Source organism: Reinekea blandensis MED297 (assembly GCF_000153185.1).
GTDB lineage: Bacteria > Pseudomonadota > Gammaproteobacteria > Pseudomonadales > Natronospirillaceae > Reinekea > Reinekea blandensis.
In genome coordinates this window covers 330,214-381,360 of record NZ_CH724154.1, presented here as the reverse complement: position 1 = coordinate 381,360, position 51,147 = coordinate 330,214, and the positions used below count along the sequence as shown (strand labels likewise).

The following is a 51,147-nucleotide window of genomic DNA, read 5'->3' as shown; positions in this document are numbered from 1 at the left end:
TTGTATGCGGTGTTAATGATAACAAGGACTAACAATCCAATTCCGGATTGAAAGTTCAATCAAGTAGTCTGGTCACCAAACCAGTTTTGATAATAAAAATAGGGGAATCTAATGAAAGCTATTTTTGCAGTTTCTGCACTTGCTGCTGCTATCTCTGCTCAGGCAATTGCTGCTGATACTGAAGCGACAACAGAGTTCACTGGTGCTATGGATGCTCAGTTCATCCTGGACATGAACGCTGATCCTGTCACTTACGATGTTGATCTGAAAGAAGACGATTACAACTACGGTATTACTATGGAAACTACCGTTGTAAATGGTCCATTCTCTGGCTCAATCGGAATCGAATCTGACGAAGGTGCTACTGACTTCTTGATCGGTGATCTGGTTGTAACTGATGGCAAGTTATCTTTCGGTCAAGTTGGTAGCCTGATGGCAACTGATACCTATGTTGAAAGCATCAACGAAGACATGGAAGAAACTGCTCTTGATGTCGACGTTGCTTTCCGTTACATGGTCTCTGACGAACTAAGCGTACAGCTGCAAGGTTTGAACTTCGGTAAAGACGGCGAACCTGCTACTTACGATGCTGGTACCAAAACTGGTCTGGCCGCAGCGTATGCATCAGAAGCTGGTGCTTTGTCTTTCGCTGTTGAAGGCGAAGCTTACTTCTCTGGACCAGGCGCAGACGCAGATCTGGACCCTGAAATGTTCGCAGGTGCTGGCGTAACATATACTACGGACGCCGTTACCGTAATGGGTGTTGTTAACTACACTGGTACTTCTAACCCTAACGATGATAACTCTCTTGAGTATGTTGTTGCTGCTGAATCTACATTCGGCGATGCATCTGTTAAGGCTTCTTACCAAGAGCCTGACACTGCTGTAGAAACTAACAACGAAATCGCGAAAGTTGAAGTTGCGTACACAATGGACGCAATCACTGCTTCTGCTGGCTATATGCTGACCACTCTTGAAGACGCTGGTGATGAAGCGTTCGGTAAAGTTGCCTATGCAGCTGATGCCTATGAAGCTTCTGCAAAAGTAATTCTGGCTAACTTGGACGCTGCTGAAGCTGACGATCCTAAGCTGGAACTGCGTGCATCAACTACTTCTGACGCTGGCGTGACTTACTACGCTGAGTATGACTTCAAAACAGACGTAGACAACAAAGCTACATTGGGTGCGAAGTACTCTTTCTAATTTCAGATTCCTCTGAAAACTAGAAATCGGGCCAACCTTCGGGTTGGCCTTTTTTGTGCCCGTTATTTTTTGATAGAAGATTAGTTCTTAGGCTATGAGTTATGGTCGTTCAAATCGGGTTCCTTCTTAGGTTTTTTTAAACTGTTTTTGGGTTCATAAGTTTTACTATTCGATGAACAAAAAAAGCGCACCCGAAACGAATGCGCTGCGATTGATCATACAATTTGATTTTTAGTCGTTGGCGGATGCCATCTTTATTCTGTCAGTGAGGCTGGACCGTCTCTGGTCTCGGTATCATTATTCCGTTGAGCTCATGGGGAAGCTCTCTACCTAAGAAGCGATCTTCGTGCCAGTTTTCAAGCACCATGTTGTGCGGCTTACGAGGGTGCTAAAGGCTTTCCCTGGTCAAAGACTGGTCTGAGTTGGTGCGGTGCTGATGGACTCAGCACCGTGTTGAGTCATCGCGGATTGGTCGGATCAGTCTGGAGTCAGGCTCGTGGCGATCATGTCCAGTTCAGCCTGATTATCACGCAGTTGCTCCATTAATGGCACAACGTCTTTTGGGTCCAGACTCAAATGCTCATATACAGAATCATCAAACCGTTCAGGAACGGCTGGAATCATGTTGTACTCAGATAGCAGATGACGCGCCAAATAAATAAGGTGTGCTTGGTCGCTGTTGATACCCAGATACTGAGGATCGGACTGATATCGAACCCCCATTGTTACTTCACCCGGCATGTTCCAGCTGTGCATTAGGCTTGCGGCAATCTGATCTCGTGTAATTCCAAGAACGTGTTTTTCAATGTGTTGGTGATTGAGGTGCCGGTTCAGGCTGATCATGGCATTGGTGGTTTCAAAGTGCGGTCTGAAAGCATGCGCCATGATTAAATAGCCAAAGTTGTGCAACAGACCAGAGAGGTAACTCAGGCCAAAACCCGGACGAAACTCTCTGGGAATCGCACTGACAATCGTTCCGACGCAGGCAGCCACATAGACCGCCTGGTGCCAATAGGAAGGAAAGCCATGATCGTTATCTTGTGGAAGTTCGAGGGATTTGCCCAGTGACAAACCCAGGGCCAGGTTCATAACCAGGTCATAGCCCAGTACCCGTACGATAGCGTCTTGTACCGATTTAATAGAGCCGGGAGCTGAATAATATGACGAACTGGCCCAACTGACGACTTGTGCCGCGAGACTGGGATCACGTTCGACAATTTGAGACAGCTTCTCGATATTAGCGTCCGGGTCAACCCTTAACCGAATGATGGCCTGGGCGGTATCCGGTAGAGGTGGCACCTCGAGTGTTTCTTCCAGGCGTTGGCGAATACGCAATGCGGTAAATCGCGTGACTGCGCTGTTGATCTGCTCCCGGTCGTGATCAAAGAGGCTGAGCTCGTAATCAATATTCTGCAGTGGGAGCTCACTGGCGACACTGGCGATCTGAGTGTCGTCTTTTCTTCGTAGGCTGTTGCCATCTTTGACGGCTAACAATTGATCAGAAGCCCCCGAGTGAATATAGATTGGAGCTGCATCGAACAATCGTGTGTCGATAATGGTTTGGGCTTGAATGAAATCGTCAAAGGCTGGCAGTGTTTCTACCCCCAGTTTCTTTTTAAGTTTCGCGATCTCGCTTTGTGTCATTGGGTTCAGAGATCGATCCGTACAAGCCCTAACTTTATCCAACTCAACAATATCCCCTGAGCGAACAAAAACCTGAACCATGCCTTGATCGTCGTTCAGCAAACAGACTTCCGCACGATTGAGGTTCGGCTTGTTCGGTCCAAGCGCATGCGCAATGCTTTTGTGCGCTAAATGTTGACGGACAATAATGGGTATAGTTGCGTTGGCTTGTTGTCCCACGACGGGCGTTCCTTTTTGTTGTAGATTTCTCAAAGTCTAGGAAACAGTATAGACCGGCTCCATGTTTTTTGAGTGCATAACATCACAGCTTTACGGTCATTGGAAGCAGATTACACTTGAGCGTACCGATCTGCATTGATAAGCCAGCGGGCAATGATATGTGGGCTATGGGACGGATATTCCCGGTTCAGTCGATCCGCCAGAGCCGGTATGTGCTCCAGCAAATGCGCATCCCGTTCCATATCGGCAACCCGAAAGCCAACGGCACCGGTCTGGCGTGTGCCCAGTACTTCACCGGGGCCGCGTAGCTTCAGGTCCTCTTCGGCAATGACAAAGCCATCACTGGTTTGGCGCATGACCTCGAGCCGCTGTTTTCCCTGCTCAGACAAAGGTTGCCCGAACATAAGCAGGCAATAGCTCTCTGTAGTGCCACGCCCTACACGTCCGCGGAGCTGGTGAAGCTGGGCCAGGCCCAGTCGTTCCGGGTTTTCAATGATCATCACCGAAGCATTCGGCACATCAACACCGACCTCGATGACCGTAGTCGCGACCAGAATGTCGAGTTCACCGGCTTTAAAAGCAGCCATGAGGCGGGACTTGTCGGCCGCTTTCAGTTTGCCATGAAGTAAGCCGATTTGGCGCCCCGGCAATGCTTCTGCCAGGCGATTAGCCGTGGCTTCTGCCGCTTCGGCCTGCAGTTCTTCCGACTCCTCAATGAGTGTGCAGACCCAGTAGATTTGCCGGCCATCGTCGCAGGCCGCGTTGACACGCCGAATCACGGCTTCGCGTCGATCCTGGCTGATCACCGTTGTTGTGACCGGGGTTCGACCTGGCGGTAACTCATCGATGATGGAGATGTCCATATCTGCGAAGGCGGTCATGGCGAGGGTACGAGGAATCGGCGTCGCCGTCATGGTGAGTTGATGGGGCGTGCCGTTGTTGGCCTTCTCTTTCAGCGCCAGGCGCTGTTGCACGCCAAAGCGGTGTTGTTCATCGATGATGACCAATCCCAGATTGTGATAATCCACGCCTTTCTGAAACAGGGCATGGGTTCCGACTAGTAGCTGAACCTCGCCTCTTTCCAAACCGTCGAGCAATTGGTTGCGGTCTTTTCGCGATGTTTTACCCAGTAACAGGCCGATTGAAACGCCTAAGGGTTCGCACCAGGCCTGCATGTTTAGAAAATGCTGTTCGGCTAGCAGCTCGGTTGGAGCCATCAGGGCTACTTGCAAGCCCGATTCGATCGCCTGCAACGCGGCAATCAGAGCTACCAGTGTTTTTCCAGCGCCGACATCACCCTGAACCAACCGCAGCATTGGAAATGGGTGTGCCAGATCCTGAGCAATTTCACCGCACACTCGCTGTTGGGCACCGGTTAGTGAAAAAGGCAGTTGATCGCGTAATGCCGGCACCAATCGTTTGGATTTGGCAATTGGTTGTGCCCCGGTGGCTTGTGTTGCTTGCCGCAATGCCTGCAGGCTGAGGTGATGCGCGAGAAGCTCCTCGAAAGCCAGCCGTTGTTGAGCGGGGTGCTCGCCATCCAGTAGCGTTTGAGTGTCCGTGTTTGGGTCCGGCCGATGCAGTGTTCTCAGTGCATCGGTCAAAGAGGGTAATTGCCACGGAGTGAGCCAATCGGGTGGCAGCCATTCTGGGAGCCCTCCCTGCGCGTTAAGAACGTCCAGCGCTTGTTCAATGAGGTTGCGAAGCCGGATCTGATGAATGCCTTCCGTGGTCGGATACAGTGGTGTCAGGCGTTGATCCAGAGCTTCAAACTCACCCTGTTCTCGAACCTGATATTCCGGGTGAATCATCTCCAAACCGGTTGGTCCCATGCGAACTTCGCCGTAGCAGCGGATCGCTGCCCCGTTTTTCAGAACGTGTTGCTGCGCTTTTGTGAAATGGAACAGCCGGATGGTCAGTAATCCACTGCCGTCCTGAATCCGGCAGATCAAACTGCGGCGTCGACCAAAGGCAACCTGAGTACCGCGAATATCGCCTTCAATCACCACCGCCATGCCAAGTCGCAGAGAGCCAATCGGTGTGATTCGGGTTCGATCCTGGTATTTGTAGGGCAGGTGAAACAGCAAATCACCGATTGAGGTCAGTTCAAGTTGAGCCAGTTTATCGGCTAGTTTTGGCCCGGCGCCTTTTAGCCGGGAAATTGGTGCAGATAGGGTCAGTGCATTTTGCATAATCGAATAGCGGACTCAATCGCATCGATGGCGGAAGGTCTGGGAAAGCTGGTACGCCACGCCAATGCAACGGTTCGCGTCGGGCTGACGCCGGCAAACGGCCGGACTTTGACCAGATTTTCGTTGTAGAGGTGAGAACCGGTGGCCGAGCGAGGCAGAATGGTAATGCCGAGGTTGGAAGCGACCATGTGACGCAGGGTTTCTAACGATGTGCCGTCCGCCATGGTTTGTATGTGACCGTTTGGTTCTCGGGTTGCCATGGCAATGTTCGGGCAGGCATCCAGGATCTGATCGCGAAAGCAGTGACCTTCCCCAAGCAGCAGCAGTGGTTCGTTGGTTAAGGCTTCCGCCGGAATGGCAGACAGCTCAGCCAGAGGGTGAACAGCCGGTAAGAGAATGTCAAAAGGTTCATCATACAGCGGCTTGGTCAGAATGTCGGTTTCCACAAAGGGCAGTGCCAGTATGGCCACGTCGATTTGGCCATCCCGCAGGCGCTTGCGCAGGTTGCCGGTAAAGTTTTCATCGATCACTAAGGCCATGTCAGGAGCATGGGTACGTAATTGAGGGATGATGTGGGGCAGCAGGTAAGGCCCAATGGTGAAAATTACACCCAGTTTAAGTGGGCTGGACAGCTGGTTTTTACCCGATGCAGCTATGTCTTCAATGCGCAGGCTTTCTTCCAGTACGCGGTTCGCCTGGGTAACGATCTGTTCGCCCACCGGTGTGACCGTAACCCCCTGTTTATTGCGTTCAAAGATCGCCACGCCGAGCCGATCTTCAAGCTTCCGGATCGCCACGCTTAACGTTGGCTGTGACACCTGGCAGGCCGCGGCGGCACGCCCGAAGTGTTTTTCCTGAGCCAGCGAGACAATGTATTTCAGTTCGGTTAAGGTCATGGCGATGTCTGCGGTTTGTTTAGGCGAAAACTATCGGATTGTCGCATTTCATACAAGACTTTAATGTATCGGAGTTTAGCATGTCGGAAAAACTGGTCTTAGCCGGTGCCGGTCAACTGAATCGTCGCATCGCGCAGCGATGGCTGCGCAATGGCTCAGTGGAAGCGATGCGCTTATCAACACCAGAGCCAGCCCTCGGGTTTAATCAGGTGCAGGTGGATTTGGCTCAGTCTTATTGGCCGGACTTGGCGGCGGATATTCTGGTCGTCGCCCTGGCCAGTCGCGGTGAGCGAACTCTGGAGAACTATCGTCGGACTTACCTGGCGCCGTTGCAGCGTCTACATGAAAGTTTGCCTCAATGGCGTCATTGTCCTTCGCGAGTTTTGGTCGTCAGTTCCAGCCGGGTTTACGGCGAAGATGCTGGTGGCATCATTGATGACAATAGCCAAGCCTCGGCAGGCGATGAGCGGGCGGAGATCTTATTGGAGATGGAAGCCCTGGCCCAGTCGCTGCCGACAACAGTAACCATTGCTCGTTTGAGTGGTATTTATGGACCCGGACGAGACTGGTTAAAGCGCCGGGCATTGACCGCTGAAGCAGATTCTTACGCCGACAAGTGGACGAATCGTATTCACATTGACGATGCGGCGGCGGCCATTGTTCATCTGCTTCAGGTTGAATCACCCAGATCGCACTATATCGTCAGCGATTGTGAACCACAGACATTAACGACAATGTTCAATCTGTTTCGCAAACAAGAAGGCTTGCCGCTGTTTGATCTATCAGCCCCCCCTCAGCGTGGAAAACGGCTCAGCCCGATGGCATTAGCGGACAGTGGCTTTGAATGGCAGTACCCAACAGCGTTCAGTGGTGGTTATAACCTGGATTGACGAACATTTTCCAATGAGGGCAATGACGACTGTGAATCGGTTTGACTTAACAAACGATCCAGATCTGCGAAGGGCATGGGCCGGTGCAAGAAATAACCCTGAACAAACACATCGCCCATGCTGCTTAGCGCCTGCCATTGTTCCAAGGTTTCAACGCCCTCAATGATGATATCCATGTTCAATAGATGAGTGAGTTTGACCATCGAGGCCATGAAGTCGTAGTTTCTCGGATTGGTATCAATACCGGTCACAAAACTGCGGTCAATTTTGAGCCGGTCGATTTTAAGATCCCGAATGTACTCAAGGGATGAATGACCCGTACCGAAGTCATCGAGCGCGAAGCAGATGCCTTCGTTTTGCAGTTCGCTGATCAGAGCATTCACCTGCTCAATCTGCAGCGCCGCATTGTCTTCTGTGATCTCAAGGCAGATAGCGGTCGCAGGAATGCCCGGCTTCACCAAATACTGATGAATGTCGTCGATGAGTGTCGGCCGCAGCAGCGATGGAGACATATTAATAGTCAATTTACCCTGGTATCGGTTTTCCTGATATAGGGGCGCACACTCGTCCGCAATCGTGCGGTACAGCCAGTGGCTCAGTTTAATGGCCAGACCGTTTCGTTCACATAAATCCACGACCTTGTTGGGGGCAATCGGACCGAACGTTTTGTGTTTTACACGCATCAAGACTTCGGCTGCAACGATTTTCTTTGGATTGCTGATGGAGGCGATGGGTTGATAATGACAGGATAACGCGACATCGGACGGTTTGCCCTGGAACAACTGGATCAGACTGTTCAGAACGGCTTTTTCCTGTCGATGAGCATCAGACAAGGTGTCAGTGTGAACGATAACCGGCTGTCGTTTTTCGACGGCACGTTGTTTGGCCAACAATGCTTTTTGATAGCGGTGTCGCCAGGCCGAACTTTGATCTGAGGGTTCATCAATACCAATCGCCAGACGAATCGGAAACTGAGAGTCTTTATAAGACCAGGTAAAGGCATAGGCTTGCGAAAGTAAGAGCTGCCAGTCATCGGTCGTTCGCAGAGCCTGTCCATCGGACACGATCATAAATTCATCCTGACTGATCGCGATTAATTGATCGCCGGGCGTCAGAACTTTAGTCAATCGCTTGCCAACGGTCTGCGTCAGGATGTCGGTGTCACTGGGCGATAGCTCGGACTGTAGCGCACGGTAATTTAGAATCTGACAGGCAATAACGTGCGTGCCTGGGCGTATGGTACGTTCATCATTGAGATAGTTCTGATTGGGTAAGCCGGTCAGTCGATCGAAGCGATTCTGTCGTCGCAAGTAAAAAAGCATCATCAGCATGTAAGTAATGGTGATGGCCAACACGCCAACGATGATCATGCGAAAATTGGCAAGGCGTATACGTGACGTATCGATTTCCTGCATTAACGCGCTGCTGTCACCGCCGACAAAGTTATCGATCAGAATCTGTTTGATGTCCTGTCGGATGTTTGACCATTCTACAAGTAACGGGTCGAGATCAAGGCTTTGTGCATTTGAGAAGACCAGCGGTTCCAGTGCCTGATAGCGCAGGAACAGAGATTGGATACGGTCATGGTTGTCTTCATGCAGTCGTGTGGTTAAGGACTCTCGGCCCACACTCAGATACTGAAAGCGGCTCCAGAGTATGTCATAGCGCAGGATCACCTCATCGGGCGAGCCCGCGTTGTTGGCTCTTAACTGTAGTGCGAGATCGAAGGCGGATGCCTCCTGATCGAAACGCGTCAGGTTCCAGGTAGCGATGCGCAGATCACTCATCGATATTCGGCTCAGTTGTCGATCACTGAGTACTCCTTGAATGCTTCCAACCAGCATGGCGCCCAGTACAGCCACCAGTACTCCGATCGCCAGGCGGGAGCTGAACAGGTTTTGCAGGGTTAGTGACACTTTTCTCAAAATGCTGAGATCCGAGGTTATTCCAACGTGATCCGGTTAAGCTGCCAAACCATTAACCGATGATACTGTGGCGTGTTGAGTTCAGGTTGTTCGGTCAGTGGCAACATGACCCAAATCGGGCCTTTGTCCCTGACAGACATCGGTTGCGCGTTTTGTCGAATGGCAAGGATGGGGTCGAGGTTGGTCAGTTCACCCTTATCGGTGGTGACTGAATAGTCGTTCAGCGCGGTCAGTGTGATCTGAGCATAGTCGTAACCGTACTGATTGAGTAAGGTTTTCAGCGCTGGCCCCTGAAATGTCATTTCACCTTCAAAAAACGGGGTTGCAGTAGTGATTGATTCTTGACTCGTCTGCAACAGGTCATTCATCGTCAACTCGGTGACCTGATTATTACCTTTGATCGTCAGCACGATGGCATCGCTGGCAAACACAGGGCTTGTCAGCAGAGTTGAGAGCAATACCAATACAATTAAAGGGCGTTTCATGAAGGTCTCCACCAGAGTTTAAAGGCCGCAATGGTAGAATAGACGATTTAGAGGTGCTGTTTAAAAATTGTGCTTAAACGATTCAGTTGCGTCGGATTTTTGCCGCGTATTTGTTAGGTTTGTCGTGTCTTTCTGACGCTTATTGACTCAGCCAGTCTTGATAAGTGATCAGCGCCAGTGCTTCGCCAAGTTGATAACTGGCCATGCCGCCCTGTACGCCCTGATTGTTGAGGTTTTTTTCATAAACGGTCCACAGTGCGTCCTGAATGTCCCAGCGTGGCTGGGCTCTCAGATACTCCTGATAACAGACAAGGGTCTCTCGGAGTGCCTCCGGCCATTGTGATCGTACGGATTCAGGGGCTCGAATGTCTGTCCACCACAGTAACCAGGCTGACGCTTGCCAAACGGGGTCGGGTGCCTGCCACAAGGACCAGTACGCCAGAATGTCTGCATCGTACTCGTGTGCGTAACCGGCCCAATGGGCCAACTCATGCGTCATCACCATGGGTTTGGCCGCAGGGAAGATGTTTCGGTTGACCGTCGGCTCGCCGGTAAAGGGAACATAGACGCCCCCGATGCTGAGGCGGGTGTAGATGGCTGACCAGGCAGAAAAGCTGATGTTTCGGTTTGGTGGTGGCGTTAAATCGGCCGCGGCCATAGCCGAATGCAGAAATGCGGATGGGCGCGCGGGTGAAAACAGGTCTTCCAAAGCGCACAAATCGGTGGAATCTGGGAGTTGGTTCAGCGTTTGCCGGGTCTGCTCGAGTGCGAACGCCCAGTGACCGTCGACCAGTCGGGTGTTGAAGCCGCGTTCTTGCAGTTGGCTGTAAAGGGTTGGGCGATGATAGTTCATCCCCCAAGTGATCATCATCAGCAGATACAGCGATACACCCCACAGTAATGTTTCCAAAACCATCGTCGGTAGCCGGCGGATCAGGTTGGCGCGCCACAACCACAACATCCGTAATAAAAACAACAAGGGAACTGCAACCCACAGCGTATCGGCCAGGGCAAACCCACGTGGCTGCGGTAAATGTCGCATACCAGACTGAATAAGGGGGTAAAGTGTTTCTCCGTAGACAGCCTCAAGGAAGGCCGCTGCGCTGTCCGGCCAGTGCGTCAGCAGGATGCTCAGGGCTATGCCTGCAATCACCAGTATCAATCGCCACCGCATCAGGTTGCTCCTATTTTAGTCAACGCGCTGATCAGCGCACGACCCGATAGCAGGGTACATATTCGCTGCCCGGCAGCTTCATACGACCTTGGCTGACGAAGGCATTCAAGAGTTCATCCAGTGGTTCCATGATCTCGTTGTCACCGTGGATCTCGAAGGGCCCGTGTTTTTCAATGGCGACTAAGCCTTGCTCCTTGACGTTCCCGGCCACGATGCCGCTGAACGCGCGCCGCAAGTTAGCGGCCAGTTCGTGAACCGGCATGTCTTTGCTGAGCTGCAACTGACTCATGTTGTCGTGAGTCGCATCGAATGGATGCTGATAGTGCTCATCAATGGTCAACTGCCAGTTAAAGTGAAAGGCATCGTTGGTCGCTTTGCGATACTCGGTGACTTTTTTCATGCCCAGCGCCATTTCACGCGCGGCTGCAGTGAAATCATCGACAATGATCTTGTATTTCTGCTGGGCTTCGAAGCCCAGGGTTCGGGCAATAAACTCATGCAGTTGTTTAAAGTAATCAGCCGATTCCGCCGGACCGGTGAGAATCAGAGGGAACGGAATGTCGCGGTTGGCTGGGTGGAGCAGGATGCCGAGCAGATAAAGCAGTTCTTCCGCGGTACCAGCGCCACCGGGGAAGATAATGATGCCGTGTCCGAGACGGACAAAGGCTTCAAGTCGTTTCTCAATGTCTGGGAGAATGGCCAGTTCATTAACAATGGGGTTCGGGGCTTCGGCCGCAATGATGCCCGGCTCGGTTAAACCGATATAACGCGCATTCAGAATGCGCTGCTTGGCATGAGCGATAGTCGCGCCTTTCATCGGGCCTTTCATGGCACCGGGGCCGCACCCGGTACAGACATCCAGACCGCGGTACCCCAGCTCGTGGCCGACCTCTTTGGTGTACTTGTACTCTATTTTATTAATCGAATGCCCACCCCAGCAGACGACGATGCGCGGTTCTTCACCCGGACACATCATGCGTGCGTTGCGCAGAAAGTGGAACACGTAGTCGGTGATGTCCGAGCCGCTGTTCAGGTCGATGAGCGGGCTTTCGCGCTCACTTTCGGCATAGACAATATCGCGCAAGGCGGCGAAGACCATTTCGCGGGTGGAAGTGATCATTTCGCCATCGACGAACGCATCGGCCGGTGCATTGTAGAGATTCAGCCGAATGCCCCGGTCCTGCTGCACGATGTCGATCTTAAAGTCTGGGTAAGCCTCCAGAATGGTTTTGGCATTGTCGCTGTCCGATCCCGTATTCAGGATGGCCAGAACACAACGCCGGAACAGTTCATACAGGCCGTTTTCACCGGCCTCTTTCAGTTTGGCGACCTCGGTTTGGGAGAGCACCTCCAAAGAACCGATGGGAGTGATCGATGCGTTGATCGTTGGATGTGATTGCATAATTTTCTCTTATTGTTGCCGCTGTGTTCACCCGGTAAGGGCAATACAGTGGTCATCTATGTTCGTTACCTGGTTCGCGAACCCGGGTCAACAGTTGCCGACATTGCTCGCGCATCGGGATGGGGTCTTTAACCGTGATGCTGTCGTTTGACTCGCCGTGTTCAGCCTGTGCCAGCAGCCGACTGATCCAGAAGCGCAGTGCAGACTGAACCTGCAGTTTTGGCAGGGCATTACGTTCCGCACTGCTCAGGGATCGACGCTGATGATACCTCTCGATAAAGGCTGCACATTGCTCCGGATCGACCTGATGCTGCGTGTCTAAACACCAGTCATTCATGGTAATGGCAATGTCTAAAGCATAGCTGTCCCGCCCGGCAAAGTACCAATCAATGATGCCGGCAACCTCATTACCATCAAAGAGGGCGTTGTCATGAAACAGGTCCGCATGAATCACGCCTTCCGGTAAATCGTCGGGAATTGCGCGAATGATGGCCAGCGCCGCGTTCATTAGCTGCTGGTCAGGCGCCGACAGTGAGGGCAGCACACGACTCGCTTGCCGCTCTATCCAGCCGCGATTATGAGAATGCCGCTGATCGGTTTGAAAGCTTAACGTGGCATTGTGAATGTCCGCCAAGGCCTGGGCAATTTTCAGCGCACAGGCGGGTGAGGCCTGTACATGTTGTCCAGTCAGTCGCTCTATGAAAACCGCCGGCTTACCTTTGACGATTTGCAGAAACTGGCCATCCCGGTCCCGGAATGGTTGTGGCACCTTGCAGTGTCGGGCATGCAGATGTTCACCCAGCTGCAGAAAAAACGGCAGTTCGTCCGCGCTGTGTTTTTCAAAGACGGTCAGTACCAGCTCATGTTGATCGGTGGAGACAAAATAGTTGGTGTTTTCAACGCCCGCGCTGATGCCCTGATGACGGACATAGACCCCCAGGTCATAGTCGGCCAGTAAATGCATGACATCCTGTTCAGACAGCTCGGTATAGACAGACATAAATATTGCTTGGCAGTTCGTTCAATGGGCGCTGATTATTTCATAGCAATGGCGTCGGCGGCTACACAGGCGTTTAAATCGCGGTTCGAAGCCTTACGGCAGGCGCCTATCCGTGCCTAGCTTGTGGGTTAACCCGTGTTACACTAGTGCCCTGAGTCAGCAGTTCGTCTGCTATCAGCGAGCCATTTAAGTGCTCTGGCAAGGCGTGTCTCGAAGGTAATGGTTGCTCCATTGGCAAGAGACAGAACGACGCCAGAGGGCCTGAATGGCGCGCCCGCAGGGAGCTCATGGAAAGCCCGATTACGGCGTTGCGCTTCTTGAAAAGATCACAATATTTCCTGCGAAGTGCGCCTTATACTCTACCTTTCCATGAGCTCTGAAACTAGGCGAACTGCTGACTCAGGACACTAGCGCCCTTTTGACATTAAATTTTAGTCTGGAAATCTGTATATGGCCGAATCTTCAGTCCCTGTCGTCCTGGTCGACGGGTCCTCGTACCTTTTTCGGGCCTTTCACGCCCTGCCGCCACTGGCTAACTCGGAAGGTCTGCAGACCGGTGCCATCAAAGGCGTGGTATCGATGCTGCGCAACCTCTTGAAGATGTACCCGGACAGCCCGGTGGCCGTCGTGTTCGACGCCAAAGGGCCCACCTTTCGCAACGAGATGTACGATCAATACAAGGCCAATCGTCCGCCCATGCCGGAAGAGCTGCGTGAGCAGATCGAACCGATTCACGACTGTGTCCGTGCGATGGGCTTGCCGCTGTTGTGCATTCCGGGCGTGGAGGCCGATGACGTCATTGGCACACTAGCGGCGCAGGCGACCAGCTGCGGACGGGATTGCGTGATCAGTACCGGTGATAAGGACATGGCTCAACTGGTCAGTCCGCACGTAACGCTGATTAATACCATGAAGAATGAAACCATGGATGTGCCCGGCGTCGAGACGAAATACGGCTTTGGTCCGGACAAAATGATCGATTATCTGGCCCTGATGGGTGATAAGGTCGATAACATTCCCGGCGTACCTGGCGTTGGTGAAAAAACCGCACTGGCGCTGATTCAGGGCTTAGGTGGCCTGGACGACATCTACAGTCGGCTTGATGAGGTCAAAGATCTGACCTTCCGTGGTGCCAAGACCATGGCCGCCAAACTGGAACAGCATAAAGAACAGGCTTACCTGAGTTACGAGTTGGCGACGATCAAACTCGATGTTGAGCTGGAGACCACCATTAACGATATCCAGCCGGACCCGATTGATAACGATCGATTGCTGGCGCTGTTCAAGCGGTTTGAGTTTCGAACCTGGGTTCGTGAAATGAGCGGTGACGATGCCTCATCTCCGGCCAAATCAGAGACCAAAACGTCAGCCCCAACCGTTCAGGCCGAACAGACACCGGAGTCGATCGAGCCCGAATCGACCGACTACCGGTTGATTACGACTCAGGACGGAGTCGATGAACTGGTTCAGGAAGCTCAGCGAACGCAACGCCTGGCGTATCTTCCGGTCTTTGTGAAAGGTCATTATCTGGAACCGAACTGGGTTGGTCTGGCCTTGGCGACGGAACCTGGTCGAGGCTGGTATCTGGTCTTTCAATCGGAAGAATCTAAGGTGTTGGACGAAGCCGAAGTCTTTAATAAGCTGATTCCGTTGTTTGAGGATCATGCCATTGTGAAAACCGGCTATGACATCAAAGCCGACTATCACTGGTTTAATGCACTGAACATCAGCCCATCACGACTGCTGAATGACGTTCAGGTGATGGCGTTTGTGTATGACAGTACCTTAAAACGGGATAAGTCGCTGAGCGCTCATTTTTCGCACCTGTCCATCGACAACCTGGTCATTCAGTACCTGCAAAAATCCCCGAAGACCGTCGAGGATTACCTCGGTAAGGCCGGTAAGCGTCAGCTGAGCCCGTCAGCGGTGAAGGCCGACGACATAGGTCAGTGGTGGGCTGAGCGAGCCGATTTTGTATTGCGTTTAGGTCAATGGCTGGAGCAGGGGTTGGCCAGTCGTCAGCTGAGCCGGGTCTATCAGGAAATTGAACGGCCGTTGTCGAAAACACTGGCGGCCATTGAAGAAAATGGCGTGAAGCTGGATGTTGAGTTTGTTCATGAGTTAAGTACCCGGTTTAAGCGCGATCTCGAGGACATTGAACGACAGGCGCACGATCTGGCCGGAGTCGAGTTCAACCTCGATTCTCCAAAACAGCTGGCCGACGTGCTGTTTGAACGCATGGGCTTGCCGGTTAAATCCAAAACCGCCAGTGGTGCGCCTTCGACCAACGAAGAGGTGCTGACTGAACTGGCGGCCGAGCACGAGTTACCGCGCCTCATTTTGCAGTCCCGGCGGCTACGTAAGCTGGTGGGCACCTATACCGACCCTTTACCGACGATGACCATCGATCACGATGGCGATCAGCGTTTGCACACCACCTACAACCAAACCGGAGCGCAGACCGGGCGTTTAAACTCAAACGATCCGAACCTGCAGAACATTCCGGTGCGTTCTGAAGAAGGGCGTTCCATACGGAAAGCCTTTGTGGCCCCGCAAGGGTATCGGATTGTCGCTGCCGACTATTCACAGATTGAACTGCGCATCATGACGCACCTGAGTCAGGATGCGAACCTCATTCAGGCCTTCCGTGAGGGCAAAGATATTCACCGCGCGACTGCCGCAGAAGTCATGGGCATTGAAGAAGAGCAGGTCAGTGCGGAGCAGCGACGCTCAGCCAAAGCCATTAACTTTGGCCTGATTTATGGTATGTCGGCCTTCGGCCTGGCTCGTCAGTTGGGTATCAGCCGTACTGAAGCCAAAACCTATGTCGATGCTTATTTTGAGCGATATCCGGGTGTGCGTCGCTACATGGATGAAACCCGTGCCGAAGCGGCCGAGTCTGGTTACGTTGAAACCGTCTTCGGACGTCGTTTGTATTTGCCCGGCATACAGTCGTCCAATCAGATTGCACGAAAGGCCGCAGAGCGCACCGCGATTAATGCACCGATGCAAGGAACCGCCGCTGATATTATCAAGATGGCCATGGTCGATGTGGATAACTGGCTGAGCAACAGCTCACTGCGCGCCAGGATGATCATGCAGGTGCATGATGAACTGGTGTTCGAAGTGCACGAGGACGATGTCGCTGCGCTTACCGAAGGTGTGCGATTCCGTATGCAGCACTGCGCCAATCTGGATGTTCCGCTCATCGTGGATGTCGATACCGGCGCCTCCTGGGAAGAGGCGCACTGATAAAAACATTCTTCATCTGTTGAATGGGTTTGCGAAAAGTCCGTTCATTGGCTTTATTTACCGAAGGGCTGCCAAAAAGCCCTTTGTCATGATCTATTGGAGTTGTGAATGACCGTACCCCTGTTAGTTGTCGATGATTCAAGTTTTGCGCGCAAGCAGGTCATCCGAGCATTGCCGAAAGGTTGGGACGTTGAGGTATCTCAAGCGAGCAATGGCGAGCAGGCACTTGAGTTAATTAAAGCAGGTAAAGGCGATGTCGTGCTATTAGACCTGACCATGCCGGTCATGGATGGGTTTGCTGTGCTTGAGGAGATTAAAGCGCGTGATTTACCCGCTGTGGTCATTGTGATCTCCGGAGACATTCAACCCGAAGCGGAGGCCAGAGTTATGAAGTTGGGTGCGCTGGCCTTTATTAAGAAACCACTCGATTCCGAACAGCTCCACCAGGTGCTGAGCGATTTCGGAATACTGTCGGTTTAGGAGGCGGGTTTGTCTACAGACGTTTTAGATGAAGAACTTCGCGACTGTTTCCAGGAACTGAGTAATGTTGCTGTCGGTCGTGCGGCCGACCTGCTAGCCCGATTGCTGAACAACTTCGTCATCATGCCGATTCCGGTTGTGAACCTGCTTGAGCGGGCGGAACTGTCAATGGCGCTGTCGGCGATTGCCGATGCCAGTTCAGTCAGTGCTGTCTGTCAGGGCTTTACCGGTTCCAAAATTGCTGGTGAAGCCTTATTGATTTTTAACGACGCCAGTTTCCAGGACATGGCCGAGTTGACCCAGTTTAAAGGGGAGATTACAGAACAAATTGAGCTAGAGCTGTTAATGGACATTGCCAATATTTTGATTGGTGCCTGTCTGAAAGGGTTAGCTGAACAGATCGATGTCAGTTTTTCACAGGGCCAACCGTATCTGTTGGGCCAGCACATCAACATTGAAGAACTGCTCAATCGAAATGGCTCTACCTGGCAACGGCTGTTAACGATTGAGCTGCCCTACAAACTCGAAGGTAGGGAAGTCAATTGCGATCTTTTGTTGTTATTCACCGAAGACAGTCTCGCGATACTGCGTAACAAGATGTCGTATCTGCTGGAGTAATAATGAACACTGATTACACCGGGTTGGCAGAGTTTCACTGGCTAATTGAAGTCATGCAGACCGTTGATGTCGGTGTGCTGGTACTGGACCTCGAATACCAGATCACCGCCTGGAACGGTTTTATGGAAAATAACTCGGGTATCGATTCGGCCGATGCGCTCGGACGCAGCCTGTTTGATGTCTTTGATGACCTGTCCGTCGAATGGTTTAAACATAAAGCCGACACCGTTATTCAATTGCGAAACCGTGCGTTTACGACCTGGGAACAGCGAGCCTATGTGTTTAAGTTTCGCAATAACCGACCCATAACCGGTGTCACTGAGTACATGTACCAGAACTGTACCTTCATCCCGGTGATCGGTACGACCGGTAAGGTACAGAACCTCGCCGTCATTGTTTACGACGTGACCGACATTGCGACCAGTAAGCTGGAGTTGAAAGCCGCGAATGATCGGTTAGCACAGCTCAGCCGAACCGATGGCCTGACCCAGTTGTACAATCGGGCTTATTGGGAAGAAATGCTCAGTAATGAGTTCAAACGGCAAAAGCGCCATGCCCATGATCTCAGTCTGATTATGTTCGATATCGATCATTTCAAAAAGGTCAACGATACCTACGGCCATCAGGTCGGTGATGATGTGATTCGTGCCGTGGCTGAAGAAGTCAGGCACAACAGCCGGAATACGGATATTGCAGGACGTTATGGTGGTGAAGAGTTCGCCCTGTTATTGATCGATTCCGACGCTGAGAATGCTCTGCTGTTTGCAGAGCGACTGCGCAAAGCGATTGAGAATCGCAGGGTTTCAACTCCCGAAGGCGAGTTGCAGGTGACTGTGAGCCTGGGTGTGGCTCCCTGGAAAGAATCGTTTCACCATTACAACGCGTGGATTGAAGCCGCGGATAAAGCACTGTATACCTCAAAAGATGAAGGTCGAAACCGCTCTACGCTCAGTAAATGAGCGCACCAAGACTTTTTCAACAGGCTGCCAGGGCTTTGATTTGCATCATGGCAGATTCCCAGCCCACGTCTATGCTCAAATAAGGCCCACTTTTTGGAAGCGGCTATGAATAATCCGATTCTTCAGCGCTTGAATGCTGACCACAAACACATCGCCAAGGTTATGTATTGTCTGCGTGCGCAGATCAAAGGATTTGACGATCCGGATATGGAGCCGAATATCAGCCAGATCATGGATATTCTGGATTTCATCTCGACCTTCCCTGAGCGTTGGCACCATCCGGTTGAAGATGTGGTTTTTCGTAAGTTGATGGAAAAAAATCCACCCCATCCGGAACAGATCCGGGCGGTGTTACGTGAGCATGAAGATCTCGAACGCATTACCCAAGAGTTAAAAACCGCATTTGAACGGGTAGCTATGGACATCGCGGTACCCATCGCTCATCTCTACAAAACCACGACCATTTATTTGTCCCGGCAAATGCTGCATTTGGACGCTGAAGAAAGCGTGTTATTTCCTTTGGTGGAAGACTATCTGGAAGAGGACGATTGGGCTGACGTTGAAGAAGAGGTGGATCGCGTCTTTGGTGATCCGGACGACCTCGCCAAGCAGGAATACGACCACCTGTTAAGCTCGATCCTGAACTTTGATGCACACTTTTCTTCAACTGATTAAAACATCAACTGATACGCAATCCGGGCGGCCAGCTTAGCGGTCCGCCCATCCAGATCCAGTGTCGGGTTCAATTCGGCAACATCGGCCAGCAAAATCGGTGTCTCGTTTTGTTCGCAAATACCCTGAACCGTTTGCAACAGTTTCAGCACAAAAGCCGGCGGCACACCCACGGCTGAAGGGGCGGAAACGCCCGGCGCGTCCGCCGCCGGAAAGACGTCCAGACATACCGTAATATAGAGTGCATCAAGCGGTGCCAACCAGTCGGTCAGTTGGGACTGAATGTTACTGATGTTGCCCCAATGACAATCCAGATCTTCGACCCATTGCACATCGTGCTCATACGCAAACTCGAACAAGGCATCGGTGTTGGCGCTCGGGTTGATGCCGCAAACAAAGTAGTCAAAAGGGGTCTCGTTCGCTTCGCACCATTGCTGCGCCTGCCGGAACGGCGTGCCGGAGCTGGGTTTCGGGTTTGGGTTGCGCAGATCAAAGTGAGCGTCGAAATTCAGAATACCGAGGCGGGCATTGGGCGCCTGCGTACTGAGAAAGGAGCGCAGGCCGGAATAGCTGCCCCAGGCGACTTCGTGACCACCGCCAAGTACGATCGGTCGGGCGTTCTGCTCAAGCAATCGATGAACTTGATGTGACAGCGTTTGGTGGGCGGTTTCAAGGTCTGTATCACAACAGACATCACCGATATCGTACAGTTGTGCATCGGACGCACAAGCCAGATTGGCGAGAGCTTGCCTTGCTGCAATCGGACCGTCTTTCGCCCCGGGTCGACCCTGGTTCCGGCGCACGCCTTCGTCGCTGGCAAAGCCCAGCAAAACCGGTTGGCCGTCAAAGTCATCGGGCAGTGTGTCATAGGTGATCTGTTGATGAATGCGACGACTCAGTTCCGCGTCTTCGGTATCCACACGTCCCTGCCAACAATCCGCAAGGTGATCAGTTTTTAACATGGGTTCGCTCCTGTCCGGCCTGCCAGATGCGCTGTGGTCGGAATCGATTAATCTCGTGAATGATTTGTCGCGGATGGTCAACATCCCACAGCAACAGGTCGGCGTCAAAGCCTTCGCGCAGTTGGCCTTTTCGATCGCCCAGTCCCAGGGCCTGAGCCGCTGAGCGTGTCATGCCGCTCCAGGCTTCGGCGGGCGTCATACCGAACAGTACGCAGGCCAGATTCGCTGCTGTCAGCAGTGAGCTCAGCGGCGAACTGCCGGGGTTCTGATCCGTGGCCACTGCCATCGGAACCTGGTGCGCCCGCAATGATTCGATGGGCGGTTTCTGGTGTTCACCAAGGTAGTAAAACGCGCCGGGTAAGATCACCGCCGTCACCCCGGCCTCTGCCATACGACCGATCTGCGGTTCAGAAATGAACTCAATGTGATCGGCCGACAAGGCGTTGAACTCACACAGGACATCGGTCCCGCCTTGTTGTGTCAGCTGTTCGACATGGCCTTTTAACTTAAAGCCGAGGCGAGTGGCGGCCCGAAACAGGCGTCGGGTTTGGTCCGCAGAGAATGCAATGGATTCACAGAACACATCAACGGACGTCGCCAGGTTTTCGGCCGCCACGGCGGGCAGAATCTCGTCAATCACCCGGTTGAGATAAGCTTCCGGATCATCATGAAACTCCGGTGGAACGGCATGAGCGGCTAAACAGGTCGCGTGAACTTCGACCGGAAAGTGCTCTCCCAGCTGGCGAATCACGCGCAGCATTTTCAGCTCATCGTCACGATTCAGTCCGTACCCCGATTTGATCTCGACCGTGGTGACGCCTTCGGCAAGCAGTCGTTGCAGGCGTTTGGCAGCCTCGCTGAAAAGATCGGCCTCATCGGCCGCTCGGGTTGCGGTGACGGTGCTGCGGATGCCGCCGCCGGCCTTTGCAATCTCGGCATAGGATTTGCCTTGGCGCAGAGCTTCAAACTCCCCGGCGCGATTTCCGGCGTAGACCAGGTGGGTGTGGCAATCGATCAGGCCGGGGGTGAGCCAGCAGCCGTCGCCATCGATCGTGGTCACTGCCGAGGGGTAGGGCGATTGGTCCTGCGGCCCAACATACAGAATTTTCCCGTCATTCCAGGCCAGACAGCCGTCCTCGATCACCCCATAGTCGGTATCGAGCTGCGAGTTCAGTGTGGCAATCCGGATATTCCGGATCAATCCATCAATCGTCTCCATGGTGCGCGAGTCCTGTCGTGATGCATTCATAAGTTGACAAATAATTTAGTTGTATATACAACTTGTTGCAAGTGAATCTTAATAACGGGTCACCTCGGTGGAAAAACAATACGAGAAAATCAAACGGGCGATTGTGCAGCGTGTAGAACAGGGGGACTGGCGCCCTGGTGATGTCGTTCCCTCAGAAAATGCGCTGGCTGAGCAGTTTGAAGTGTCGCGGATGACGGCCCGGCGGGCCTTAAGCGAACTGACCGATGCCGGCGTACTGAATCGGGTCCAGGGTCGGGGCAGCTTTGTGGCTGAGCAGTTACCGACCGGATCGCTGCTGACCATCCGCAGTATTGACGATGAAATCCGAGAACGCGGTCATGATCACAGTGCCGAGGTGCTCTGCCTTGAAACCCGGCGGGCCGATGCACATTTGGCCCAGGCCTTTCAATGCGATCTTGACGATGCTCTGTTTTTCAGTCGATTGCTGCACTTTGAAACCGGCAGTCAGGGGCAACGGCAGCCGATCCAGCTGGAAGAGCGCTATGTGAACCCGATACTTGCGCCCGAGTATCTGCAGCAGGACTTTCAGCAAATGACGCCCAGCGCCTACCTGAGTCAGGTGGCACCGCTTATGGAAGCGGACCATTGGGTGGAAGCCTGTATGCCGGATGAACAAACTGCCCAATGGCTGGCGATGCCGCATCAGGAGCCTCTGCTGAAGCTGACCCGTCAAACCTATACCTATCAACAACACACTCAGAATCGACCGTCTCCGTTGGTGACGCTGGCGACCCTGTGCTATCCCGGCACCCGGTATCGTCTGGGCGGGCACCTTGGGCCGGACGACAGGAGAGCATAACAATGACAACACGACTCGATCCCTCACGACACATTGCCGCGCCAACCGGCGCCACCTTGACCGCGAAAAGCTGGCTGACTGAAGCGCCCATGCGCATGCTGATGAACAATCTGCACGCGGATGTCGCGGAGCATCCTCAGGAACTGGTTGTGTATGGCGGGATTGGCCGCGCCGCCCGTAACTGGGAGTGCTACGACAAAATTGTCGAGGTACTGCAGCGTCTGGAAGATGACGAAACCCTGCTGGTGCAAAGTGGTAAACCGGTGGGCGTGTTCCGCACGCACAAAGATGCACCGCGGGTTCTGATCGCGAATTCCAACTTGGTGCCGCACTGGGCGAACTGGGAGCATTTCAATGAACTCGATAAGCAAGGCCTGATGATGTATGGCCAGATGACGGCCGGATCATGGATATACATCGGTTCGCAGGGGATCGTGCAGGGCACTTATGAAACCTTCGGTGCCGTGGCCAAACAGCACTTCAACGGTGACGCCACGGGCAAATGGATTCTGACCGGCGGACTGGGTGGCATGGGTGGTGCCCAGCCTCTGGCCGGCACAATGGCCGGTTTTTCAATGATTGCCGTCGAGTGCGATGTGTCTCGCATCGATTTCCGCTTGCGTACGGGCTATGTCGACAAAAAAGCCACGACATTGGATGAAGCGCTCGGCCTGATTGATCAGGCTAAAGCCGAAGGGCAGGCGATCAGTATTGGCTTGCTCGGTAATGCGGCCGATGTGTATACCGAAATCGTTGAGAAAAACATCACGCCGGACGTGGTCACCGATCAGACCAGTGCGCATGACCCGCTCAATGGTTATCTGCCCCAGGGCTGGACCCTGACTGAAGCGAAAGCGCTGCGCGAGCGTGATCCGACGCGCGTTGTCGATGAAGCCAAAGCGTCGATGGCGGTGCAGGTTAAGGCCATGTTGACCTTGCAGGAACGAGGCGCGGCGACGCTGGATTACGGCAACAACATTCGGCAGATGGCGTTGGAAAAGGGCGTCGACAACGCATTCGATTTTCCGGGCTTTGTGCCGGCCTACATCCGGCCGCTTTTCTGTCAGGGCATCGGTCCGTTCCGCTGGGCGGCGCTGTCGGGGGACCCGGAAGACATCTATAAAACCGATCAGAAAGTCAAAGAGCTGATTCCTGATGATCCTCATCTGCACAACTGGCTCGATATGGCGCGTGAGCGGATTCAGTTTCAGGGCCTGCCGGCACGAATCTGCTGGATCGGTCTGAAAGATCGCGCCCGCATCGGTCAGGCTTTTAACGAGATGGTGGCCAACGGAGAGTTGAAAGCACCCGTCGTCATTGGTCGTGATCATCTTGATTCCGGTTCGGTCGCGTCCCCCAACCGGGAAACCGAAAGCATGCTCGATGGCAGCGATGCGGTATCCGACTGGCCGCTGTTGAATGCCTTGCTGAATACCGCCAGCGGTGCCACCTGGGTAAGCCTGCATCATGGCGGCGGTGTCGGCATGGGCTTTTCACAACACGCGGGCGTCGTCATTGTCTGTGACGGCACCGACGAGGCCCATGACCGTGTTGGCCGGGTTTTGTGGAATGACCCGGGTACCGGCGTCATGCGTCACGCCGATGCCGGTTACGACATTGCACAGACCACAGCAAAAGAGCAGCGGCTTGACCTGCCCATGGTGGAAGGCTGCGACAAAGGAGCCCGGAAATGAAGGCACTGACACTCAAACCCGGTGAGCTGACACTGAATGACCTGCGCGATATTTTTCGCGAGCCGGTGCAGCTCACTCTCGACCCGGCGGCAGTGCCCGCGATTGATGCCGCCGCCTCAACCGTACAGAAAGTGGTCGATGAAAATCGCGTCGTGTATGGCATTAACACCGGCTTTGGTCTGCTGGCCAATACCCGCATTGCGCCGGAAGAGCTGGAAACGCTGCAACGCTCGATTGTGCTGAGTCATGCGGCCGGCATCGGTGAGTTTATGTCTGAAGACACCGTGCGCTTGCTGATGGCGTTGAAAATCAATTCACTGGCGAGGGGTTACTCCGGTATCCGCTTAAGCGTCATCGAAGCGTTGATCACCTTGCTGAATCAGGAAATCTACCCGTGTATACCGGTGAAAGGTTCCGTCGGTGCGTCTGGCGACCTAGCGCCCCTGGCGCACATGAGTTGCCTGTTGCTGGGTGAAGGTGAAGCCTTTGTCCGTGGGGAGCGTACCTCCGCAAAACTGGCGCTTCAGGTGGCCGGACTGGACCCGATTGTCCTGGCGCCGAAAGAGGGGCTGGCGCTGTTGAATGGCACCCAGGCGTCCACAGCGCTGGCACTGAAAGGGCTGTTTGCGGCTGAAAACGTGTTGCATGCCGGCGTGGTGATTGGCGCACTCAGCGTTGAAGCGGCGAAAGGGTCGCGCGCGCCATTTGATGAGCGGATTCATGCCGTGCGCGGGCATCAGAGCCAGATCGATGTGGCCAGCGCTTATCGTTCTCTGTTGGCTCACTCGTCCATTGAACGCTCACACGAGGACTGCGAAAAAGTACAGGACCCGTACTCACTGCGATGCCAGCCTCAGGTGATGGGTGCCTGTCTGCAGCAGATGCGTCATGCCGCGAGCGTGATGGTGACCGAAGCCAATGCGGTGTCAGACAATCCACTGGTGTTTGCCGATGATGACGTGGTGCTGTCCGGGGGGAACTTTCATGCCGAACCCATAGCCATGGTCGCTGATAATCTTGCTTTGGCGATTGCGGAAATCGGTTCGCTCTCGGAGCGGCGAATGGCGCTGTTGATCGACAGCAAGCTCAGTGGCTTACCTCCGTTTCTGGTGAACAACGGCGGGGTGAACTCCGGGTTTATGATTGCGCAGGTGACCAGTGCGGCGTTAGCCAGCGAAAATAAAACCTATGCGCATCCGGCTTCGGTGGACTCGTTGCCGACTTCTGCAAATCAGGAAGATCATGTCTCGATGGCCACCTTTGCTGCGCGGCGTTTGCAGGATATGCATGAAAATACCGTAGGCATTCTGGCGGTGGAATACCTGGCCGCCTGTCAGGGGTTGGACTTCTTAGCGCCGTTGTCGTCTTCGGATAAACTGGAAGAAGCCAAAGCGGTCTTACGAACCAAAGTGCCGTTTTACGATAAAGACCGTTATTTTGCGCCCGACATTGAAAAGGCCGCCAACCTGATTCGTGATGGACGACTGGACGGCTTTGTTGAGCGGCTGTTGAGTCGTTAAACGTCCTTGGCATGGAAGCATGAAAGGCTTGCGAGAGGATGGTGACTCAAGGCCGGATTACGACCCTTGATCGATGCAAGGGTCGTCAGCTTTCATCTGACATTGTTCGGCGATGGTTGGGTTGTCGGGCTGCAACCGATCACTGAAACAGCCTTCGCCAGTACCCAACGAAGGTGACCCTTCGATTGACCTGCATCACACCTGCCCGGCAGATAACTCTTATAGTCCTCATTAAGAACCAATATGAAAAGCACGATGCACTCAGCGAATGATTGAGTCATTGTGTATACAGGCGCAGGCAGAAACGCTCGTTCTGAACCTCTGGTGCTGTTGAGTGTTCGCAATGATGCTCGGCGTACCAAACGTATGCGCAGAAGTTGACAGGACGTCAGTTTCAACTCTGGCCAGAAAATTCAGACAGATACCGTCGGTATCTGTGCAGTGAACTGAGGACACATAAGGATGTGTGGATTCGCAGGTAAGTACTCCCCGGGTGCAACGGTTTCTGCACAGGCGCAGCAGTTACTGCTGTCCGCCATGCTTTCCCCTATCTCCCATCGAGGGCCGGATGAGACCGGCTACTATTGCGACGAACAGGTCGCCTTGGCACATTGTCGGTTGAGTATTGTCGACCCGGCGCATGGTCAGCAACCTATGGTCGACCCTTCCAGCCAGGTTGTGCTCGTGTACAACGGGGAAGTGTTTAATCATCCGGAACTGCGACAAACCCTGACTCGCTTAGGTCATCAGTTTACGACTCACTGTGACACCGAGGTGGTGTTGCGGGCTTATCTGGAGTACGGCCAGTCGTTTGTGCAGCATCTTAACGGACAGTTTGCCATTGTGATCTGGGACCCTCGCGAGCAGCAACTGTTGTTAGTGCGGGATCGCGTCGGTATCTGTCCGCTGTTTTATTCTGACACCCGCGATGGGATCCTGTTTGGCAGTGAAGTTAAAGCCATCATTCCGGCAATGATGGACTCACCGCGGTTGAATCTGGCGGTTCTCGATGAAATTTTTACTTGCTGGACACCGTTAGGCTCTGAGACTGTTTTTGCAAACATACAAACGGTTCAGCCGGGTGAAATGATCTGTTTGTCACATGGCCGTCGACAGCATTGGAAGTACTGGTCGTTTGACTATTCCCCTCAAAAGAATGCCATGTCCGAAACCGAGTGGGCGGCGTCATTGCATGAAGAACTCACCGATGCCGTCCGTATTCGGTTGCGCTCGGATGTGCCTGTCGGAGCGTATCTGTCGGGTGGGCTCGACTCCTCGATAATTACAACATTGATTAACCGTCTTTCCCCCGAGCGATTGAACACCTACTCCTTGGGTTTTTCCGATCCTGACGTTGATGAACGTTGCTATCAGCGTATGCTGATCGAGTCGCTGAACGTGTCGCACACTGAATGCCACGTAACTGAAGAAGACATCTGTGATGCGTTTGCCGAGTCGGTTTGGCACGCCGAAACTCCCATGTTGCGAGCGGCGCCGGTGCCTATGGGTTTGCTGTCAGCGAAGGTCAATGCAGCGGGTTTTAAAGTTGTGTTAACGGGCGAAGGTGCCGACGAGGTGTTTGGCGGTTACGACCTTTTTAAGGAAACCAAAATTCGTCAGTTCTGGTCACGACAACCGCAATCCGAAAGCCGCCCGTTACTGTTGAAAAAGCTGTATCAGTATCTGCAACTTCCGGCACAGGGGCAAGCCGAATACCTGCGTGCGTTTTTTAATGTCATGCTGGATCAGCCCGATCATGTGCTGTATTCGCACATGCCCAGATGGACGACGACGGCCAAAGCCAAACAGTTTTATTCCGATGACCTGAACGCTGCGTTGCAAACGTCGGCATTGTCCCGTGCCGAAAAAATCCTTTCATCCGGTTCATCGATGAGTTCGTTTCAGCGAGCTCAGTACATTGAATCCACGTTGCTCATGCCGGGTTATCTGCTCAGTACGCAGGGCGATCGGATGCTGTCCATGCATTCTGTTGAGGGTCGGTTCCCATTTCTGGATCATCGGGTCATCGAGCTGGCATCACGGCTGCCCGATGCTCTCAAGATGAAAGTTTTGAATGAAAAGTATCTGTTGAAAAAAGCCTTTGCTTCTCAATTACCTCCGGCCATCGCACAACGATCCAAGCAGCCTTATCGTGCGCCGGATGCCCGATTGCTAAAGGTTTTGGTTGAGCGTGATGACATCCGGGAAGGGCTCAGTGAGTCCCGTATACGGGCAAAGGGTTTGTTTTCAGCACACAAAGTACAGCGGTTAATGCGCAAGGCGCGGAGCAAGCCGCTAAACACGTCGGAGTCCCAGGCACTGATCGGGATTATTTCGACTCAGATCCTAACCGAGTCATTCGGTTTAACAACGCTATAGGAGTTGGCTTATGTCAGACATGGAGATTCGGTCGCAATTGCGGGCATTCATTCTGGAAAACTATCTGTTTACGGATGATCAAAATGCCTTATCGGATACGCAATCCTTTTTAAAGGCAGGCATTTTGGATTCGATGGGCATTCTGGAGTTGATTGCCTTTTTAGAAGAAGAGCTGGGGGTCATGGTGGCGCCGGCTGAAATGGTGCCGGAGAATCTCGACAGCATTGATAACCTGATGGCGTTTATCGTTAATCGGATACCCGCCTGAACGTTGCTCTGAGGAGGTTTTATGTTCATTCCTGACCAGGTTTGGCTGCGCTGTGAGCAAAACCCGAACGCAGTTGCCGTAGAGCATGGCAACTCCAAATTGACATATGGGCAATTGGCTGACGTCAGTTCACGTTACGCCTCTCGATTGAACAATTTAGGATTGGCTCGGCAGGAGCGCGTTGTTATTTGCCTCGAAAACTCGATTGAGTATGTCGTTGTGTTTTATGCCATCTGGCGTTTAGGGGGCATTGTGGTACCGGTCAATGCCCGGTCCACCGCTACCGAGTTAGCCCTGGTTGTCCGGCAGTGCAGTGCTCGTTTAATCGTGACCTCACCGGCGGTTGCGTCAACGTTGTCGAAGTCTTTACCTGAATCCGTCGAGGTCGAGACGATTGAGCCATCGTTGGATCTGTTTGCCTCGCTGGGACTGACCGAAGCGATACCGTTACAGCAACAGGTTCCTCTGTCATCGGATGATATCGCTCAGATACTTTATACGTCAGGCACGACCGGCGACCCGAAAGGTGTTGTGTTGAGTCATGAAAACCTCGCGATCAATACCGACGACATTGTGCGTTACCTCCAACTGAATCAACAGGACAGAGTGCTGACCATTTTACCGTTCCATTTCAGCTACGGAAACTCGGTACTGCACACGCATCTGGTGACTGGCGGCACCGTGATTGTCGGGTTTCAGATGGTTTTTCCACAACAGGTTGTTGATGGATTGCGTCAAACCAAAGCAACTGGCTTTTCCGGTGTGCCGACCACCTTTCGCAGTCTCGTCAAGCTCACGGACATCGCGCAGTTTCCACCGCCGTTGCGCTACGTGACTCAGGCGGGTGGAGCCATGGGTGTCGACCTGACGCAGCAATTGTTAGCGGCTTTAGATGCCCGCACCCGGTTGTTTGTCATGTATGGGCAAACAGAAGCCGCTGCGCGCATTACCTATCTGCCACCGGAGAAGTTGAACGACAAGATGGGCTCGGCCGGTCATGCGCTGGAACATATTGTCCTGAGCATACGGGATGATGATCAACGGCCCTGTGCGACCGGCTGCGTTGGAGAAGTGTATGCACAGGGCGGCAATATCATGCAGGGTTACTGGCAAAACCCAGAAGCATCGGCTTGCGTGTTAACAAAGTATGGGCTTAAAACCGGTGACCTGGGCTATCTGGATGCTGACGGATACCTGTTCATCACCGGACGGAAGGTCGACATGATCAAGGTTGCTGAGAATCGGATTAACCCGCTGGAAATCGAAGAAGTCATTTGTCAGTCAGATAGTATTTTAGAAGCCGCGGTCATCGGAGTTGAGGATGAGCGTACCGGGCAGCGACTGGTGGCCTGTTGTGTAAGCCGGAGCGGACAGGGTGATAGCCTGATGGTCAAACGACACTGCGCGCAACAATTGGTTGGTTACAAAGTGCCGCGCGAGGTGGTTTGGTTGGATCAATTACCAAAAACCGCCAGCGGAAAAATTCAACGTTTTAAACTCTTAGAACAACTACAGGGATTGTGTGATGCGTGATCAATATCTGGACCCGGAACTACAGCTCGACCTGGCCTTTGAAGCCGATCGCATTACCAACTTTATTCGTCAGTCGTTAGCCGGGACACTGCATCGGCGTGGTTTGGTTGTGGGTCTGTCCGGCGGTATCGACAGTTCGGTGTGTGCTGCGTTGGCGGTTCGGGCTATTGGTCCGGAGCGTGTGTTGGGCTTGATGATGCCCGAAGCCGACTCTTCTGACGACAGCCGAAAACTGGCCGACGTGTTGGTGCAGCATTTGGGTATCGAGGCTCAGCTTGAAGACATTACCGCCACACTGGACGGGTTGGACTGTTATCGTCGGCGTGACGAAGCCATTCGTATCGCTCTTCCTGAGTATCAGTCTGACTGGAAAAGCAAAATCGTGTTGTCGGGCGCGAGCCAGGGCCTGATTAACCATTTTACCGTCGTCGCAGAATCGCCAGACGGCCAGCGTTTTGAAGCCGCCTTGCCATTGAAAGCCTATCTGAGCATTGTTGCAGCAACCAATTTTAAACAACGTGTTCGTAAAACCATGGAGTACTTCCATGCCGATGCCCGTAATTATGCGGTGGTCGGAACGCCAAATCGTCTGGAGTACGATCAGGGCTTCTTTGTTAAAAATGGAGACGGCGCGGCCGACATTAAACCGATCAGTCATCTGTATAAAAGCCAGGTTTATGCCATGGCACGCTACCTCGAGTTACCGGAAAATATCTGTCAGACCACACCGACAACCGATACCTATTCGTTGCCGCAGGGGCAGGATGAGTTTTATTTCGCGTTACCTTATGAGCAAATGGACTTGGCACTGCTCTATAAAAATCAGTCTCGCCCGGCCGCTGATTTAGCCAAACGGTTGGAGCTTGATATTGCAGTGGCACAACGTATTTACGATGATATTGAGCAGAAACGAAAAACCACCCAGTATCTGCATATGTCACCGTTACGTTTGGAAGCCTCATGAACCCGTCGGTGACTCGAGACCCGGCACGTATTGCCAAGCGCACTTTGCAGCGTTTCCAATCGATGTTGTTCTATGGCAACAATACACAGCACCAGGCTGAACTGAGAACCTTCCGCGAACAGGCGTATGGCCAACAGTTTTATCAGCTGCAGTCGGCCTACGAGGACTGGATAGGGCGGTCGCCGGCTGCTGATGTGATTTATGCTTGGGATGGCCATCGGGTTGTGGGTCAACAATGCTGCCGTTCCTTTTATCTGAAGGTTGGCGAGCAGCGGGTGCAGGCCGTAAATGCGTTTAATTTGTATGTTGATGAAGCCTGGAAGCTGAAAGGCTTAGGGGTGGCACTGACCACTCATCTGACCGAGGCTTACCCAATCGTGGTTTGTCAGGGGATATCCGATGAAGCCTACGCCATGTACAAACGCCTTAATTGGATGGATTTGGGTTGTTTGGATTACCTGGTGGCGCCTTTGAATGGTTGTGCCATGCCCCGGCAGAAGGGCGAAGGATTGACACGTCGGGTTGGCCGCTCTTTGGTGACGGTGTTGAGCCGGTTATGGCAGCGAACTCGATTAGCGACCGGACCAAACGTCGGTTTAAAAAAGCTGAATTCGCTGACACCCGCTCAAGTGTCTCGGATAAAGGAGCACGCCTCCGGCTACATTCAACTTGAAGCCGATTTCTCTCATTTACAATGGCGTTTTGATCAAACCGACTACCGATGTTGGCAATCTCAAGGTAAGTTTGGTGAGGCGATACTAGTGATTCGTACACGCCGCGTACAAGGTACGTTGCAGTGGCTTATCAGCGAGTTTTTTCGCGACAATGACACCGCGATATCACCAACCCTGGCTGCCCTGCTACACCTTGCGGCTGAGCATGGCGTCGATAGCCTGGTGTTTCATGGCAAAGATGACCGGCTTGTGTCATACCTGAAACGATGGGGTTTTATTACTCGCCCGCATGGGGCACGGTTTATGGCTTACTGTCGTGATGAATTGCTACGGGAAGCCTGCCAGTCACCAAGAAATTGGCAATGTACTACAACGCTCAGTGATCTGGATTTTGCCGACCTGTTTGGACAACGCCATGGCCATCCCATCGCGTCAGTTCGCCATGGTTAACGGGTCCCTCAATGATAATTCCGTGACCCCTGTTTAAAGTCCGCCACCAGTTCACTGTACCCTTTAAACTCTTCCGCAATGACATGTACCACATCATTATCCGGGGATTTTTCTAATACGCCGCGCACGACCACCAGTTTTTCAGTGGTGAGGATTTTCATGTATTTCTGTGCAACGGGCAGCCAGACAATCAGGTTGATGTTGCCGGTATGATCTTCCAGTGTCACGAACGTAACGCCGGTGGCGGTTTTGGGCATTTGTCGATTGGTGATCAGGCCGCTGACGACAATGGGCACTTTGATTTTATCGTCTGGGTTGCCCCGGCGTTGTCTTTGGGCTTCGTTGGCCAGTGCCAGCAGTTGGTCTGCTGTTGGCGTATCCGGCAGCATGTCGCGCTCGCGCAGCAGCCGCACAAGATGGGTGCGCAGGGATAGGCCGACACTGTCCTGATCTTCGACCAGATTATCGTAATCATCGGGCGCGGGCAGGGCGGTGTCATCATTATCGAAGGCATCACTGAGCAGATCGTTCTGTGGGTGCATGGCGGCAGCCTGCCAGCGAGCCTGAAAACGATGACCGGCGATGCCGGCAAGCGCGTCGGCGCTGGCCAACGCTTCGATGTCGCCTTTGTGCAGCCCAGGGATCTTTTCTAACTGTCGTAAGCTTTGAAAACCGTCGGCCGGGCGATAAAGTAAAAGACTGATCGCAGCCTGCTCGCTCAGCCCTTTGACTCGTCTCAGTCCCAGCCTCAGTGCGGCATCACCGGTACTGGTGTTGTCCGGCTCCAGCGTGCTGTCCCAATCGCTGTGGTTAATATCAACCGGTCGTACTTTCACGCCATGTCGTTGCACGTCCTGCACTAACTGTGAGGCCGAATAAAAGCCCATTGGTAAACTGTTGAGCAGTGCGCAGCAGAAAGCTGCCGGGTAATGACACTTTAACCAGGAAGATACGTAGGCAATCAACGCGAATCCGGCCGCGTGAGATTCGGGAAAACCGTATTCACCAAAGCCTTCAATCTGTCGGTTGATCCGGTCGATGTAGTCTTGTGGGTAGCCATTAGCCAGCATTTTTTCACTGAGTTTGGCGTGCAGATGACTCATGTGTCCGGTCTTTTTCCAACTGGCCATGGACCGTCGCAGTTCGTCTGCTTCGGTGCCATTAAAGTCGGCTGCGACCATCGCCAGCTTAATCACCTGTTCCTGAAAAATCGGTACGCCGTAGGTGCGCTCCAGTACTTCTTTCAGTTCCGGTTTCGGGTACACCACCGGTTCTTTGCCTTCGCGGCGTAACAGGTAGGGATGCACCATGTCGCCATGAATCGGACCGGGCCGGACGATGGCGACCTGCACAACCAGATCGTAATAACAGTGAGGTTTCAGACGTGGCAGCATGCTCATCTGTGCGCGGGATTCAATCTGAAAAACGCCGACGGTATCGGCTTTCTGAATCATGCGGAAAACATCGGCATCGTCGCGATCAATGTCCTGAATCTGAATCGGTTGCTGGTGAAAGTCCCGGATGAGATCCAGGCTTTTACGCACCGCGCTGAGCATGCCCAGAGCGAGGATGTCGACCTTCATTAAGCTCAGCGATTCTAGGTCGTCCTTGTCCCATTGAATGACGGTGCGGTCGGCCATGCTGGCGTTTTCAATTGGCACCAGATCGGCCACCACGCCTTCGGTAATCACAAAGCCGCCAACGTGTTGAGACAGGTGGCGGGGAAAACTGCTGATCTCCTTCAGTAACGTTTTGAAAATATCGATCTGGTAAGCCGACAAGCCCAGACCGTCGTTAATGATTTCATCGATCCAGTCTTTACTGCGATAGCGCCAGCCGTAGTTGGCGATTTTCTGATCCAGCAGGTCGACCTGAATGCCGAGCGCTTTGGCAACATCACGCAGCGCGGACTTACGTCGATAGGTGATGACGGTAGCGGCCAGGGCGGCACGCTTGCGACCGTACTTTTCATACAGATACTGAATGATTTCTTCGCGGCGCTCGTGTTCAAAGTCGACATCGATGTCCGGCGGATCTTTGCGGCCTTCGGAGATGAAGCGTTCGAACAGCAGGGACGCCTCGCGCGGGTTTACCTCGGTGATGCCGAGCACATAACAGACGACGGAATTGGCACCGCTGCCACGCCCCTGACAAAGAATGCCCCGGCTGCGAGCGAAACGTACGATGTCATAAACGGTCAGAAAATAATGCTCAAAGCCTTTGAGTTTGATCAACGCCAGTTCGGTGTCGATGCGCTTCCAGAGCTCCGCTTCCACCTGGCTGCCAAATCGTCTCTGCACACCTTGTTTCACCAGCAACCGAAGATATTCGCCAGCGCTGTATTGCCCCGGCAGGACATCTTTCGGATAGCGATAGCGGATGCTGTCGAGCTCAAATTGACATTGGTCCGCAATATGGACGGAATTATGGAGCCAGTCGGCCGGAAAAATATGCGCCAGTTTTTTCAGCGAGCGCAGATGATTTTCGGCGTTGGGTTTCAGTTGATGCCGGATGGCTTCGATAGGCTGGTTTGCCCGGATGGCGGTCAGACAGTCGTGCAGTTTTTTGCGTTCAGGGATGTGCATCTGTACATGGCTGCTGGCGACAATGGGCAGCTGATAGTCCTCGGCCAGTTGTTCGACCCGTTCGCGTAATCGGGGTGCGTCGTTATCCAGACTGTTGTCGGCCAGCAACCATAAACGCTTTTCAAACTGATGGCATAAATGCTGAAGCGTGGCGCGGACATCACCATGTCTGGGGGGCAGGTACAGGCACAGGCAGTCGGAGGTGCTGGTTTGCTGAAAGTCATGCAAGCGAGCGTCGTACTGGCCTTTTTCTGCACGTCGCCGCATGCGGGTGATGAGCTGGCAGAGTTGGCGATAGCCCTCGTTGTTGCGCGCCAGCAAGACCAGCGTATGTCCATCGACCAGAAATTCGGAACCAACGATCAGCTTAATGTCGAGCTCATTATCTTTGCGCTCGCGCCAGGCGCGGACGACACCGGCGACCGAGCATTCATCGGTGACGGCCAGAGCGCGGTAACCGAGTTCGCTGGCACGTCGAATCAGTTCCTGCGGATGAGAAGCGGCCCGCAGAAAGCTGAAGTTACTCAGGCAATGCAGTTCGGCAAAGCCGAGGTCGGTCTCAGAGGAATTCGCCATGGAGAAACCACTGTCCGTCATCGCGTCGGAAGACCCAGAAGCTGGCTTGCGCTCGCTCGGCAACGTAATAATCCCGTCGCGTGGGCGCGGCGTCCCACCATCCGCCATCAATGCGTTCCGGGCCGGAGAGAATCCGGTACGGCCGGATATCAATCGGCTTTGGCTGCGGCCAGAGCATGCTGGGCCAGTGCTTAGGGTTCAGCGTATGACGGCTCTGTTGCGCATCGATGAGGCCGGTGGCCACTTCCGGCCGCGGGTCATGCTGCACCGACAGTTTGCGGACATTTGGTTCGCCGAGACGCGCGAGCAGCAAGGACAGCATGCGGTTGGCATCGGCCTGGGGAAAACGGTCGCCGAGAAAGTCATGGCTGTCGTGTTGCCGGGTACGAAAGTCTTTCGCGCGCAGGGTTACCGCTGTCACCGGATCGATCAGTGTCATCTGTTCCAGGTAAGTATCGAGCAGGGCCAGCCAGTCGCTTTGCCGGTCACTGCCCTGAACGGACGGCACTGTCATGAGCGACGCCCGACCGTCGCGATGCTCCAGCTTGATGAGCAGTTTTTCACACAGGAGCTGTCGGCTCTGCAGATAACTTTCCAGCGTCAGCAGCATGCGTTTCAGAGGAAACAACAATCCTCGCGCGTGTTCGGCTTCGTAGTTCAGATGAATGGTCTGTTGGAAACGCGGTGGTAATACAAACTGCTCGGGTGGCTGATTGTCTTGTTCCAGCCGGTCAAGTTGCGTGACCAGCGCGGCACCGAAGCGAAAACCCAGTTCTTGGCGGGGCAAGGCTTTGAGCTGAGGATAGGTTTGAATGCCCATTGCCATGAGTTTTGTCTGAATGGTCTTGTCCAGATCGAGCTGTTCGACGGTTAAGGTATCCAATGCCTGCAGCATGATGGTTCGGTTCTGGGTGCACAGCTCAATACCAGCCTGTGCCAGCAGCCGAGCCATCGCCGGCGTGGCGCCGCAACTCATTGACCAGGTGAAGCCGCTGTACTGCAGGTGCGTGCGGGTGCTTTCCCAGTAAGGTTGCAGACCGCCAAATACCCCCAGCATGGAGCCGGCTTCCAGTAACAGACCACTGGGCGGCTGCAGGCTGATCTGAGCCGCATGGCGATAGCATTGCAGGGCCAACTGCTGCAGTGCCTGTTGTTCGCTATGAGGATCGTATTCAGCCAGGGCGCAATCGGCAAGCAGGCAGAAAGCGGTCTTTTTATTCATACCTTCACGTACGCCCGCGTCCCTTGCATAGTCATTGCATTGCAGCACCGTATGCTGACCCGGTTGCAGCAACAGTTGCGGCAGCGGACGCTGGTCGCCTAAAAAGCCAGCTTCCAGCGCCAGACGTGGAAAGTGCAGGTACAGCCACAGCATGTCAGTGCTCCGGCGTCAGCGGCAGTGACAGGGAAATGTCCGGCCGTGGCCAACCAGCGCGACGCTTCAGCACATCCAGTCGTGAGTCCGCATGCAGATGCACACGCAGGGCGGCCACACTCGGTTGTTGAACGAACCGGGCCGGGCGTAACAGAAAGACCGGAACCCGGGCTCGTTCTGCCGCCAGTTGAATTCGTCGCATCAGCGCTTTGTCGAGCGCTTCACACCAGGTAAGCGCCGCCTGGCAGCCGCCACTGTTCAGGCTTTTTTCGAGACTGTAGCAGAGATCGTTCGCGTTTTTGGCGCGCGCCAGCAGAACCCGTTCGGTATCCAGTTGCCATTGTTGCAGTGCTGGTGCGCAGGGGTGCAGAGGTGGGTTCAACCACAGTTGCCAGCGCGCATCTTGCGTACTGAGACGCGCCAGGGCCGGTAACAGCAGGCGCAGCTCTCCGCTGGCGCGCTGGTCGATCAGAATTTCAGTGACCGCTCCGAGCGGCCAGCCGTGACCCGGCAGGTGAGGGTCGAGCTCAGGCAGACCGGTCGTGATGGCCGGAATCCGGGTTTCCTGCCAGTGCCGAGCACTCCAGAGACGGCCCTGTTCGGTCAGCGTATCGAGCATGGTCATGAGAGAATTACCAAAAACTGTATGTATATACAGTATAGGTTTGGCGATTGAAAAGTCTACTGTGGAACAGTTGTTGAATCGATCAGGCCGCTGAAGGTCAAAATTGCAACCAGAGGATAAGGCTGATCCGAAAGCCGATAGAATGCGTAATACCCGCAAAGAAAAAGGGGATATTTATGACGGATCACACCACTTCGGTGTCTGCACGCCGTGGCGCCTTGCTGGCGACGGGCGTTGCGCTGCTTTGCACTATTCTGATCTGGTGGTCACGCCCACTGGTTATGTCACCGGATCTGCTGCCGGATCAGGGCGCGGCCTGGTACTTCTGGAAATTACCGGACCCGACGTTATGGTCCCGGATAACCGCTTGGGGTGGGTATCTGCTGCATCAGTTCTTTATTTGGGGGCTTATTTTCTATGCACAGCACCAGGCCCTGAGCTACACCAAACACCTGAAGCCGATTAATGTGTTAGCCCTGTTTGGTACGCTGGGGTTTGTGGTACTGCACTGGTTTCAAACCGCCTTTTGGTATGACGGTCTGGCTCAGGATGTCTCGGTATTCAGCTCTCAGGGGTCGGTAATTCTCCTGTTGGTGATGGTACTGGTGATGGAAAACAATCGCCGAGGTTTGTTCTGGGGTAAAAAAATCCCGATGCTGAATGAGCCCGGCCGGGTGTTCCGTCGTTATCATGGCTATGTGTTTGCCTGGGCCACCATCTATACCTTCTGGTTTCACCCGATGGAAAACACGTCGGGCCATTTGATTGGCTTCTTCTATACCTTCCTGATTCTGATTCAGGGCGCGCTGATGTTTACCACGATGCACGTTAACAAATACTGGAAAGTGATCATGGAAGTCATGGTGCTATTCCATGGTACGTTGGTGGCCTTTATGCTTGGGCAAGAAGCCTGGCCGATGTTTATGTTCGGCTTTGCCGGTATGTTCATCATTACGCAAATGCATGGTCTGAATTTGAAAGACTGGCAGAAGTGGGCCTTTCTGGCGCTGTACCTCGGCGGCATTGTTGCGGTTTACAGTGAGCGGGGCTTTGCGCACCTGAACGAAGTGATTCGTATCCCGATGATTGAGTATCTGCTGGCATTGTTGTTGGCCGGGGTGACCTGGCTGATTATGAAGATGGTGGCGCGTCTGCAAAAACCGACGCCCAGCTCGACAGCGGTCCGGACCTGATCGACCAATGGTCCGGTAGCCAGCCGTTCTGCTGATAGCCGGAGAAGCGATCGTCAATCAGCAGAATGTCTCCGCGATCACTTTCGGTACGTACACACCGCCCGGCGGCCTGCAGCACTTTCTGCAGGCCGGGAAACACATAAGCGTAATCAAAGCCGTTAAACTGTTGTTCGGTCATGCGCTCACGAATGGCGTTATTGACGTCGTTCACCTGCGGTAATCCGGGCCCGACGATCACTACCTGTTCCAGTGCCGTCCCGGGCAGATCGATGCCCTCCGCAAACACACCGCCGAGCACGGTCATCAAAGTAAGCCCTTGCTCACTCCGAAAGCGTTGCAGAATGGCATCCCGATCTGTTGATTGCCAACCGGGTTGCTGGATCAGTAAGTACTCGCTTCGATGAAGTGCCGAGGTGCATTGCCGCAGTTGCTGATAGCTGGAAAAAAACACCATGCTGTTGCAGGGACTGTTCACAATCCGCTCAAGCGTGAAGCCTAACGAACCGGCTAACCGATGGCGATCCCGAAAACGCGTTGACACATCGTTCGCCAGATAGACCTGAAACTGTGCCGGCTGGAATGGTGAGGGCAGTGATTGAACAACCGCATTGCTCAAACCGTTCAATTGATTGCTGTAGCTCCAGGGTTGCAGCGTGGCACTGAAGCCGATCACGTTGTGTACCAGATCGTGTTTTTGCTGAAGCAGTGGACTGGGGTTCAGACAAATCAGTTCGACCTGACGTTCATGAGTGTTCCCATCCTGATAGCGCCAGCGAAAATCTGCCAAGTTTGCCAGTTCATTGAGTCGGGCAAAGCGCGCGCAGGCAAAGATCAGTTCCTGCCACTGAACGCTGGGTTCGTAACTCGGGTTTTCCTGCAGCAAAACCGGGGAACGGGCGATGAACTCGCGCATCTGGTGACAGAGCGATTGGGGCAGCGTGGTTGATAACCCGGCGGGCTGATCTTTACAGGCATTGCGTAACTGTCGCTGCAGTTTGCGCACCTCTTGTTGGATAACTTTCGGCACTTCTTTGAGTACCTGTTGAATCAGTGCGCCGCGAAAGACATCACTGAAAATCATCCGACCACGATCAATCAGGTTGTGGCACTCATCAATCAGGACCATGGCCTGATTATCGATTTCTTTCAACAGATAAGGTTGGACGGCGGTGGTGTCGTAGATGTAGTTGATGTCCGCAATGACCACGTCGGACCAGCTGGCCCAATCCTGCGCCAGATAATAAGGGCAGATTTGTTCTTGCTCGGCCAATGTCTTCAACGCTTCGTCAGACCAACGGGTTTGTGCCAGCAGTTGCGGCCAGACCCGTTCCCGTTTGCTGAAATAATCTTGGGCAAAGGGGCAGACGTTGCCATCGCAGGCGGTGTCGGGTGACAGGCAGGCACGGGTTTTGGCGCTGAGAAAAACCGTCGACAACTGCGCTTGCGGATCGATGGCCGTGAGTGCCTGTTCTGCGGCATCCCGGCCGGTCGTTTTCATGGTCAGAAAAAACACACTCTGAGCTGAGTTCTGAGGCATGGCCTTTAATGCCGGAAACAGTGCCGCCAGTGTTTTACCGGTGCCGGTCGGGGCTTCGACGGTCAGATGGGCGCCTGTTGCACAGGCTTTGTAGACGTTTTCGGCCATCCGACGCTGTTCTACCCGCATGCTCGGATACGGGAACGTCAGGTCCTGTAGCCATTGCTGCCGTTGCTGTCGATGCTGATGAACGGATTGCAGCCAGTGATCGTAACGGGCGCAGTAGCTGAAAAAGGCTTCGATCAATGTCTCACGCTGGCAGCGTTTCGAGTCCTGCCATTCATGCAGCGTTTGCGGGTGGACATAGGTCACCGTGACGATCAGTTCGGAACACTCCGGATGAGATAAAGCGAACAGTGCTGCGTAGATTTCGGCCTGCATGCGGTGTTGTGCCCGCACGGAATCGGGAATGTCCTGCGCGGGAACGCGGCTGGTTTTAATTTCTTCAATGGTGTTGTCGGCAATGCAATCGGCCCGGCCGGAGATCACCAGCTCGAAAGATGGATTGCACCATGTTGCCGACAGTGAAACTTCCGTTCGTGTATGGTCGGGTCGATTGTCCTGAACCAGCCGATGGGTGTGCTGGCCTTCGAACGCTGATGGCGAGGGCCGGGCGCTGCCGATCAGATGGCCGTTTGTCTGATTGAACGCGGCCAGAGCCCGCACGGACACCTTAAAGCGTGTCATCGGATTCGTATCGGACGTAGAGGACGTCGGCCGGTATGCCAAGGCGAGCAAAGACCGTCAGCCAGGCTATCTGATTGTCCTGAAGTTTATCGCCGGGCCCTTTGATTTCGATGAATCGATGCTGTCCTTCATGTGCTTGAAACAGATCTGGAAAACCGGATCGATATTGGCGGAGGTCGGTCAACAGATGGTCGAATATCCCTTGCCATTGCGGTTGTTCCAGTGCATCAAAACAAACTAACACGGTGTCGAGATCCAAAGCACTCCAATGCACAAACGGATTACGGATGCCTTGCTTCTCTTCCCAGGTTTGGCAAATTGCTGACCGCCATTGGGGCTTGGATTGTGACGCGAGCTGATCGATCAGGTTTTGGCGCCGGGATGCAAATACTGCATCGTTCAGATCCGTTGGTGCCGCTTGAAAGGGGTGCTGCCAAACGCCGGGAACATCAGCAAAGATGACCGGCCAATAGAGTAATCCGAAGATGGCTAACGGTAAGCGGTTTTCCAGCCAAACGGCACCGGGAAGCTGCTCACAAGCCAGCAGTTCAACACAGGCATCCCCTTTCGGCCAGACGACGGTGTGTTCGGTAATGGGTGGAGGTGCCAGATTCAGTTTTGAATCACCACAGAGGCGGCGCAGTTTATTAACAAAGCGTCGGTAAAACTGCACTTCATCGGATGAGCGGGGGTGTGCCTCAATGTGCGCCAGCAGCGCATTGGCTTCCTCATAACGTTCCAGTTTGGTGTATATCCGTACCCGCCGTTCGCGCGCGGGGGGTAAGTCATTGGTTTCAAACAGGCCCAGCGCCAAAGGCAGTTCGCCGAGCTGTTCAAGCCGATAGGCTAAACGGTTTAAAAAGCGATGCCATTTGGGCACAAGGGTGTCTGGCAGTGATATCTGCAGCGCCTGCTCGACGAGCTCCGCTAGGTTTGAATAATCCCGGGCGTCGTTCATCAGGTAGAACTCAGAGCGCAAGTCATTCAGCAGCAGGTATTGGTCGATGGTTTTGCTGCTGTCGAACAATCGATTGGCTTTGTCGAGAGGCATTGACTCATAGCGAAACAAGCCCAGGTCTTCCAGAATGAATTCCGTAATGTCCTGATGGTCGTTGCCGAAAAACAGCAACTGTATACGCCGCAGACTGTCGTAATCGAGCGGTGTCACCACCGGTTCGTTCAGGCCCCAGTCCTGACAGGGTTGGCACTGTTCGTCATCGAGCCACTGCTCATAAAGATCGGTTTTGCGGGTTTTCCGATCATGACCAAACAGCTCCCGACTGCGGGCCACAGGTAGCAGGTCGATCAGCTCAAAGGCATACACTTCCGGGTTGCGTTGCAGCAACTCAAGATCGGACAGTTCATCGATTGCGAACTCAATGTCGGGAACCTCCGCATACTGGAGTCGATCGGCCAGGAAGTTTGGCCCCTTGCGCATATACAGGCGGATCAGTAAGCGAAGTGACGGTCGGGAGCAGGCCCGCACCTGTTGAATAAAATAACAAACATCGTCATCGAGAATGTCGTTGTAGCGCTGATCGACGACATCGATCATGCGCAGAAAATAGGTTAGATAGTAATCGTCATTCGGAATGGACTGAGTCATAAAACATTCTCAGAGGATTCAGCCCTGCTGCAGGCGCCGTTGTTCCAGCCAGGATTGCAGGATAATCTGAGCCGCCACAGAATCCAGATCGTCCGCTTTGGCTTTCTTTAATGACGAAGCCGGGTTCATGTGCTGCCAGGCTTCACGAGTCGTCAGGCGTTCATCCGCTTCCTCGGCGGGTAACCCGAACCTTCCGTGCAAGCGTTTACGGAATTTGCGCGCGCGGACCACCATCTGAGATTCGCTGCCATCCATGTTGTAGGGGATGCCAACAACAAATCCGGTCGGACGCCATTCCTGAACCAGTTGGTCAATGTCCGTCCAGTTAGGAATGCCGTCTCGAGCGCGTATCGGTTTTAACTTCGAGGCCGTATAGGTTTCGGTCTGGCCGCTGGCAACGCCAATCCAGCCCAGACCCCAGTCAAAGCCCAACCACAGTTCAGCCATCGGCGAGTCCGAAACTGTTATCGGTGCGGAACTGCCAGGTGCGGATGATTTCAAGAACGTCGTATTCTTCCAGCATTTCGGCATCGAACTCATCGAAGGGTGCCGCCAGATAGACGATCTGTTTAGCCGCCTGATCGAGTATGGAGTAACCGGACGATCCGGTGACTTGCACCGAGTTCAAAGTGCCGTCCGAATTGATCGCCACGGCGAGCCGCACCGCGCCGGACAGGCGTTGACTGCGTGCACCTTCGGGGTAGTTTTGATTGCCAATACGTTCCACCTTCTGCAGCCAATCATAAATGTACCGGGCGTCGATGGCGCGCTTGGTCGAAACCGCCGTCAGGGTTCGAACGCGAGGGCGCTTGGCGTAGTTTTGCCGGCTTTCATCTAACAGTGCTTTTAATGTGGCAACGTCGGTGATGTTGTTCAGAATGACGGCCTCTTCGGCATCGACAGCGTCCTGCATGCTGCCGTCATCGCTGCTTTGCGTCAGAGCATCGAAGCTGCTGTTGGACTGAGTCGCGATGATCCGATCGTTATTCGCACGCAGATCGGAAAAACGGATCTGCTGTACGGTAGGGGTGGTGTGGAAAATCTGGTTTTCTTCAATTTCCGACTGTTCCGTCGTTTTTAACAGTGCCGCCTCTTCGAGTGTTCCGCTGCCTTGTTGATCAGCGTCGGCTAAAAAATCGGCCTCTTCTTCGCTGACTTGGGCATCGCTCTTGTGCAGGCTGAGGGTGACGTCCAGCGTTGGGCTGGTTGTCCGATTCAGTTCCGAGGTGAAACTGATCCCAAAAATGATGATCGCGTGCAGAGCGAGCGCGAGAAAAATGGTAAAGCTCAGTCGATCACTGTCCGAGACTCGGGCGGTCGTTTGACTCATCTAACGTGGTTGCTCCAGTTGCTTTTCTATTTCAGTCATCAGCATACCGCCGATGTCGGTTCCATAGGCTGCATCGATTTCACGAATGCAGGTCGGGCTGGTGACATTGACTTCGGTGAGGTAGTCGCCGATGACATCGAGACCGACAAAGAGTAACCCACGCTTGACCAGTTCCGGTGCGACCTGGTTGGCAATCCAGCGATCGCGTTCGGTCAACGGTTGGGCACGACCGGAGCCGCCAGCCGCCAGGTTGCCGCGTGTTTCGCCTTTCGCCGGCAGGCGCGCCAGGCTGTAGTCAACGGGTTTGCCGTTGATCATCAGAATGCGTTTGTCGCCGTCTTTGATTTCAGGCAGATACTTCTGTGCCATGATCTGCTCCTGACCGTTGTTGGTCAGTGTTTCAATGATCACACTCACGTTCGGATCATCGGGTTTGAGACGGAAGATGGCGCTGCCGCCCATGCCGTCCAGCGGTTTAAAAATTACGTCTCCGTGGGTCTGGTGAAACTGACGTAACAGCGAGGCATCCCGGGCAACCAGATGCGGTGGGGTGCATTCACTGAACGCCGTTGCGAAGAACTTCTCATTGCAGTCACGCAGACTTTGTGGACGGTTAACAACCAGCGTGCCCTGCTGTTCAGCGCGTTCAAGCAGGTAGGTTGCGTAGATGTATTCGTTATCAAACGGCGGGTCTTTGCGCATCAGAATGACATCGAACTCGCTCAGTGGAATCGTTTCGGTTTCGCCGAGGTCGTAGAAGTGGTCTGGGTTGCGATGAACGGTCAGCGCCGTTGCCCGACCTTTGGCAATGCCATTGTCCAGATACAAATCGGACATGGTCAGATAATGTACAGACCAGCCCCGGTCCTGAGCGGCCCATAACATGGCCAGAGTGCTGTCTTTTTTGTAGGCGGTGGACTCAATAGGGTCCATGACGACGGCAAGGCGAATGGTCATAATTTATTCCGGTACAGTGTGATTAGGCTCATGTTAAAACAAACTGGTCCGACTCAAAATAACTTTCTTTACAACCGGTTATAGCGATAAGTTAGAATCTATGATAAAAGTGACCCGCTAGAAGTCGGCTAGATTGTGAGAGGCTTTGCCTTTAAGACCCTGAGTGCTTTCAAACGCTGTTCTCGGTGGTGTTTTCTACTGTAGTAACTAGCCGTCATTTAATATAAGAAACAGCGCTTACCCTTGGGATGACCTATGGATACAAGTTTTGACAACCTGAAAGTCATGGTGATTGATGACTCCAAAACCATTCGCCGGACAGCGGAAACGCTGCTGAAGAAGGTGGGGTGTGATGTAATCACCGCGACAGATGGTTTTGATGCGCTGGCCAAAATTGCAGATTCTAAGCCAGATATCATTTTTGTCGACATTATGATGCCCCGGCTTGATGGGTATCAAACCTGCGCGCTGATCAAGAACAACAGCGCATTCAAAGAAACACCAGTAATTATGCTCTCCAGTAAAGACGGGTTGTTTGACAAAGCCAAAGGACGGATTGTCGGCAGTGACCAATACCTGACCAAGCCGTTCGGTAAAGAGGAATTACTGGGCGCCATTCGTGATTACGTCAAGTGAACGAATGAGAGATGTAATGCTCAGCCAAATTGCTAAACGTAAGGGTTTTTGATTATGCCACGTGTATTAATAGTTGATGATTCGCCAACCGAGACTTATGCGTTTCAGGGTATGCTTGAAAAGCACGGTTATGAAGTACTGACCGCAGATAACGGCGCTGATGGCGTGGCATTAGCCCGTCAAGAACTGCCAGATGTTGTCTTGATGGACATTGTCATGCCGGGACTGAATGGTTTTCAGGCAACCCGCCAGCTTACAAAAGGTACGGATACCGCGCATATTCCCGTCGTCATTGTCACCACCAAAGATCAGGAAACCGACCGTGTTTGGGGTCGTCGACAAGGCGCTTCGGGCTATCTCGTTAAGCCGGTAACGGAAGATGAACTGACAAAAACCATTGAAGCCGTAATGGCGGGTCAGACGCTGGGTTGATGACCATGTCTGACCAGACCCCCATTGCCCTGCTGCGAGACCTGGAGAGCAGAGTCCGCTCCACCGCAGTGGGTCTTCCGGAGCAGGAAGAAGCGACCGAAACATTCAGTGGAATCGGATTCCGAATCGGTGACTTTCATTTTGTATCACCGATGTCGGAAGTAACCGAGCTGCTTCGGGTTCCTAATTTTACCCGTCTACCTAATGTTAAGCCCTGGGTTCTGGGCGTTTCCAATATTCGCGGACGCCTGATTCCAATCATCGACCTCAACGCCTTTTTCAATTACGAAAGCAGCACTCCTATCCGCTCCCGGCGGATTTTGGTGATTGAGCAGAATGAGCAGTCCGATGGACTGGTCGTCGATGGTGTCGAAGGTATGCAGTATTTTGCCGCAGACAGTTTTGATCCGACTGTGCCGGATCTACCTGAAGGTTTAAAACCTTTTGTGACCGGGCATTTCGTGAAAGATAAAAGAATTTGGTCCCGTTTCAGCATGATTTCGCTGAGCGACCATGAGCAGTTTCAGGATGTCGCCGTATAATCCCGAACCTGAAAATCAAAAGATACGTTTAATAGATGGCAGCCAGAGGCCGAACTGGAGTTCAAAATGAAACAACGAGCCGGAAACCTAATGACTATTCTGGGTACCAACCGACTTCTCAGTATTTTACTGGCAAGTTTGCTGTTGGTGATCCTGGCCGCGGTAGCGGTGGTCGTGCAGGTTGGAACATTAACCCGATACGATTCGGAATTCTTAGAAAACGCGGGTGAGCTTCGCGTACTTTCTCAGGAGATCGCAAAGAACTCCTCAGAGGCTGCAGCTGGTAAGGAAGAGGCCTTCTCACTCTTGCAGAAAGCCAAAGCCGAATTTGAAATCCGCTGGAATTATATTCTTCAGGGGAACCAGGTTTCTGGATTGCCTGCCATATCAGAGCATGCTTCTTCAGTGAATGTGAATGATCTGGGGAATGTCTGGCTCCGAGTGAGTGATGCGGCGGACCTGATCGTTGAATCCCGGGAAACCATTCTGGCACTGCACAACACGGCCAATACCCTGGCTGAACGAATTCCTGAACTTCAGGTCGAGTACGACGAAGTCATCGAGATTTTGCTGGAAAACGACGCCGAACCGGCTCAGGTCGCCGTTGCCCAGCGTCAGTCCTGGTTGGCTGAACGTATTGTTCGATCGATTAACAAAGTCCTGGTAGGTGGTGAAGGTGCTGTCATGGCGGCCGACTCATTTGAAAGGGATGCTGTATTGTTCGAGCGCGTCCTGGATGGTATGCGCTTTGGTAATCCAAACCTGGATATCGCACAGATTACGGACCCTGAAGCGGCGGAATCGCTGGAAAGTATTGCTGCGATCTTCGAAATTGTCAGTGGTTCGGTGACTCAGATTATGGCGACATCGCCTGAGTTGTTCCAGGTGCGTGAAGCCTCCGGCACGATCTTCTCCGATTCACAATCTTTGCTCGAACTGTCTTCTGACCTGATTGGCCAGATTCAGGTGGCGGCAGACTCCCGTATCTGGAGTCAGAACATCGTCCTCGGCTTAGGTATTCTTGCACTCATTCTGATTGGTTTTGCGGTATTCGTAATTGTCCGCGACACCCAACGCGACTTGCACACCACGGCCGAAACCAACGAGCAAAACCAGAACGCGATTTTGCGACTGCTTGACGAACTGGCTGACCTTGCTGATGGTGACTTAACCACTCAGGCAACGGTTACCGAAGATTTTACAGGTGCGATTGCTGACTCCATTAACTTCGCAATCGACCAGATGCGCTCACTGGTATCGTCGATTAACACGACGGCGGTGCAGGTTTCTTCCGCTGCTCAGGAAACGCAGGCAACGGCGATGCATCTTGCTGAAGCGTCGGAACACCAGGCACAGGAAATTGCGGGTGCCTCGGCCGCTGTGAACGAAATGGCGGTGTCGATTGACCAGGTATCTGCAAACGCCGCGGAATCTGCTGCGGTTGCGGAGCGATCGGTTGCGATCGCTAAGAAAGGTGCTGACGTGGTACAGGCAACCATTAACGGCATGGATAACATTCGTGAGCAGATTCAGGAAACCTCAAAACGTATTAAACGATTGGGTGAATCGTCACAGGAAATTGGTGACATCGTATCGTTGATTAACGACATTGCTGACCAGACGAACATTCTGGCTTTGAACGCAGCGATCCAGGCCTCGATGGCTGGTGACGCGGGACGAGGCTTCGCGGTTGTTGCCGACGAAGTACAGCGCCTTGCAGAACGTTCCTCAGCGGCAACGAAGCAGATTGAAGCCCTGGTTAAAACGATTCAGAACGATACAAACGAAGCCGTTATCTCGATGGAACAAACGGTTGCCGAGGTGGTACGGGGTGCACGATTGGCGCAGGACGCCGGTGTTGCACTGGAAGAAATTGAGAACGTATCGAAAAACCTGGCTGACCTGATTCAGAACATTTCCAACGCAGCACGTCAGCAGGCATCGTCCGCTGGTCACATCTCGAATACGATGAACGTGATCCAGGAAATTACCTCGCAGACATCGGCCGGTACGACCGCTACGGCGAAATCGATTGGTAACCTGGCTCAGCTTGCCAATGACCTGCAGTCGTCGGTTGCCGGTTTCAAACTTCCGGAAAATGACGATGATGTGGAGTCGTTGTCGATTCCGGATCTGGATGACGAGGACATGGTTTCTGTCGGGTAATCCGACAGTTTCCTTGACTGGATTAAGCTATGGTCGTTTCTGTCAATCAGGCTCCGGAGTTATCGGACTCGGCGTTTGCTACGTGGCAGGACATTATTGAAGACCGTTTAGGTCTTCAATTACCGGAGCAGCGGCGAAGTTTTCTTAAAACCTGCCTGTCCATTCGGATGCGCGAAATCGGTTTTGAAGATTATCTCGGATACTATGAGTTTGTTCGTTCAGGGGACGAGGGGTTGATTGAATGGAATCAGCTCATCGATCGCCTGACGGTTCAGGAAACTCGTTTCTTTCGTGATCCAGCTGCCTATTCTCTGGTAAAAGACCACCTCCGTCGGCGTATCAAAGACAGTCAAAGACCATTAAGTCTTTGGAGTGTCGGATGCTCTACCGGGGAAGAAACATATAGCCTGGCGATGTTAACCGCCGAAGTGATTCAACGATCGACTGAAGAACAGCCGATTCGGTTTGGTATCACCGGGTCAGATATCAGTAAACAGGCATTGGACCGAGCGCGGAAAGGGGTCTATGCAGCCCGGCGTTTGGAGTTGGTCGACACGAAGTTGCAGAATAAATACTTCGTGCCTGTCTCGGATAAGTTTCAGGTTGACCAGCAGATTCGAGACCGGGTCTGTTTTGTGCGGCTTAACCTGTTGGAGCTGTCCAGATCCCCGTTGCGAAATTTAGATGTCATCTATTGTCAGAATGTTCTGATTTATTTCCGCAAATGGCGGCGTAAAGACATTGTGATGGAGTTGGCCAGTCGACTCGCACCAGGTGGAATGCTGGTGTTGGGGCTTGGGGAGATGGTGGATTGGTCCCACCCTGATCTTTACCGGGTACCCGGAGAACGAGCACTGGCTTATTTGAAACGAAATTAACACACGAGGAAATCGGCATGGCTGATCGCCGAGACTATGTGGCACTAGAGTGGGTCAAAGGTGAAATCGACGAAACGCTGAAACAGGCGCGTTACGCATTGGAAGCCTTTGTAGATACACCAGACGATACAACCCGTTTGGATTTCAGCCTATCCTATATTCATCAGGTGCAGGGTACCCTGCAGATGGTTGAGTTTTACGGTGCTGCTTTGCTGGCTGAAGAGATGGAGCATCTGAATCAAGCCATTGTCGATGGTACCGTTCCGGCCAGCAGTGATAATCTTGCCGTATTGATGCAAGCGATCATTCAGTTGCCTTCCTACCTTGATCAGATTGGTCGCGGGCAAACGGATATGCCGATTGTCATTCTGCCAATTCTTAATGACCTTCGTGCTGCCCGTGGCGAAAAACTTCTCTCTGAAACGTCACTGTTCAACCCGGACATGGGTGCCGCCCGTCGTATGCTGGGTGAGCCCGATGAAACGCCTTTTACCCGATCGCAAACAACCCAGCTGATTCGTAAGTTACGACAGATGTATCAGTTGGCTTTACTTGGTTGGATTAAAGGGGAACAGGACAGCAACTCAATTGAGTTTTTAGCGAAGTCGGTTAGTCGCGTTGCTGCCCTGACCGAACGAACTCATATTGGCGCACTCTGGCGTGCATTGGATGCTTTTGTCACCGCTGTTAAAGCCGGTTTGGTGGAACGCTCGCCAGCAACCGTGAAAGTCATGCGTGACATTGACCATGCGTTTAAAGCGTTACTGGCGAATCCACTTGAGACGGTTAAACAATCACCAAACGAGTCTCAGCTCAAGAACACCCTGTTTTATCTGGCCAAGCTCGGAGACACGGGCATTGACCGTATCAGCAACATCCAACGGAACTATAAACTGGTCGATGCATTGCCATCGGATCAGGAAGTTCAATCACAACGGGCCCGTCTGGCGGGACCTGACCGAGAAGCCGTCGGAAATGTGGTTACGGCGTTACTGGAAGAACTGGCACGACTTAAAGATGCGCTGGATCTTATGGTTCGCACTCAGGTTAAAGACAGTCAGCGTTTAAGCGAACTGAGCGCTCCATTGCAGCAGTTGTGCGACACCATGGCCGTGGTTGGCTTGGCGAATCCTCACCGCGTTCTCAGTGAACAGATGGACATTATTAAGCAGGCGCAGGAAAAACCTCAGATTGAGGATGATGGCCTGTTGATGGACATAGCCGGTGCGCTTTTATATGTCGAAGCCACACTGTCAGGTATTGTCGAAGATGCCGACCTCAGCGCAGCCGACGGTGACCGTAATGCAAACGTCAGTGACGCACATGAAGCCGTGTTGCGCGAAGCCAGAAATGGTATCGAGCAGGTCAAAGATGCTGTTGTTGAATACATTGGTTCGCACTTCGACAGTCAGCTTTTGAACGAGGCTCCGTCGATATTATCCGGGGTTCGAGGCGGACTGGTGATGGTTCCGCTGTATGACGCCAGCCGGATTCTTAAAGCTGTTGAAGAATACGTACAGACAAAACTGATAAACGACCGTTACCGCCCACAGTGGCAGGAGATGGATGCTCTGGCTGACGCGCTGGTGGGTGTTGAATACTATCTTGAGCGGTTATCTCGCGATGGCTCAGCGATCAATCACGACATTCTTGAGCGCGCCGGTGAGTCCTTATCGAAGTTGGGCTTGCAGGTTATCCTTACCGATGATTCGCGCCAGAATACAGAGGAATCGGCTGTCACCCCTGCTGCGGCGGAAACGGATGAGCCACTCTCGGTGGATGAAGACGTTTCTGAGCCCGAGTCATTGGAGCTTGCAGAACCGGATGACAGCGTTGAGCTGCCAACGGCTGATGTCAGTGAAGATTGGTCCGATGGTCACTCCGATTCGTCCGATGAGTTTGACGTTGATTGGTCAGTCGATGATGCATCCGAAGACGATGTTGTCATTGATTTCAGCGAAGAACTCTCATCCGACTCATCAGAAGAACCCTGGGACGCGTTACCGGTTGCGGATCTTGATGAGCCCGACTTTGAAGACACCCTGGCCATTGATCAGACCGATTTTGGCTTAACTGTTCAAGCAGACGAGCCGTTACCCACCGATGTTGACGATTCTGCGGATTCTGAAGACGACTTGGTCGAGCCAGAGTCAACGCCAGAAGTTGCCGAGTCGCTAACGTCTGATGCAGCAGATCAGGAAGCAGAATCAACGGATGATGATTTAATCGATGATGACATTTTAGAGATTTTCATCGAAGAAGCCGGTGAAGTTCTTGAAGCCATCGAGACTTATTTCCCGAAATATAAAGCCGATGCGAACGATACCGAAGCATTAACCGAGTTCCGACGCGCGTTTCATACTCTGAAGGGCAGTGGCCGGATGGTTGGCGCTACAATCGTCGGTGAAACCGCCTGGGCCGTTGAGAATATGCTCAACCGTTTGATCGACGGCTCGATTGACCGGTCCGATGATCTCGTGCGCGTGGTTGAAGAAGTT

The 51,147-nt window shown here is 53.2% G+C and carries 40 protein-coding genes; 22 read left to right on the top strand and 18 right to left on the bottom strand.

Annotation, left to right across the window (positions count from 1 at the left end; genetic code table 11):
- Positions 1 to 111 precede the first annotated feature (111 nt).
- A complete protein-coding gene (locus MED297_RS19365; RefSeq protein WP_008048030.1) occupies positions 112 to 1,203 on the top strand; it encodes a hypothetical protein in 1,092 nt (363 codons plus the stop codon).
- 477 nt (positions 1,204 to 1,680) lie between these two features.
- Here the strand turns inward: MED297_RS19365 and MED297_RS19360 are convergent, their stop codons facing one another.
- The 3 genes from MED297_RS19360 to MED297_RS19350 all read right to left on the bottom strand — a co-directional run bounded on the left by MED297_RS19360 (position 1,681) and on the right by MED297_RS19350 (position 6,154).
- Positions 1,681 to 3,066 (bottom strand): aminoacyl-tRNA deacylase and HDOD domain-containing protein, encoded by a 1,386-nt coding sequence (locus tag MED297_RS19360; protein WP_008048029.1) that lies wholly within the window; start codon positions 3,064 to 3,066, stop codon positions 1,681 to 1,683.
- 110 nt (positions 3,067 to 3,176) lie between these two features.
- Positions 3,177 to 5,258: an ATP-dependent DNA helicase RecG gene (gene recG / locus MED297_RS19355; RefSeq protein WP_008048028.1), complete on the bottom strand. Its 2,082-nt coding sequence runs from the start codon at positions 5,256 to 5,258 to the stop codon at positions 3,177 to 3,179.
- Complete coding sequence (locus tag MED297_RS19350; RefSeq protein ID WP_008048027.1) at positions 5,243 to 6,154, bottom strand: hydrogen peroxide-inducible genes activator; 912 nt, start codon at positions 6,152 to 6,154, stop codon at positions 5,243 to 5,245. The genes recG and MED297_RS19350 overlap by 16 nt, the downstream gene beginning before the upstream one ends.
- Before the next feature lie 80 nt (positions 6,155 to 6,234).
- Here MED297_RS19350 and MED297_RS19345 point away from each other — a divergent pair, with 80 nt between their 5' ends.
- Entirely contained in the window at positions 6,235 to 7,044 is an 810-nt protein-coding gene (locus MED297_RS19345; protein ID WP_008048026.1) for a Rossmann-fold NAD(P)-binding domain-containing protein, read from the top strand.
- Here the strand turns inward: MED297_RS19345 and MED297_RS19340 are convergent.
- From MED297_RS19340 to MED297_RS19320, 5 genes are all read right to left on the bottom strand, one after another.
- Complete coding sequence (locus MED297_RS19340; RefSeq protein ID WP_008048025.1) at positions 7,029 to 8,960, bottom strand: bifunctional diguanylate cyclase/phosphodiesterase; 1,932 nt, start codon at positions 8,958 to 8,960, stop codon at positions 7,029 to 7,031. The genes MED297_RS19345 and MED297_RS19340 overlap by 16 nt on opposite strands.
- Positions 8,961 to 8,986: 26 nt before the next feature.
- On the bottom strand, positions 8,987 to 9,454 hold the full coding sequence (locus tag MED297_RS19335) for a putative pterin-binding protein (RefSeq protein WP_050762958.1): 468 nt from the start codon (positions 9,452 to 9,454) through the stop codon (positions 8,987 to 8,989).
- A gap of 139 nt (positions 9,455 to 9,593) precedes the next feature.
- On the bottom strand, positions 9,594 to 10,628 hold the full coding sequence (locus MED297_RS19330; RefSeq protein WP_008048023.1) for a DUF3810 family protein: 1,035 nt from the start codon (positions 10,626 to 10,628) through the stop codon (positions 9,594 to 9,596).
- Positions 10,629 to 10,659: 31 nt separating this feature from the next.
- Complete coding sequence (gene ppnN / locus MED297_RS19325; protein ID WP_008048022.1) at positions 10,660 to 12,030, bottom strand: nucleotide 5'-monophosphate nucleosidase PpnN; 1,371 nt, start codon at positions 12,028 to 12,030, stop codon at positions 10,660 to 10,662.
- Positions 12,031 to 12,082: 52 nt separating this feature from the next.
- Positions 12,083 to 13,030, bottom strand: coding sequence for a homoserine kinase (locus MED297_RS19320; protein ID WP_008048021.1), 948 nt, complete (start codon positions 13,028 to 13,030; stop codon positions 12,083 to 12,085).
- A gap of 450 nt (positions 13,031 to 13,480) precedes the next feature.
- On the opposite strand from MED297_RS19320, the gene polA reads away from it, so the two are divergent.
- From polA to MED297_RS19295, 5 genes are all read left to right on the top strand, one after another.
- Positions 13,481 to 16,282 carry a DNA polymerase I gene (gene polA / locus MED297_RS19315; RefSeq protein WP_008048012.1) on the top strand — a complete coding sequence of 934 codons (2,802 nt, stop codon included), beginning with the start codon at positions 13,481 to 13,483 and terminating at the stop codon, positions 16,280 to 16,282.
- Between the two features lie 108 nt (positions 16,283 to 16,390).
- A complete protein-coding gene (locus tag MED297_RS19310; protein WP_008048010.1) occupies positions 16,391 to 16,762 on the top strand; it encodes a response regulator in 372 nt (123 codons plus the stop codon).
- A 9-nt stretch (positions 16,763 to 16,771) separates the two neighbouring features.
- Positions 16,772 to 17,380, top strand: a complete 609-nt coding sequence (locus MED297_RS19305) for a hypothetical protein (RefSeq protein ID WP_008048008.1) — start codon at positions 16,772 to 16,774, stop codon at positions 17,378 to 17,380.
- Positions 17,381 to 17,382: 2 nt separating this feature from the next.
- A complete protein-coding gene (locus MED297_RS19300) occupies positions 17,383 to 18,339 on the top strand; it encodes a sensor domain-containing diguanylate cyclase (RefSeq protein ID WP_008047999.1) in 957 nt (318 codons plus the stop codon).
- Positions 18,340 to 18,444: 105 nt separating this feature from the next.
- On the top strand, positions 18,445 to 19,014 hold the full coding sequence (locus MED297_RS19295) for a hemerythrin domain-containing protein (protein ID WP_008047997.1): 570 nt from the start codon (positions 18,445 to 18,447) through the stop codon (positions 19,012 to 19,014).
- Here the strand turns inward: MED297_RS19295 and hutG are convergent.
- Positions 19,011 to 19,973 (bottom strand): formimidoylglutamase, encoded by a 963-nt coding sequence (gene hutG / locus MED297_RS19290; RefSeq protein WP_008047994.1) that lies wholly within the window; start codon positions 19,971 to 19,973, stop codon positions 19,011 to 19,013. The genes MED297_RS19295 and hutG overlap by 4 nt on opposite strands.
- The gene (hutI, locus tag MED297_RS19285) at positions 19,960 to 21,192 is read right to left on the bottom strand and encodes an imidazolonepropionase (RefSeq protein ID WP_040557637.1); all 1,233 of its coding nucleotides are present in this window, start codon (positions 21,190 to 21,192) and stop codon (positions 19,960 to 19,962) included. Before hutI ends, hutG begins: the two co-directional genes overlap by 14 nt.
- Before the next feature lie 97 nt (positions 21,193 to 21,289).
- Between hutI and MED297_RS19280 the strand changes: the two genes are divergently transcribed.
- The 8 genes from MED297_RS19280 to MED297_RS19245 all read left to right on the top strand — a co-directional run bounded on the left by MED297_RS19280 (position 21,290) and on the right by MED297_RS19245 (position 31,524).
- Positions 21,290 to 22,042, top strand: a complete 753-nt coding sequence (locus MED297_RS19280; protein ID WP_008047991.1) for a UTRA domain-containing protein — start codon at positions 21,290 to 21,292, stop codon at positions 22,040 to 22,042.
- Positions 22,043 to 22,044: 2 nt separating this feature from the next.
- On the top strand, positions 22,045 to 23,736 hold the full coding sequence (gene hutU / locus MED297_RS19275; protein ID WP_008047989.1) for a urocanate hydratase: 1,692 nt from the start codon (positions 22,045 to 22,047) through the stop codon (positions 23,734 to 23,736).
- Positions 23,733 to 25,256, top strand: a complete 1,524-nt coding sequence (gene hutH, locus MED297_RS19270) for a histidine ammonia-lyase (protein WP_008047987.1) — start codon at positions 23,733 to 23,735, stop codon at positions 25,254 to 25,256. Before hutU ends, hutH begins: the two co-directional genes overlap by 4 nt.
- A gap of 462 nt (positions 25,257 to 25,718) precedes the next feature.
- Complete coding sequence (gene asnB / locus MED297_RS19265; RefSeq protein ID WP_008047986.1) at positions 25,719 to 27,635, top strand: asparagine synthase (glutamine-hydrolyzing); 1,917 nt, start codon at positions 25,719 to 25,721, stop codon at positions 27,633 to 27,635.
- 10 nt (positions 27,636 to 27,645) lie between these two features.
- Positions 27,646 to 27,903: an acyl carrier protein gene (locus MED297_RS19260; RefSeq protein ID WP_202594572.1), complete on the top strand. Its 258-nt coding sequence runs from the start codon at positions 27,646 to 27,648 to the stop codon at positions 27,901 to 27,903.
- 21 nt (positions 27,904 to 27,924) lie between these two features.
- The gene (locus MED297_RS19255; RefSeq protein WP_008047984.1) at positions 27,925 to 29,436 is read left to right on the top strand and encodes a class I adenylate-forming enzyme family protein; all 1,512 of its coding nucleotides are present in this window, start codon (positions 27,925 to 27,927) and stop codon (positions 29,434 to 29,436) included.
- Complete coding sequence (gene nadE, locus MED297_RS19250) at positions 29,429 to 30,400, top strand: NAD(+) synthase (protein ID WP_008047983.1); 972 nt, start codon at positions 29,429 to 29,431, stop codon at positions 30,398 to 30,400. Before MED297_RS19255 ends, nadE begins: the two co-directional genes overlap by 8 nt.
- The gene (locus MED297_RS19245) at positions 30,397 to 31,524 is read left to right on the top strand and encodes a hypothetical protein (protein ID WP_008047982.1); all 1,128 of its coding nucleotides are present in this window, start codon (positions 30,397 to 30,399) and stop codon (positions 31,522 to 31,524) included. Before nadE ends, MED297_RS19245 begins: the two co-directional genes overlap by 4 nt.
- An 8-nt stretch (positions 31,525 to 31,532) precedes the next feature.
- Here the strand turns inward: MED297_RS19245 and MED297_RS19240 are convergent, their stop codons facing one another.
- The 3 genes from MED297_RS19240 to imuA are packed head-to-tail and all read right to left on the bottom strand — an operon-like array spanning position 31,533 to position 36,685.
- The gene (locus tag MED297_RS19240) at positions 31,533 to 34,685 is read right to left on the bottom strand and encodes an error-prone DNA polymerase (RefSeq protein ID WP_008047981.1); all 3,153 of its coding nucleotides are present in this window, start codon (positions 34,683 to 34,685) and stop codon (positions 31,533 to 31,535) included.
- Complete coding sequence (locus MED297_RS22380; RefSeq protein WP_008047974.1) at positions 34,669 to 36,060, bottom strand: Y-family DNA polymerase; 1,392 nt, start codon at positions 36,058 to 36,060, stop codon at positions 34,669 to 34,671. Before MED297_RS22380 ends, MED297_RS19240 begins: the two co-directional genes overlap by 17 nt.
- Before the next feature lies 1 nt (position 36,061).
- Positions 36,062 to 36,685 (bottom strand): translesion DNA synthesis-associated protein ImuA, encoded by a 624-nt coding sequence (gene imuA, locus MED297_RS19230; protein WP_008047972.1) that lies wholly within the window; start codon positions 36,683 to 36,685, stop codon positions 36,062 to 36,064.
- 176 nt (positions 36,686 to 36,861) lie between these two features.
- Between imuA and MED297_RS19225 the strand changes: the two genes are divergently transcribed.
- On the top strand, positions 36,862 to 37,878 hold the full coding sequence (locus MED297_RS19225) for a hypothetical protein (RefSeq protein ID WP_050762957.1): 1,017 nt from the start codon (positions 36,862 to 36,864) through the stop codon (positions 37,876 to 37,878).
- On the opposite strand, the gene MED297_RS19220 is transcribed toward MED297_RS19225, so the two are convergent.
- The 5 genes from MED297_RS19220 to gshB are packed head-to-tail and all read right to left on the bottom strand — an operon-like array spanning position 37,817 to position 43,995.
- Positions 37,817 to 40,102, bottom strand: coding sequence for an ATP-dependent DNA helicase (locus MED297_RS19220; RefSeq protein WP_008047957.1), 2,286 nt, complete (start codon positions 40,100 to 40,102; stop codon positions 37,817 to 37,819). The two genes, MED297_RS19225 and MED297_RS19220, sit on opposite strands and share 62 nt — an antisense overlap.
- Entirely contained in the window at positions 40,089 to 41,708 is a 1,620-nt protein-coding gene (locus MED297_RS21620) for a VRR-NUC domain-containing protein (RefSeq protein ID WP_008047955.1), read from the bottom strand. Before MED297_RS21620 ends, MED297_RS19220 begins: the two co-directional genes overlap by 14 nt.
- An 18-nt stretch (positions 41,709 to 41,726) precedes the next feature.
- Entirely contained in the window at positions 41,727 to 42,155 is a 429-nt protein-coding gene (gene ruvX / locus MED297_RS19210) for a Holliday junction resolvase RuvX (RefSeq protein ID WP_008047953.1), read from the bottom strand.
- Positions 42,148 to 43,038 (bottom strand): cell envelope integrity TolA family protein, encoded by an 891-nt coding sequence (locus MED297_RS19205; RefSeq protein ID WP_008047952.1) that lies wholly within the window; start codon positions 43,036 to 43,038, stop codon positions 42,148 to 42,150. The genes ruvX and MED297_RS19205 overlap by 8 nt, the downstream gene beginning before the upstream one ends.
- On the bottom strand, positions 43,039 to 43,995 hold the full coding sequence (gshB, locus tag MED297_RS19200) for a glutathione synthase (RefSeq protein ID WP_008047950.1): 957 nt from the start codon (positions 43,993 to 43,995) through the stop codon (positions 43,039 to 43,041).
- Positions 43,996 to 44,250: 255 nt separating this feature from the next.
- Between gshB and pilG the strand changes: the two genes are divergently transcribed.
- The 6 genes from pilG to MED297_RS22375 form a co-directional block, all read left to right on the top strand.
- Entirely contained in the window at positions 44,251 to 44,631 is a 381-nt protein-coding gene (gene pilG / locus MED297_RS19195; RefSeq protein ID WP_008047949.1) for a twitching motility response regulator PilG, read from the top strand.
- 54 nt (positions 44,632 to 44,685) lie between these two features.
- Entirely contained in the window at positions 44,686 to 45,063 is a 378-nt protein-coding gene (pilH, locus tag MED297_RS19190) for a twitching motility response regulator PilH (RefSeq protein ID WP_008047947.1), read from the top strand.
- Positions 45,064 to 45,068: 5 nt separating this feature from the next.
- On the top strand, positions 45,069 to 45,605 hold the full coding sequence (locus tag MED297_RS19185; protein WP_040557711.1) for a chemotaxis protein CheW: 537 nt from the start codon (positions 45,069 to 45,071) through the stop codon (positions 45,603 to 45,605).
- Between the two features lie 66 nt (positions 45,606 to 45,671).
- Positions 45,672 to 47,771: a methyl-accepting chemotaxis protein gene (locus MED297_RS19180; RefSeq protein ID WP_008047943.1), complete on the top strand. Its 2,100-nt coding sequence runs from the start codon at positions 45,672 to 45,674 to the stop codon at positions 47,769 to 47,771.
- 29 nt (positions 47,772 to 47,800) lie between these two features.
- Positions 47,801 to 48,649 (top strand): CheR family methyltransferase, encoded by an 849-nt coding sequence (locus tag MED297_RS19175; RefSeq protein ID WP_008047942.1) that lies wholly within the window; start codon positions 47,801 to 47,803, stop codon positions 48,647 to 48,649.
- A gap of 17 nt (positions 48,650 to 48,666) precedes the next feature.
- Positions 48,667 to 51,147: FimL-related protein (locus MED297_RS22375; RefSeq protein ID WP_008047940.1), on the top strand; the 2,481-nt coding region annotated here is incomplete at its 3' end.

Coding starts and splice junctions, on each gene's coding strand:
- MED297_RS19220 (WP_008047957.1), bottom strand. CDS start 40,102: ATGACACGCTTTAAGGTGTCCGTGCGGGCTCTGGCCGCGTTCAATCAG.
- ruvX (WP_008047953.1), bottom strand. CDS start 42,155: ATGGCTGAACTGTGGTTGGGCTTTGACTGGGGTCTGGGCTGGATTGGC.
- MED297_RS19255 (WP_008047984.1), top strand. CDS start 27,925: ATGTTCATTCCTGACCAGGTTTGGCTGCGCTGTGAGCAAAACCCGAAC.
- recG (WP_008048028.1), bottom strand. CDS start 5,258: ATGCAAAATGCACTGACCCTATCTGCACCAATTTCCCGGCTAAAAGGC.
- MED297_RS19335 (WP_050762958.1), bottom strand. CDS start 9,454: ATGAAACGCCCTTTAATTGTATTGGTATTGCTCTCAACTCTGCTGACA.
- polA (WP_008048012.1), top strand. CDS start 13,481: ATGGCCGAATCTTCAGTCCCTGTCGTCCTGGTCGACGGGTCCTCGTAC.
- MED297_RS19320 (WP_008048021.1), bottom strand. CDS start 13,030: ATGTCTGTCTATACCGAGCTGTCTGAACAGGATGTCATGCATTTACTG.
- MED297_RS19260 (WP_202594572.1), top strand. CDS start 27,646: ATGTCAGACATGGAGATTCGGTCGCAATTGCGGGCATTCATTCTGGAA.
- MED297_RS19180 (WP_008047943.1), top strand. CDS start 45,672: ATGAAACAACGAGCCGGAAACCTAATGACTATTCTGGGTACCAACCGA.
- MED297_RS19295 (WP_008047997.1), top strand. CDS start 18,445: ATGAATAATCCGATTCTTCAGCGCTTGAATGCTGACCACAAACACATC.
- MED297_RS19240 (WP_008047981.1), bottom strand. CDS start 34,685: ATGGCGAATTCCTCTGAGACCGACCTCGGCTTTGCCGAACTGCATTGC.
- MED297_RS19205 (WP_008047952.1), bottom strand. CDS start 43,038: ATGAGTCAAACGACCGCCCGAGTCTCGGACAGTGATCGACTGAGCTTT.
- hutU (WP_008047989.1), top strand. CDS start 22,045: ATGACAACACGACTCGATCCCTCACGACACATTGCCGCGCCAACCGGC.
- MED297_RS19225 (WP_050762957.1), top strand. CDS start 36,862: ATGACGGATCACACCACTTCGGTGTCTGCACGCCGTGGCGCCTTGCTG.
- nadE (WP_008047983.1), top strand. CDS start 29,429: ATGCGTGATCAATATCTGGACCCGGAACTACAGCTCGACCTGGCCTTT.
- hutH (WP_008047987.1), top strand. CDS start 23,733: ATGAAGGCACTGACACTCAAACCCGGTGAGCTGACACTGAATGACCTG.
- MED297_RS21620 (WP_008047955.1), bottom strand. CDS start 41,708: ATGACTCAGTCCATTCCGAATGACGATTACTATCTAACCTATTTTCTG.
- pilH (WP_008047947.1), top strand. CDS start 44,686: ATGCCACGTGTATTAATAGTTGATGATTCGCCAACCGAGACTTATGCG.
- hutI (WP_040557637.1), bottom strand. CDS start 21,192: ATGGAGACGATTGATGGATTGATCCGGAATATCCGGATTGCCACACTG.
- imuA (WP_008047972.1), bottom strand. CDS start 36,685: ATGACCATGCTCGATACGCTGACCGAACAGGGCCGTCTCTGGAGTGCT.
- ppnN (WP_008048022.1), bottom strand. CDS start 12,030: ATGCAATCACATCCAACGATCAACGCATCGATCACTCCCATCGGTTCT.
- MED297_RS19345 (WP_008048026.1), top strand. CDS start 6,235: ATGTCGGAAAAACTGGTCTTAGCCGGTGCCGGTCAACTGAATCGTCGC.
- asnB (WP_008047986.1), top strand. CDS start 25,719: ATGTGTGGATTCGCAGGTAAGTACTCCCCGGGTGCAACGGTTTCTGCA.
- MED297_RS19310 (WP_008048010.1), top strand. CDS start 16,391: ATGACCGTACCCCTGTTAGTTGTCGATGATTCAAGTTTTGCGCGCAAG.
- gshB (WP_008047950.1), bottom strand. CDS start 43,995: ATGACCATTCGCCTTGCCGTCGTCATGGACCCTATTGAGTCCACCGCC.
- MED297_RS19175 (WP_008047942.1), top strand. CDS start 47,801: ATGGTCGTTTCTGTCAATCAGGCTCCGGAGTTATCGGACTCGGCGTTT.
- pilG (WP_008047949.1), top strand. CDS start 44,251: ATGGATACAAGTTTTGACAACCTGAAAGTCATGGTGATTGATGACTCC.
- hutG (WP_008047994.1), bottom strand. CDS start 19,973: ATGTTAAAAACTGATCACCTTGCGGATTGTTGGCAGGGACGTGTGGAT.
- MED297_RS19185 (WP_040557711.1), top strand. CDS start 45,069: ATGTCTGACCAGACCCCCATTGCCCTGCTGCGAGACCTGGAGAGCAGA.
- MED297_RS19365 (WP_008048030.1), top strand. CDS start 112: ATGAAAGCTATTTTTGCAGTTTCTGCACTTGCTGCTGCTATCTCTGCT.
- MED297_RS19330 (WP_008048023.1), bottom strand. CDS start 10,628: ATGCGGTGGCGATTGATACTGGTGATTGCAGGCATAGCCCTGAGCATC.
- MED297_RS19300 (WP_008047999.1), top strand. CDS start 17,383: ATGAACACTGATTACACCGGGTTGGCAGAGTTTCACTGGCTAATTGAA.
- MED297_RS22380 (WP_008047974.1), bottom strand. CDS start 36,060: ATGCTGTGGCTGTACCTGCACTTTCCACGTCTGGCGCTGGAAGCTGGC.
- MED297_RS19245 (WP_008047982.1), top strand. CDS start 30,397: ATGAACCCGTCGGTGACTCGAGACCCGGCACGTATTGCCAAGCGCACT.
- MED297_RS19350 (WP_008048027.1), bottom strand. CDS start 6,154: ATGACCTTAACCGAACTGAAATACATTGTCTCGCTGGCTCAGGAAAAA.